The organism is uncultured Sulfitobacter sp. (assembly GCF_947497275.1).
Lineage (GTDB): Bacteria > Pseudomonadota > Alphaproteobacteria > Rhodobacterales > Rhodobacteraceae > Sulfitobacter.
The window spans coordinates 512192-569563 of record NZ_CANMFS010000002.1 but is presented as its reverse complement, the minus strand read 5'-3'; the positions used below and the strand labels follow the sequence as shown (position 1 = coordinate 569563).

Below are 57372 nucleotides of genomic sequence, written 5' to 3'. Positions count from 1 at the left end.
GACCGAGCGGCTGCGGACCGTTGGGCCGATGCCGCCGCAGTAGTCTTGGTCGCGGCGTTGGATGCGCGCGCGGATGCCGCGGCAGTGCAGGCCGCTCTCGCGCGCATACCGCTTCCCGACGTTGCGCCACATCCGCTTGTCCCGCCGCTTGTCTGGTGGAACCGCAGCCCGGAGGGGCCACCGCAAGAACGGCTGGCCCGGTTGGCGCTGATCAGTTCTGGTTAATTTTGCTGCCCTTCATCGTGATGTCGCTGCTGGCATCAATGTTGATCTTGCCCGACCCCTTGAAGGTCAGATCCTTGCCTTCCAGCACAATCGTGCCGTCCTTCTTCAGCTGGAATTTGGCATCGCCGCAGACAAAGGTAATGCTATCGACCGCCTTGACGCTGATATCCTTGCCCACCTCGACATCAAGGTTCTCGCCAATGGTGAAAGACATGTTCTTGCCGATCTTGAAGACGCTGTCCTCTCCCGCAGACAGGCTGTGATTGGTGGCGATCTCGGTGCCCTGATCGGCGCCGATCTTGACGGATTGGCCCGCGCCGATCTCCCAGCTGTCGCTGGCACCTATGTCGTGGCTTTGCGCTGCCCCCACGGACATCTGGCGGGTGGCCCCGACACTGTTGATCTGGGCGGCGCCCACGGTACGGGTCTCGACCGCGCCGACTGTATCAATCCGCGCCACGCTTACGGTTATCGTCTGGTTCGCGCCGACAGACTGGGTGTGGTTCAATCCGATCGTCTCTGTTGAATTGGCGCCGATGGCGATCGTTTCGTCGACGCCGACGGTCAGACTGCGGTTGATGCCGACCGTTTCGGTATCGTTGCTGCCGATATCGACGGTGCGGTCCACGCCTACGGACGTCGTTTTGTTGTTGCCGACCGTTTCGTCGCGGTTGACGCCAACGTCCTGCGTGGCATTGTTGACGACCTCTTCGGCAAAATCATTGCCGATGTGACGGCTCTCGTTGTTCTTGATCAGCTCATTGTGGTCCTTCTCGGCCTGAAAATAGACTTCTTCCGACCCCTTCAGGTCCTCGAACCGCAATTCGTTCCAGCCGTCGCCGCCTTTCGAGCTTTCGGATTTCCAACCCGATTGGGTGGCATTTGCCGGCAGGTCATAGGGCGGCATCTGCTCGGCGTTGTAGACCCGCCCGGTGATGATCGGCCTGTCGGGATCGCCGTCGAGGAAATCGACGATCACCTCCTGCCCGATGCGCGGGATCTGGATAAAGCCGAAACCGGCCCCCGCCCAGGCTGCGCTGACGCGGATCCAGCAGGTCGATGTTTCATTGCCGCCGCCCAGCCGATCCCAGAAAAAGTGGACTTTGACGCGGGCGTATTCATCCGTGTAGATCTCCTCCCCGGCGGGCCCGACGACCCGCGCGGTCTGCGGTCCTTTCATCACCGGTTTGGGCGTGGTGCGGGCGGGGCGGAAAACGCTGTCGGACGGGACCAGCGCGAAGGTCGTCAGCATGCCCTGATCGCGCTCGATCCGTACGCTCGCCGCGTATTGGCCGTCAAGGATGTCGTACTGTGCCGTGAGGACCATGTATTCGCGGTTTTCCTCCTCGCGCGGATGATCGTAGAGAGCAAAAAGATGTCCCGCCCAGAATCCGATTGCGGTCGAGCGTGCCTTGACGCGGTATTGCAGTGATCGGTTCTCCTGCAAGCGCCGCTTTGCAATGTCGTCACCCGTCGCCGCTTCCGTGTAGTGGCCGGGATAGCTGTACCGTTCTGTGGTGTCGTCAGTATGCACATCGCCATCCAGTGATCTGGCGATGAGATCGGCGGACGGCACTTCGAAGTTGTAATCCGTCAGCGTGTGTTCCGCCGTCACGATGCTGTCCGTGCGGCTGAGCCGCGAGATGATCCCCGCACCTTCGATTGCAGCAAGATCGTTTGGCTCGAACCGCAGCGTGCCATCCGGAAAGCCGGGTTTGAGCGCGGACATCTCATCGGTCATGACGAGCGTGTGCTTGCCTTCAGTGAATTCGAAGAAATAGAAGACGCCCTCGTGCTCCATCAGCCGTTGCAGGAAATCGAGATCCGTCTCGCCGTATTGAACGCAGTAGTCGCGCACGTCCAACGCGCTGCCCTGCACGTCGAACCGGTAATCCGCGATGCCGTGTTCATCCAGCACGGACGCGATGATATCCTTGACCGATTGATCCTGAAAAATGCGGTTGTCGGTGGATTTGGACAAAAGCCAGAGCCTGGGCCGCACCACCAGGCGGTACTGATACAGGTTGTCGTCATCGTTGCCCTCGAAGCGGAACTGGTCCACCATGCCATGAAAATACCGCGGCTCCTGCTCATCGGCCAGATCGGATGGCACAACGACCGAGACCGTTTCGCCCAGCAGATCGGCACTTGCGATCGCAGGATCGACGCTTTGCGCGAGAATGTTGTACTCGAAACACCTGCTGACGTGATCAGCACCTGTGAGATGCGCAAACTGCAAAGCGTCCACAGGGCCGAAAGGGCCGTCCATCGTGCCGAGCGGGGTGACTAAATATGCGGTGCGGTCTAATGCCATTTTTGGCTCCTTTGATCAGAGCGCGAGTCGAAAAATCAAAAACAATGAAGCTACCATACAGCGGATTTGCCCGAACCGGGCGGAAAAACTCTTACAGCGTGGCTGGACAGGCGAGCCCAAGCATCGCGGCGCGTACGGAAACCGGGTTTAGTCTGGCTTGAAAGCGCATTTCCAGAAACACGCGACCCGCCGCACTGCGCAGGTCCAGAAGGATGCGCTGCCCGCCGTCGCGCTGGCGCAGGCGCAGGCCGTCGATCAGCCGCATCAGGCCCCAGGGGCCGGTGTGCACGATCCTGGCCGCATCGGAACTCTCGCGAAAGCTGACCTCGATTCCGATCCCGGGCTGTGGGCCGGGCCAGTGCAGCGCGGCGGGCGCTCCGGTGGCGCGCACCGGTTGTGCCGCGCCACCGATGGCAACCATCGTTTGCCCCCGCTCGGCCAGCGCTGCCAGTGTCAGATCGAAATCAAGCTTTCCGCTTGTTCCGAAAAGCCCTTCGGACACCTGCATCGCGCGTTCGAGCACGACCGCGCTTTCGGCGGTGACACCCGCAAAACGCGCTTCGGGCTTCCAGCGCCACGGGCTTTCGGAGGTTTCCAGCAACGGGGCCGCAGTTTGTCTGACAAATGTGCTCAACACGCCCTGCGGACCCAGAAGTGCTGTCAGATCCGCAGGGGACGCATCGGGGCCTTCAGCAAAGGGAAAATGCGAACCCAACGTGTCGCGGCACAGGGGAAAAACCTTCCGCTGCCACGCGCGCGTCAGCGAATTGCTCGCCTCGCCCTGTTCGGGCTGGGCCGATTGCGCCAGCACATCCTCGGCGATCTGCACGACGATACGCGGCGCGCTCTTGAGTGCGGCGATGGAACGGGCGCGGTCCTGAATGCTCATCAGCCTTTGCGTGCCACGGCTGGCGTTGATGTCAATCGCGCCGAGCGCCACGTTCAACTGCGAAAAGAGGCCCGAGATCTCGGCCATCCGGCCCTGTTCGACATATTGGATCATGGCCCCGAATTCGCGCGCGATGGTCAACTGTTGGGCATGGGTGCGGGTGCGGTCGGTGCCGCCGACTTGTACCCAAACCTCGCGCAGAAGCCGGGTCAGCGGGTTTTCCGGTTGCGCCAGTGCCCCCGAGACGATGATCGCCGTCTCGCGCTGCGCAAAGGGTCGCACCCGCAGATCGGCAAGCCAGGTTTTCCAGGCCGACAGGGTTTCCAGATGCAGCCGGTCCATCAACAGATCCGGTGATGCGTTCCGGGCGGGCAGGACGCGTCCAGTGATCAGCGGAGCCATATCCCGCGCGCGTTGCACGGCGCCGCCCACCGCGAAATCGCGCGCTTCATCCCATCCTGTCGCCGTGAGAAGACCGGGGATGCCGTCATCCAGCGCGCGTCCGGACCGCCGCAAGACGATGGTGTCTAGCGCGCGGATCTGTGCGGTCGGCTGCCAGACCGGCAGCGCGCGCATCCGTTCGGAGCGCGCCAGCTCAAGCCAGGCGCGGTCGGGCTCCGGCACCTCGGCGGCGAACCCGCGCGCCTGGTCCATCACCGGCGTGTCGCGCGCTGTGATGTCGGGAAAGGGGCCTTCGAGCAGTTGCGCGTGCGGTCCCAACCCCTCGACTCCCGCTGCGGCGCCATGATCACCCAGCCAGCCTTGCAAATAGCCGACGTTCCAATCGGCGGCCCCCGTCAGAACCGACCAGCCGCGCAGCGTGTCGTAAAGGACAAGCCCGTCCCCATCGGTCGCCAGCACCTCTTCGATCCCGTTCGCGATGGCTCGCGGCACATGGCGTTCGATCGCCTGTTGATACACCGCCTCGGCGTGTGTTTCGCCGTCGCCCATCGGCAATCTCACGATCCGCCGCAGCGGTGCGCGCGCGGCGGCGCGCCTGACCCGCGCCACCGCGGCGCGCATATCGTCCAGCCGCGCCACCAGTGCCGTGCGATCCTGCGGACGGTCCAACCCGATATTGAGCGCCTCGGCATCGAACGCGGTGATCAGCCGCGCGTGGAAACGGTGCTCCAGCCAACCGGCATATCCTGCCAACCCCAGCACGAGCACCAGTAGATAGGCCGCGATACGCAGACCCCAGTTGCCGCTGTCAATGCGGCGGTGCGCATGGCGACGATCCTCAGCGCGCGCGAGGATATCCGCGAGGAACCGTTCCAGATCGGCAAATTCCGCGCCTTGTCTTGCTGCCGTTTCGCGGAAATCGCGAATTCGGGAGACCGGCATGTCGTGCCCCTCGAACAGCTGCCTCTGCGCAAGGACGGACCACGCGCTCAGCGACAGGCCCGCGACCGAGCGCGCCCGAACGTCGAAGAGCATGGCGAGGGCGTAGCGGGCAGGTTTTATGGCGGCAGAGGGAACACCAGCGCGGGCGGCGTCGCGTTCGAACCCCGCAAGCGCCGCCGCCGCCGCATCCACCATTGCCGCCGCGCCACCGCGCGCGCGCTGCTCCATGTCGTCGACCAGATCAAGGACCGGGCGGGCCGCAAGATCGAGAGCGGAGGCAGGGACCGCCGGCATCGGCTACAGCTTGCCTTCAGTCTGCCACCGCCGCAGCGTTTCAACGCCCACTTCGAAATGCATGGAATCCTCGCGGTTGTAGGTGGCCCCCCAATACCAACCCTCATCGTTGAACAATTCGGCCAACAGCAACAAACCGAATTGCGTGCCGCCGTCGCCGAAACCGTCCAGACGTCCCTGTAGTTTTACGTCGATCGCGGTGCCCCACGAATGGTTCGACCACGAAGAACTCGACCCCCGGATCAGCCGCGCGCACAGCGCCCCGGCAGTGCCAAGCGCATCGTGGATGTCAGGCTCGCTTTGTTTCAGCTTCGAGACGATGCGTTCAAGACTGTCGAGCGCGGGTTTCAGCATCGTTACGCGGATCGGACCCACCTGTCGCGTTTCCAGCAGCGCCTTCAGGCGGGGGTTCGTCACGCCGCTGCAATTGATCGTTTTCGTACTGCGCGGCACGCCCAGTACCTCCAGCATGATCCGGTTGCGGGGCTGGCTGATGCCCTTGTTGAACCGCGCCTTGGCCAGTTTCATCACTTCCGTCATCGCTTCGGTGCCGCCGTGGTCTTGGTCTTCCTGCGGCTGGGGTGGCGGCGTCAGGGTCAGGGGCGCACCGGTGGGGTCCGTGGGCACCACCGCTGCGCCAAGGGCTACCTCTTCGGCCAATCGGTTGATTTCCGCCTGTGCATCCCTGAGTTCCGAGCGCAGGGTGTCGATCTGCGATTGCATCCTGGCAGTTTGCGCCTCTGTTCTCTCAAGCCGCAATTCGGTGCTGCCATCGGCGGTCTGCAACAGCGCGCCGACGACCGCCACCGCTATACCCGCCATCACAAGGCCGATCGCGATGATGATGGGACCAATCAGCATTCCTTGGCGCATTGCTATCCCTCGCTGCCGAATACCGAAACCACCGATACATTGTCAGGCGCGCCGGATTCGAGCGCTGCGATCACCAGCGCATCGCACATTGCTGCGGGAGTGGCGGCGGCAGACATGTGCGACGCGATTTCGGGGTCGCCAAGACAGGCCGTCAACCCGTCGCTGCATAAAAGCACCTTGTCGCCGGCGACCAGCGGTACGACGGTCTTGTCGATCTCCACCGCGCGCTCGACCCCCACCGCGCGGGTGATAACGTGGCGTTCGGGGTGTTGGGCGCGCTGGTCATCGCCCAGCAGGCCCTGATCGACCATATCCTGCACGACCGTATGATCGCGCGTCAAAAGGCGCAGTGAGCCGCCGCGTAACAGATAGGCACGGCAATCGCCGACCCAGACGATCGTTGCAGTCGAGTTCTGCACGTGCATCACGACGACAGTCGATCCCATTTGTCCCGCATTTCTGGCGCGGTCGAGAATTTCGGTGTTCGCGGCCTCAAGCTGCCGGCGCAGAGCCTGCACCGCCCTCGCGTCGTCGGCCACCCGGCTCAGCCTGTCGATGACGATATCCGAGGCTACATCGCCGTGCCCGTATCCGCCCATGCCGTCCGCAACCGCCCAAAGCGCACCGGATGGATCTGTCAGGATCGAATCCTCGTTGCGTTCGCGCACCAGACCCGTGTGCGTGAGGCCGGCACCGAAGAAGTTTGGCACAGCTCCGGCGTAGAGCGGCGGTACGCGGGTTACGGGCGCTGTCATTCCTGCCCCCCGTCGGTCACGTCGGGTTCCGCCCGACAGAACCGGAACCGGCTGATATCGGCATAGGAACTCTCTGAAAAAGGCTGCTTTGAAACTGGTTTGATGTTACCCTAGGTTAGCTTTTCGGCAAAACCATTTTTATCACAGGTCCAGTCCATGAAACATATTCTTACCGCCGCCCTCGCTTTTTCAAGCCTGCTTGCCGCGCCGCTCGCGGCACAGGAAGATCTGTCGGTCGAGGAACTGACCCGCCTTTTCGAGCGCCAGAAAGAGGCATTCAACGAGGCCACGACCAACGGTCTGGGCCAATCGCGCGGACTCAAGTTGGTGACTGTCGAGGACGCCACCGCTGCGCAAGGATCAACAACCGTGACGGCGCAGGCGGATCCTACCCCGACCGATCCCAACAAGCCGATCGCGGCGACGCCGGTTGTCTTTGGGAAGCTTGATCCCGAATTGCAGGTCAATCTGCGGATCACCTTCGGATTTGATTCCGCAGCGCTTTCGGATGCGGAGAAACCCAAGCTCGACAAGATGTGTCAGGTGCTCAGGCAAAGCGACATCAACCTCGTGCGCGTCGTCGGGCACACCGATACGTCCGGTTCGGCGCAGTACAACGAGCGTCTGTCGATGCTGCGCGCACAGGAGGTGGCGCGGCATCTGACCGAAAGCTGCGGGATTGCCGCAGAGCGGCTCCAGACCATCGGCATGGGAGAGCGGTTTCCCGCGAACCCCGCTGACAGCCGCGCCGACGAAAACCGCCGTGTCGAGTTTCAGGCGCTAAGCTGAGCGCCCCCGTGTCGCGGTGGCGGGTCGGTCGGCGGTGTGTCCGTTATCCTAGGTGGGGGACCTGTTCGGTGGCATCCCCTCTGGCTACGCCATAGCTCAGCCCGCGACCGATTCTGTGCGCGAGCCTTGACCAGCTTTGCGCCAGCGCCGCCGGAAGCTCCTCGGCGAGCACTGTATCGAACTGTGCCAACCAGATCTCGAAATGGTGCGATCTGACGTTCCCGGCGGCGGAATGGACCTGCATCGGGTTGCCGTCATAACAACGCTCCAGCAACAAGGCATTGCGCCAGAACCGTCCGATCTTGTCCTCGTGTGGCTGCCACTGCGTGACATGCGCTGCAAAGACCGGGCCGAGTACGGGGTCCGCCCTTACGCGGGTGTAGAACTTGTGTACGACCCGCTCGATCTGTTCCGGGGTGACGGGGATGCGCGGGGGCATGGTCACACCATGACAAGCCATACAAAAATCAGACTGACCACCAGGTAGACCAGCGTGTTGACCATCCAGCGGATCAATCCGGCCTCACCTTCGGGGTCGACGCCGAGGCGCTCGCATACTTTCGTACCGGGCCACAGAAATGCTTCTGACAGTGTCATCGTCTCGTTCCTTTATTCAGTATTTCATATACGGAATATCTAATGCTTTTAATTGCGCAAATCAAATGCTAATTATCGAAGATGCAACTGGACAAGTTCACCGACTACGCATTGCGCGTTCTCATCATGCTGGCGGTGCGCGCGCCTGCGCGCGTTGCAACATCGCACATCGCGGCTGTCTACGGGCTCTCCGAGCATCACCTGTCGAAAGTTGCGACCCAGCTCGTTGCTGAAGGATTTGTCCGCTCGGAACGTGGACGAAACGGGGGGCTGACGCTGGCAAAGCCCGCTATGGCGATCAAGATCGGGGATGTGGTGCGCGCGCTTAAGCGTGATGATCCGGTGGTAGAGTGCTTTGGAACGGACAAGTCCTGCCTGATCCTGCCCGCATGCGGATTGCGCGCGCCATTGGCGCAAGCGCAGGAAGCGTTTTTTGCGACTCTCGACCGTTTCACATTGGCGGATGTCGCAAGGTCACGCCGCGCGCTGGATGCGCTGCTGGTCGAGTAGGTGCCAATAAACCCATCAAAGCGATAGGGCAGGCACCCCGAAAATCACGGGATGAGCCGCCAGCAGGGCGACGAATGCGGCCAGCGCAATAGCAATGCGCGCAAGCACCCATCGCGTGTCGGTCGGCATCGGCAAGAGGGGGCTCTTCTTGATCTGCGCTTGCAACGTCTGCCAACGCTCCGGCGTGAGGTATTTCTTTTTTCGCCTGTCGATCAAGCTGCGCCCCAGAACCGCAAAGCCTGCGAAAATTCCGAAAAGGATCACATGGGCCAGATCCCCGTTCGGCAGGATATGAAGCGAGGCCCAAAGGGCCAGGGCCACCAGCACCGGGTGGCGCAGCCAACGGACGATGCCGGGATGTCGCGGATCGAAACGGTCGTGATACGCGCCGCCGAAGGAAAACGGGTTGGGCTGGCCAAGGCTGAAAGCGAGGATCAGGCAGACCACGAGCATCCCGGCGACCACGACAAGGCGGTGCCACGGCGCTTGCGGCCATAACAAGAGATAAGGGGCGTAACCTGCCGCCGCGATAACGGCGCTCAGCATGATCAGAGAGAGTACGGAATAGCCGATGGTGAACCCGCGCTCTCCCAGCGCGCCGACGATCCTGTTGCGGATACGGGGCCTGACAGGAAGAGAGTGGGTCAGGAAAATGCGGCGATGACGGCCGCAAAGCCGGTCCAGCTCATGATGCGGGCTCCTGTTTGGTGCGCAGCAGCATCGGGCCATAGACAACCACAAATCCCGCGAAACAGGCGATCCATAGGGTAGCTGAGACGGTCAGAAACACGTCGCGCATCTGCGGCACAAGATCCGCCGCGGGCCTAGAGATAACGGATCCGATCAGCACCAGATAGATCGCAACGGTGGGCCGACCCGCCACGAGCGGACGGCCCACATGGCCCTTCGTCGCGCGGGTCATGACCGCGACAGTCATCAACCCGATCGCGCCGACGGTCCAGACATGCAGCGCACTTGCCTGCGAAATGAAGCTCGGCACCAGAATTGCCAAACCCATCGCCAGTGCCCCCAGCGGAATGCACGCATAGGCAACGTGCAGGATCCAGACCAGCGGTTCGACCAATGTCCGCTCTGCACGCCAACGGGCAAAGCGCACCAGATGAACGACGCTCAGGATCAGCAGGCCGACACCGGCAAGCGGATGTCCGGGTGCAACGCACCAGCCAATAAGGACCGCAACCGTCAGCCCGATCGCCGCCTTGTCGAACCGCTGCATCGGCGGTGTCGGCAAAGCTGTGGCACCGCGTTTGACCAGCCAGTTGCGGGTGAATGACGGAATGATCCTGCCGCCGATCAACACGATGAGAACCAGCACAGTCGCCAGACCCAGCCGAAGGCCAATCCCGCCGGCGGCGTACCCGCCTTGACCAGCATCGAGGTGAAACAGCGCATTGGAAAGTATCAGCAAAGTCAGCAGGATCAGAACCGGAAGATTGCGCCAGTTTCTGCCGGCGACGATCTCTCGCAGGATCACAACAGCGAGAACGACGAAGAAAATGAGATCCGCACCCGCAACACCCCACCCGGGCAAGTAGGCCGAGACGGCGATCGCCAGCCGTCCGACAAGCCACAGTGCGCACAGACCGCCAAGCCGCCAACCGACGACCGGCAGGCGCCCTGTCCAGTTCGGCACAGCCGTCAGCAAGAACCCTCCGATCACGGCGCCGAGGTAGCCCAAAAGGAACTCATGCGCGTGCCATGTCACGGGATCGAACCGGCTCGGCAGTGTGAACATCCCGGCCAGCATCGCGCTCCAGACCGCCATCGCACCCGCTGCCCAAAGGGCGGCCAGCAGGAACAACGGGCGGAACCCGAAACTCAGGACAGCGGGACCACGCCACTGGCGTCTTTGTGTCGATGTGGTGCGTGCCATCGCTATCTCCCGACCGGTACGCGCGTGGTCGACAGAACAGTGCCATCCGCCGAACAGGTCAGACGAAGGCGGGTGCGGTCGTGAAAGAATGTCAGGCGGAACCGCCCCGCATCGTCTTGCGTGCCTGTCTCGAACCGGCTGGTGATCTCGCCGCTGCGCATCTTTTCGGGGACCAGCGCGGGGGCGATGCCCAGCAGCGGCCCCAGATCGTCGGCATCGACGGTGGCCCGGCCATTTTCCAGTGCGATCTTCATGGGATCTCCTCCTTTTCGGCGCGGTCCATAAGTTGCCGGATGTGGCGGGCAAAGACCAGGGTTGCGGGGACGCCGATCACACACCCCAGCGCGAATGACCAGCCTGTCGACAGGATCGGACCGCCCACCCAGCTTCCGATAAGGGCCGCGAAAAATACATTCACACCGGCCGCCCCCGCGGCAAGCGGATAAAGGACCAGCGCAATCCACCGTGTGGGCCAGCCGCCTTGGGTCACTTGCGCATCACCAGATGGTGGACAAGCCACAGCGCCGCAATGAGGGCGAGGGAGGCGACCGCGAACCATAATTCTGCGGTTGCCGATTGCGCTTGGGGGATCGGACGGTCAAAGCTGCCGGCCCAGGTGGGAGAGGCAAGGATCATCACGATGAGAGGGAAAAGGCGCATGTCAGGTCTCCTGTGTCAGGGTGCGGTAAATATCGGGCAGGGCGCGTGGCAACCTCGCGGGATCGGGCAGCAGGCTGAATCCGCCGCGTCCGAAGATGCGCGCGAACCAGTCCTGCCCATCCTCGTCGATGATCACGCCGTGCAGCGACTGGCCCGCCCGCCGCGCCTCGCGTACCGCGAGACGGCTGTCTTCGATCCCGTGCTGCCCTTCGTAGTGGTCCAGATCGTTCGGCTTGCCATCGGTCAGAACGATCAGCAACTTGCGCACGGCGGGTTGGTCGGCCAGCCTCGCGGAGGTATGCCGGATCGCCGCGCCGAGCCGGGTGTAATGCCCCGGACGCAGCGCGCAGATGTTGGCGGTGATGGCCGGACCCATCTTGTCCTCGAATGCCTTGCAGCGCGTCAGGAACACGCGATCGCGGCGCAGTGACGAGAACCCCCAGATGCCAAGGCTGTCGCCGGCCGCGTCAATGCCGCCCGCCAGAGCGGCCAGTGCTTCGCGCGCCACGTCGATCACGCAGGTATCGCCCACCGCAGCCTCTGTCGAGCGCGAGGTGTCGATGAGAAAGGCGACTGCCAGGTCCCGGCTTTGCTGCCGCGCGGCCTGCCAGATCCGGTCGCTTCCCTGTCCGGTCGCACGCAGATCGGCCTGTGCGGTGATCAGCGCATCCAGGTCAAGCTCTGCCCCGTCAAGCTGGCGCGGTTGCACGACGCGGCGCGGTCGCAGCGTTTCGAACTGGCGTCGCACCTCGCGGATACGGGCGGGATCAGGAGTGAAACTGTCTTCGGGGTCGGGCACGGCGGGCGCGTCCAGAACACGGCAATGCGCGTCCATATATGTCGCACTTCGGTGGTTCCATTCGGGATAGGTGAACGCGCCCGCCACCTTTTCGTGATCCGCGTCGGCGGGCGACAGGTCAAGATGCAGGCGCAGGCGGGTGGCGGCGCGTTTGTCCACCTTGGACAGGGTAATCTCGTCCTGATCGTCCGCCGCTTTTTGAGCGTTTTCGGCATCGTCGTCATCGACGCTGCGGTTGAGGTTCATGGATTCCACCCACGACAGGATCGACTCGAACCGGTGCAGGATAAAGCTGTCCTTGCGATTTGCTTCGTCGCGCTCCTTGCGCGCGCCCAGCTTGCGGGTGGTGGTGGCGGCCACGGGGGGCGGTGCGGCTGCGGTTTCCGTGGCCTCTTGCGCGGCGTTCCCCGCGCCGGGAGCGTCAAAGCGCAACCAGAACGAGACCGGTGCGAAGGTCATGTAGTGGCGGTCGACCTCTACGGGGTCGAGGTTAGATTTCTGGCCGGTTAACTCCGCGCGCACGGCCCGTTCCATCGCCGTTTCCGCCGCCGGCAGACGCAGGGCGGGGCGCGCTGTCAGGGCGGATACGCACATCCGGCGATAGGCATCGCGCAACCCCGGACAGGCGACACCCACAAGATCGCACGCCGCGCTATTGGCGCTGATCTGGGCGCGATCCGCAGCAAAAGGGTTTTGCGCCGCATCCGGCACGCGCGCGTGCGCCGCGAGCGCCACCAGCCAGAAATAGGCGGCCCGGTTCAGTTCGGGATCGTCAAAGGCGGCGATGAACGGCGCAAGACGAAGCCGGGCGCCGTCAAAGCTGGCGACATATTCCTTTTCCCGCTCGGCACCGAGTTTGCGGTGCAGGCTGCGGCGGTGCCGGACCAGCGTGGCGGGTGCTTCGCTCAACGTCACGCCCGCATCACCACCGAGCGCGCGAAAGAGCATTGTCAGGCTCTGGCGCACCTGCGTCAGCGGCACCGCCGCGTCGAGGAAGCAGGTGTCGCCGCCCATCCCGTGCGCCATATCGTGCCACAGGTTGCCGATGGTCTCTTCCGGCTCCATCAGATCCATCAGTTTCATGATACGCCTCCCTCAGCCGTAGACGGTGGCGACCAGATCACGCAGCGCAGACTGGATGTCCGCGTCATCGCTCAATGGTTCGATAATCGCAGCCTCGACCGCCTGTATCACGCCCATGCCGCCGGCCATCAGCGTCGCTGCATAAATCAGCAATCGCGTCGAAACGCCTTCTTCGAGGTCCATGCCGGACAGCGCGCGGATATGACCCGCGAGCCGAACGAGAGGGGCCACCCGCCCGGCATCGAGCCCGCTTTCGTGCACGACGACGGCAAGTTCGAGGTCGGGTTTGGGAAAGTCGAAAGTGATCGACAGGAACCGCTGCCGGGTCGAAGGCTTCATGCGTTTGAGCACGTTCTGATAGCCGGGGTTGTAGCTGGCCACCAGCATGAAATCCGCGGGCGCGGTCAGGGTTTCGCCGGTGCGGTCGATCATCAAGCTGCGCCGATTGTCCGTTAGCGGATGAAGAACCACGGTCACGTCCTTGCGCGCCTCGATCACCTCATCGAGATAGCAGATCCCGCCCTCGCGCACGGCGCGGGTCAGCGGCCCGTCGACCCAGATCGTCTCGCCGCCCTTAAGCAGGTAGCGCCCGATGAGATCGGCGGCGGACAGATCGTCGTGACACGCCACTGTAAAGAGAGGCCTGCCCAGTTTTGCCGCCATATGCTCGACAAAGCGTGTCTTGCCGCACCCGGTCGGCCCCTTCAAGAGAAGCGGCAATCCGTTGCTGTAGGCCATTTCGAACAGGTCGCATTCGCGGCCCGAGGGGGCGTAGTGTGGCACGTCCATAGTGGTGAAGTCTCTCATTGTCATTCTCCTGCAACAGGTTGCGCCGGACCGGGCGCGATGACTTCGCGGTCACGCACGACCAACTGGCTGTAGATGAACAAGATCGCCCCGATCACCACGGCAAGGCCCGCGCCGAAGCGCATCATGTAGAAGATCGACAGGCTGTCCTGCACCTCCATGTAGTAGTCTCCGACGACGCGTTGCATGTGGGTCTGGATGGTGCCCGCAAAGGTCAGCACGAAGGTCATGAAGGCCATGCCGCCGGTCATCAGCCAGAAGCTCGCCATGTTGAGCACCTGATTATAGGGCTGACGTTGGCGCAGCAGCGGCATCGCGTAGCTGAAGATCGCGAGGTTCAGCGCGACATAGGCACCATAGAAAGACAGGTGTCCGTGGGCGGCGGTGATCTGCGTGCCGTGGCTGTAGAAGTTCACTCCGTGCAGTGTGTGCAGAAAGCCCCAGACACCCGCGCCGAAGAAGGCGACCGTGCTGGACCCCAGCGACCACAGCAATGCGGCCTTGTTTGGGTGGTTGCGCTTGCCTTTCCAGACCATGACGAAGGCAAACGACATCATCAGGAAGAACGGGATCACCTCGAACGTCGAGAAGATCGATCCGACCCACTGCCAATAGCCCGGCAAGCCGATCCAGTAGAAGTGGTGGCCGGTGCCCAGGATACCCGAGAAAAGCGCGGTGGCGACGATGACATAGAGCCATTTTTCAACGACTTCGCGGTCCACACCGGTCAGCTTGAGCAGCAAGAAGGCGAGGATCGCAGCCATCACCAGCTCCCATGTCGCCTCGACCCACAGGTGCACGACGAACCACCAGTACATCTTGTCAAGCGACAGGTTGTCGGGGTTGATGAAGGCAAAGACCCAGAGCAGCGACAAGAGCCACAGGCCCATGAGCAGCACGTTGGTGATCGCCGTCTTCTTGCCCGCGAGAACGGTCATCGAGATGTTGAACAGAAAGATCAGCGCCGCCACCAGGATGCCGAACTTGACCCAGAGCGGCTGTTCGAGAAATTCGCGCCCGCCGTGGATGCCGACAAGATAGCTGCCGACCGCACCCAGCGTGCCAACCACCAGGATGATCAGTTGCAGATAGGCGAGTTTCACCGAGAAGACCTCACGCTCCGATTCCTCGGGTACCAGAAAATAGGCAGCACCGAAAAAGCCCAGCAAAAGCCAAACGATCAGCGCGTTGGTGTGGATCATCCGGATGATGTTAAAGGGCAGCAGCTCGGACAGGAAGTTGGGTGACACATAGACCCACCCCGCCAGCAACCCGCCCACGACCTGGATCCCGAACAGCGCCATCGCGCAGACGAAATAGGCGTAGGCCACTTTTTGCGATTGATATTTCATGATGTTTGTTCCTTTTCGCGCAGGCTGAACCGATCTGCGATCACTGTTTTCGAGAGGGCGTGCCCCGCTTCAACCCGCTTCATTGGGCGGCCATCCTTGCGTGTCGGTCTGATCGGCCCAGCGCAGGAACTCGGCCAGCGCGCGAATTTCCTCGTCGGTAAGATTGAACTGCGGCATCTGGCGGCGGCCTTCGATGCCGCTGGGCTGACTTTCCATCCAGCCTTTCAATATGTCGAACGCGTCCTCGGGGCTGTCCTGCACGCCCCAGCGCGTCATCACGTTGCCAACCTCGGGCGCAAAATACGCGCCCTCTCCGTGCAGGGTGTGACAGTTGATGCACGAGTGACGCTCCCACACATGCTTCCCGAGCCTGACATCATCGGTCAGCGGCATTCCAGCGGTCGAGGTGTCGACCACATACCTGTGGCTTTGGGCGGTCAATGCGATGAAGACCACCACAAAGAAGATCGACCCGCCGTAGAACACGTTTCGCGCCCTTGATTTGGTTAGGAATTCAGCCATGCGTCGCAGCCCCCGATAATGTATGGATGCTGAGACCCTAGGTCGGGTGCGGGCGAAGAAGTTTGCGCCAGCGCAATGTTTCGCGGGATTGAGGCGCTACCTTCGGTGGAGGAAAAACGAGGGTGCCATGCAGCGCAAACGTCTGGACGATCCCGACCTGCCTCTGGAAGATCTGATGGAAGCCTGGCCGGCGACCATCGCGGTTTTCATGCGCCACGATATGCTGTGCGTGGGATGTCTGGTGAACCCGTTTCATTCGGTGATCGACGCCTGCGCCGAATACGGGCTGGATGTCGATAGCTTCTACGCAGAGCTGCGCGCTGTGATCAGCGCGCAGCGTTCGCCAACAACACAAGCTGGTGCGGATCGGACACGGTGATCCTCTTGCGCCCGCTCGCCACCAGCCCCTGTTTTTCCCACGCACTCAGCGTACGGCTGACGGTGTGCAGGGTAGTTCCGGTCATCTCCGACAGATCCTGACGGGTGATCGGGAAATCGATCTCGATCCCGGTGGCGACCTTGCGGCCCGTCTGATTGATCAACCGGAGCAGGGCGTTTGCGATGCGCTGTTCGACCTGCTGTGTCGCCATTTCCATGATACGGGTGTTCATTTCGCCGACCCGGGTGCCGACCGTTTTATAGGTCTCGGTCGCAAAGCCGTCGTAGTGTGCCGTGAATTGATCCCACAGCCGTGTCGGCCATGACAGCGCGATGGATTCCGCCGCCGTGATCGCGGTCGCCGGATATGTCGTGCGCCCCAGGGCCCGCGCAATTCCAAAAAGCTGCCCGCTGGGAATATGCAGCGCGATCACCTGCTCGCCGCCCGGCGTTATGCGCACGACACGGATGTATCCATCCAGCAGCATATAGAAACGGTCGGCGTCGTGACCTTCCTCAAATACCGCAACCCCTTCGTCGTAACGCCGCGAGCTGGCCAGATCCAGAATCTCCCGGATCTGCCGGCTGTCGAGTTTCGAGAAGGGAGGCACATTGTTCAGAAGGCTTTCGTCAAGCCGTGGTGCGGTGCGGGAGCGTGTCATAACGGCATTTTGCATAGTTGCGCGGCCAGAGCCATCAAATAGATCCCCATCAACAAAACACGGCCATTCTTGTTGCGCCAGCGCAAGGTGGGCCGCCGGGGTCGCCGTAATGTGCGTGCAACACCAATCGAAAGGAAAGCAAAATGCTTCGCACATCTTCATTAACGCTCGCCCTCGGACTTGCCCTGTCCGGCGCCGGTTATGCCGAGACCTTCGAGGTCAGGATGCTCAACAAGGGGGCGGAGGGCACGATGGTCTTTGAGCCTTCGTTCTTGCAAATCGCTGCCGGTGACAGCGTTCTGTTCGTCCCGACCGACAAGGGTCACAACGCCGAAACCGTGAAAGGCATGATGCCGGAAGGGGCCGAAAGCTTCATCGGCAAGATGAACAAGGAAATCGAGGCTACTTTCGATGTCGAAGGCGTCTATGGCGTTATGTGCAAGCCACACTACGCGATGGGCATGGTGATGACGATCGAAGTGGGTGACGCTGACACCGCCCCCGACGGCTTTCTCGAAGGCCGGGTGCCGAAAAAAGCCAAAGAGCGTTTCGAAGCGCAACTCGGCAATCTGTAACGCCATATTTTTAGATCAAATTTAGCGGCACGACGCGACGACCCGTGCCGCGCAACCCCCAAAGGGGAGACCGAAATGACCAAGTTCATCAATCCGGGCCTCATGAAAACCAGCCGCCGCAATGTTCTGCGCGGATCCGTTCTGGCCGGTGCCGCTGCCCTGACCGGCGCGAAAGGCATGGCCGCGCCGCGCAGCCCCAAGCTGTATGCGGCAAATACGCAATCGGCCAATCTGTACAAGGCGTCCGCCGATCAGTCGCGTGGCAGCGCGGCCAAACCCGCCGATCTGTCCGGCTATACCCGCGTTAAGCAGGAGATGGTCGCCCCCCCCTTTGCGCCGATTCACGAACAGGTCGCAACGGGCGGTCCGAAAATCATCGAAATCACCATGGATACCACCGAACGACTGATGGTGGTGGACGAGGATACGGGCGCCAGCATCTGGGCCCTGACCTACAACGGGTCGGTCCCCGGGCCGCTGATCGTGTGTCACGAGGGCGACATGATCGAGCTGACGCTGCGCAACCCCGCCGACAGCCAGATGGAGCACAACATCGACTTCCACGCCTCCACCGGCGCGCTTGGCGGGGGCGGGCTGACCCATGTGTATCCCGGTGAGGAATGCGTGCTGCGCTGGAAGGCGACAAAGCCGGGGTGCTTTACCTACCACTGCGCCCCCGGTGGTGCGATGATCCCCTATCATGTGTGCCACGGCATGAACGGTGCCGTCATGGTGCTGCCGCGTGACGGGCTCAAGGACCGCGACGGCAACGCCCTGTACTACGACTCAATCGCCTATATCGGCGAGCAGGACTATTACCTGCCGATGGACGAGAACGGCGATTACATCAGCTATGCCACAGCGGGCGAGGATTATGCCGACAGTCTGGACGCGATGCGCACCCTGACCCCGACCCATTCGGTGTTCAACGGCGCGGTGGGTGCCCTGACAGGCGCGCATGCGCTGAAGGCCCGTGTCGGCGAGACCGTGCTGATGATCCACAATCAGGCCAACCGCGATTCGCGCCCGCACCTTATCGGCGGGCATGGCAACTACGTCTGGGAGACCTCGTTCAGCGATACGCCCAACACCGGCATGGAGACATGGTTTGTCCGCGGCGGCAGTGCGGTCGCGGCGATGTACACCTTCGAGCAGCCCGGCGTTTATGCCTACGTGAACCACAATCTGATCGAGGCTGCCCTGCTGGGCGCCACCGCGCATTTCGTTGTCGAGGGCGCGTGGGACAACGCGCTGATGGAGCAGATCGTGGCCCCCCGCGCATTCCAGACCTGACCGAGAAGGGGACCGGCCATGACCGTCGCCAGACCTAAAAGATCCCTGCGCAGAACAGCGGCATTGGTGGTGGTCGTCGGGGTGGGCGTTGTCGGGGCCGCGCTGATGATTCAGCGCGGCCCCGATCCCGCCGATCCGCCGGTGATGGCTGATTACCCCGTTGTGATGCCGCTGGGCACACGGATTTTCGTGCAGAAATACGAGGTCACGGTGGCGGAATGGAACGCCTGTGCGCGGGCGGGCGCGTGCGGCATCACGCTGCGGGCGCCGGCGGGAAAAAACTCAGAAACCACCCCCGCAACCGGCCTCTCCTTCGTCGATGCGGGCCACTACCTTGATTGGATCAACCGCACCACGGGGTACAAATTCCGGCTGCCCAGTCTGGCGGAGTGGGAGCATATGGCGGCGGAAGTTCTGCCACAGGCCCCCGACCCGATCTTCACCGCACCGGAGTTATCGTGGGCCTCCGCCTACCTGACCGCGCCGCAAACTAAGCGGACATTGCGCGCCCAGGGGGCGTTTGCGACCACGTCGCAGGGCATCGCTGATCTGGACGGCAGCGTTTGGGAATGGACATCGGACTGCTATGCGGGGGCCTACGAGGGCACGCTTAGACCGGACCGCTGCCCGGCGTTCTTCGTCGGCGGGGAGCATGTCGCGGCGATTTCGTTTCTCGAACGCGATCCGGCGCGGGGCGGTTGCGCCGTGGGCGCGCCGCCCGCGCATCTCGGGATGCGGCTGGTGTCCGACCAAAAGCCATAGCCGACGCCCGTTGTGACCCCGGGCGATGTGAGGTGGTTTGCATGGTCAGACCGCAGGCGGGGCAGGGCCATTGACCAGTACACGGCAGTAGCGGCATTCCAAAGCCGTCACCCCCTCTGTCCGGAGCAGACGTCCCTTAGGAAACGTGACGGTCTCATCATGGTGTTCGTGAGGTCGTCCAGGCTATGGATTTGACCGGCGATGAACGCGGGCGGCCCGCCCGGTTCTTTTCTCCGAGATCGAGCGATGCAAACCTGAAAAGAGGTTCACCGGATCCGGCCGTTCGCGACCGATGGCGGTTTCCCGTTCTACGCCAGAGACGTACGCGCCGAGCATGCTGAGGGGAACGCAAGGACCGTCCGGTAGACACGGTTCAAGCGCGGGGTCAACGACACGGGCCTTGCGTAGATCTAGACGGACGCCTTTTCGTGCGCGTGCCGCGCATATTCGCTGAGTGCGGTTTCGCACCCCTGGGTCCAGATCAGCGGGAGCCATTTGCAGAACGCCTCGGAAAACGGCTTGGATTCGATCAGATCGCCGTAGATCCTGCGTTGCTCCAGCCACGCTGCGGGTCGTGATTTTGCGGACTGCGCAGCCTGTGTCAGGTCATTCCACATCGGATCGTTTGCCTCGATCACGGTCCCGTTCTCGCGGGTGCCGGCGCACATGCGGGCCCAAAAAGCCTCGACCAGAGCGAGACCTTCGACGGAACGTCCGGCCGCCAGTTGGTCGCGCAGGATCGGCAGGACAAAGCCGGGATGACGGGCGGAGCCGTCGTACGCCACCCGCCGGGTCGTGTCGACGATCCGCGGGTTGGAAAATCGCTCTTCGATCAGATCGACGTACGCGACAGGTGTTTTTCCCGGAACGGGGGCGACGGTTGGTGCGATTTCGGTTCTCTGGACCTTGCCGAAGAAGTCGCGGATGCCGGGATGGGCCATACATTCGGCGATGGTCTCGATGGCCAGTATCTCGCCGATATTGGCGATGACCTGGTGCCCCGCATTCAGGATACGGATTTTCATTGTCTCGTAGGCGTGTACATTATCCGAGAATGTGGCGCCGACCTGATCCCACGCCGGACGACCGGCGCAGAACTTGTCCTCGATGACCCACTGGCGGAACGCCTCGTGGGTAACGACGGCGGCATCCTTGATCCCGAAATCGGCGGCCAGTGCCAGCTCTTTCGGGCCAGTTGCGGGGGCGATGCAATCGACCATCGAATTGGGGAAGGTCACGTTGCTCTCGATCCAGTCGGCAAGATCGGGGTCGGACATTCTGGCCAGCGACACAACGGTCTGGCGCAGGATGTCACCGTTGCCCTGCAGGTTATCGCAGCTCAGGCCGGTGAACGACCCATGGCCTGCATTGCGGCGCGCGCGCAGGGCGGCGACGATGGCGCCGAACGCGGTCCGGGGGGCGTCCGGGCGCGCCGCATCATGGACCAGATCCGGATGCGCGCCGTCGAAGCCTTTTGTGACGGGGTCGATGTAATAGCCGCTTTCGGTCACGGTCATGGCGACGATCCGAATGGCGGGATCCGACATTTGACGGATCAGCGGCGCATTGCCTTCTTCGATGGGTAGATAGCCGATCATCGAACCGACGACCTCGGCCGAGACATTTTTCGGATCGAGTTCAATCAGTGTGGTCAGGCAATCCTGTGCCAGCAGCTTGTCGCGCATCGCGGCGTCGTAGGGACGTACGCCGGCACCAATGATGGCCCAGTCGTGCGCCTGACCGCCCTGCATCAGCCGGTGCAGATACCACGCCTGATGCGCGCGGTGAAAGTTCCCGACGCCGATATGCACGATACCCGCTGTCAGCGCCGCGCGGTCATAGCGGGGGCGTTCCACGTTCAGTTGATCAAGCGTTGCGTTCGAAAGGGAGATCAGCTCATCCATTGTCCACCATCCACGTTATAGGTTTGCGCGACGATGTAGTTCGCCGCATCGCTGGCCAGAAAAACGGCCATGCCGGTCAGATCGTCGGGGGTGCCCATGCGTCCAAAAGGCACGGCAGCGCCGACTTCTCGTTTCTTCTGACCGGGTGCCTTGTGTTCATGTTTCGCAAAGAACGCGTCCACGCCATCCCAGTGTTCGCCGTCGACGACACCTGGGGAAATTGCGTTCACGTTTATACCGTGTTTGATCAGATCAAGCCCGGCAGATTGTGTCAGGCTGATCACTGCCGCCTTGGTCGCGCAATAGACCGCAACCAGAGGTTCGCCGCGCCGTCCGGCCTGGCTGGCCATGTTGATGATCTTGCCACGACCACCCCGCGCTATCATATGGCGGGCCACGGCTTGTGTCGTGAACAGCGTCCCGGCCACGTTGATGTCAAAGACCCGCGCGTAATCGGCGCGCTCAATTTCGACGATGGGGGAGGCGGTAAAGAGTGCGGCATTGTTGATGAGGATGTCGATCTGGCCGAAACGATCGACCGTGTTGCGTACTGCGTCGTCGATGCTGGTTTGATCCGTCACATCCATGCGGATCGCTATCGCATCCTCACCCAACGCATCGGCTGTCGCCTCGGCGCGCGCCGCGTCGATGTCGGCAATGGCAACCCGCGCGCCTTCGCGCAGGTAGGCCGCTGCAAAGGCCCGCCCGATTCCACGGGCGGCACCTGTTATCAGGGCTGTTTTTCCAGCCAGTTGCATCAATCGACCCTCAGGCCCTGCGCGTCGAACTTGTGCAGTTTGTCGAGCTGTGGGGTGAGGTAGATATCGTCGCCATGCTTGGCCTGGATGTCGCCGGTGATGCGCACGGTGAAAAGATCGTCCGGCCCCGTTTCGAGGCCTGTGTCGTGGACGTGGATGAACGTGTCCGATCCCAGATGCTCGGCCACGCCGACGCGGCCTTTCCACATGCCTTCGGTCTTGCTGACGTCAGTGTGCTCGGGGCGTATACCGATGGTCGCGGCCCCGTGCTTTTGCGCCTCGGTGCCTTTGATCAGGTTCATCTTGGGCGAGCCGATGAAGCCGGCCACGAACTCGTTGCGTGGCGTGTGGTACAGCTCAAGCGGGGAGCCGACCTGTTCGATGAAACCGGCGCGCAGCACGACGATCTTGTCGGCCATGGTCATCGCTTCGACCTGGTCGTGGGTGACGTAGATCATGGTCGTCGCAAGGCGCTTGTGCAGCTCGCTGATCTCCAGCCGCATGCCGACACGCAATGCGGCATCGAGGTTCGACAGAGGCTCGTCGAACAGGAATGCCGAAGGTTCACGCACAATGGCCCGACCGATGGCGACCCGCTGACGTTGCCCGCCCGAAAGCTGGCCCGGCTTGCGGTCGATGTAGTCGGTGAGGTTCAGCGCCTTCGCGGCCGCGTCTATCCGACGCTTCTGTTCGTCCTCCGGCACGCCCGCCATCTTCATCGGGAACGCGATGTTCTTGCGCACCGACATGTGCGGATAAAGCGCGTAGGACTGGAACACCATCGCCAGACCGCGCTTGGCGGGTGGCACGTTGGTGGCATCACTTCCGTCGATGTCGATGTGGCCGGAGGTGATGTCCTCAAGCCCCGCGATCAGGCGCAGCAGGGTGGATTTGCCGCAACCCGACGGTCCGACAAAGACCGTGAACTCGCCATCTTCGATTGTCAGGTCGAGCGGTGGAATGACTTGCACATCGCCAAAGCTCTTGGTCACTTGATTGAGTTTAATCTGTCCCATTGGTCAGGTTCCTTTCCAGTAGCCCTATCGCTACGCTACATGAGGGCGATTTATTTCACGGCGCCAAAGGTCAGGCCGCTGACAAGTTGTTTCTGGCTGAACCAGCCGAGAATGAGGATCGGTGCGATGGCCATCGTCGAGGCCGCACTGAGTTTGGCGAAGAACAACCCTTCGGGGCTGGAGTAGCTGGCGATGAAGGCCGTCAGAGGGGCCGCGTTGGCCGCCGTCAGGTTCAGGGTCCAGAACGCCTCGTTCCACGCCAGGATAAAGTTCAGCAGCAGGGTCGAGGCAATGCCCGGGATCGCCATTGGCGTGAGAACATAGAGGATCTCTTCCTTCAGCGAAGCACCGTCCATCCGCGCGGCTTCGAGGATCTCGCCCGGAATTTCGCGGAAGTAGGTGTAGAGCATCCAGACGATGATCGGCAGGTTCATCAACATCAGGATGATGACAAGCGCGATGCGGCTGTCGAGGATCCCGAGTTTGATGCAGATCAGGTAGATCGGATACAACACACCCACGGCCGGCAGCATCTTGGTCGACAACATCCAGAGCAGAATGTCTTTGGTCCGTCTTGATGGCACGAAGGCCATCGACCAGGCGGCGGGAACTGCGATAATGATACCGAGGATCGTGGAACCGCCGGCGATGATAATCGAGTTCCACAGGAACTTGGCATAGTTCGAACGCTCCAGAACGGCAGTGTAGTTTTCCATCGTCCAGTTGAAAGCGAGGAAGACCGGAGGGTCTGCGATCGCCGTTGCTTCGGTCTTGAAGCTGGTGAGGATCGTCCAGAGGATCGGGAAGAAGATCAGCAAACCAATGCCCCAGGCTGCGGCCGTGTTGATGATCTTGCGTTGCGTTTTTACTGAGCGGGCCATTCTATCCTCCTCAAGCGTCGAGATTCTTGCCGACGATGCGCATCAGGAAGATGGCAACGATATTGGCGAGAATGATTGCGTAAACACCACCTGCGGACCCAAGCCCGATGTTCTGACTTTCAAGCACGCGCTGGAAGATCAGGTAGGTAAGTGTGCGGGTTCCGAATGCGCCGCCCGTGGTGACGAAGATTTCGGCGAAGATTGCCAGCAGGAAGATCGTCTGGATCAGCAGCACGATCGTGACGGCACGGCTCAGGTGGGGCAGGGTGATAAAGGCGAAGCGTTTGAGCGGTGGCGCGCCATCCATTTCCGCGGCTTCCAACTGTTCGCTGTCAAGCGACTGGATCGCCGTCAGCAGGATCAGCGTGGCAAAGGGCAACCACTGCCAGGACACGATCAACACGATGGAGGGCAAGGAAGCCTCCGACAGCCACGAGACCGGCTCGGCGCCGAAGAACCGCCACAGATGGGCGAACAGGCCGTTGGTGGGATCCATGAACATGTTTTTCCAGACAAGGGCGGAAACAGTGGGCATGACGAAAAACGGTGCAATCACCAGAATTCGAACGACACCCTGGCCCCACATCGGCTGATTGAGCAGGATGGCCAGCAGGATGCCGAAGACGATGGTGATCGCCAGCACGCCGCCCACGATGATCAAGGTGGCGGAGACCGATGGCCAGAAGGCGCTGGAACTGACGAAACGGACGTAGTTCTCGAAGCCGACCCACCCCAGATCGCCGCCGCGCATCGGCAGGTACTTCTTGAACGAGAATATCAATGTCATGATCAGCGGGATGAGCATCCAGCCGAGAAGCAAGACGACGGCGGGGGCCATCATGATGCGGGCGGCAGATCGGGAATGTTGGGTTGCCATCGGGCATACCTCCTCTGTTGATAACCCTAGGTTATCTTGAACGGAGCTGCGAAAGGAGAAAATTTCGATGTTCGGGGGGCAGGACTGACCGCCCCCCGAAAGTCGGACAGCTTAGCGGTAGCCAGCGGCTTCCATTGCGTCGTTGGTCAGGGCCTGTGCCTTCTCAAGCGCTTCCTCGACGGTCTGCTGACCGGCGTAGACGGCGGAGAATTCCTGGCTGACTTCCGTTGCGATGCCCGCAAACTCGGGGATCGCGACGAACTGGACGCCAACGTAAGGAACCGGATCGACCGTCGGGTTCTTCGGGTCTGCCACGTTGATGGATTCAAGCGTCATGGCTGCGAAAGGAACGGCCTTGTAGTTTTCGTTCTCGTACAGCGATGTGCGTGCACCTGGAGGGACGTTCGCCCAGCCTTCGTTGGCCGCGACGAGCTCGATGTACTCCTTCGAAGTCGCCCACTCGACGAACTCCTTGGCGGCGTCTTCCTTCTGTGTGCCGGCGGGGATCGCCAGTGCCCAGGCCCAGAGCCAGTTCGCGTTCTTGCCCTTCCCGGTGTTTGGCGCGAGGGCAAAGCCGACCTTGTCGGCAACCGTGGAATCGTCAGGATTGGTCACAAAGGAGGCCGCGACAGTCGCGTCGATCCACATGCCGCATTTGCCTTGCTGGAACAGGTTCAGGTTCTCGTTGAAGCCGTTCGTCGCATAGCCGTTGGGGCCGGATTCGTTCATCATCTCGACAAAGAACGTGAGGGCTTCGTTCCAGGCGGGCTGATCGAACTGGGCGTTCCAGTCCTCGTCGAACCAGCGCGCACCGAAGGAGTTGGCCGTCACGGTGATGAGCGCACCACCTTCACCCCAGCCGGCCTTGCCGCGCAGGCAGATGCCGTTGATGTCGTTTTCGCGATCCGTCATCGCCGCCGCCGCTTCGCGGATGAAGTCCCACGTCGGAGCCTGTGGCATTTCCAGACCGGCCTTCTCCATCAGGTCGGTGCGGTACATGATCATCGAGCTTTCGCCGTAGAACGGCGCGGCATAGAGCGTGCCATCATAGCTCAGGCCTTCGCGCATCGCGGGCAGGATGTCATCCGCATCGTACGCGTCGGACAGGCCGTCCAGCGGGACCAGCCAATCGTTGGCCGCCCAGATGGGTGTTTCATACATGCCGATTGTCATGATGTCGAATGAACCGCCCTTTGCCGCGATATCTGTAGTGACACGCTGGCGCAGAACGTTCTCTTCCAGTGTGACCCACTCGACGGTATGGCCGGTTTTTTCCGTGAAATTGTCGGTATAGCCCTGCATGCGGACCATGTCGCCGTTGTTCACCGTCGCGATGACAAGATTCTCGGCGGTTGCACTCCCTGCTGTGACAAGCGCCATGGTCGTCGCAGCATAGACTGTTTTTGTAAGTGACATCCCGTTATCCTCCTCGTTAGATGGTAGGATAAAGTTACAAGAATGTGTGACGCGAAGTCAATTATAATTTATCGCGCGTAAAGAAATTTATGCACCTGAGCGATTCCAACTATTTACGCAGATTCCCGCATAACGAGACGGCCTTCAAATGTCGTTTCTGTCCGGACTGTGGCAGGTGCTTTCGTCTCGAGCATGCCGAAAAGATCGTTTACCGCCCGATTCGCGATTGCCTCGTAATCTTGCGCGATTGTCGTTAGCGGCGGACAGGTGAACCGCGAGAACGGGTGATCGTCATGGCCTGCAATGCGCAGATCGCAATCCACGCCATGCCCGACGCGCAAACCAAGACCGTAAGCCGCCGACAGCATCCCGATCGCAAGGCGGTCGTTGCTGCACAGGATCGTGCGGGTCGTGAACGCATTCGCGGCGAGCAGGCGGCCGCCCTCGGTGTTGCCGATTTCCTCGAACTTCCAGCCTTCGCCCTCTCCCTGAAAGATCATCGGCACGTGTCCGTGCCGCTCCATGCTTTCGATATAGGCTTCGCGCCGCTTGTTGGCGTTCGGGTTCGGCGGGGATTTCATTTCGAAGAAACAGGGCGCTTCCCCGCTGCGGCACAGATATTCGACCATGAGATCGACGCTTTGGAAATTGTCTGTTCCAACAAACGCTTGGCCCACGTTCTTGATGTTGGCGTCGAACAGAACGAGGGGGAAATCGCTGTCGAACGCGCGTATCGCTTCACAATCGGACATCCGCCCGAAGGGTGCCAGCAAAACGCCGGCAGGCTTGAGCGATCTGAGTGAGTTCAGGTTGTCGCGTTCCATCTCCGCCCGGCCGTGAGAGCTGAGCAGAATGGGACTGTATCCCGCTTCGATACAGGCCAGTTCGACCCGTCGCCCGATTTCAGAGAAAAACGGATCCGCGAGGTTTGGCACAACGACCCCGATGTTTTTCGTCGTCCGCCTGTTCTGGTTCATCGCAAAGACGTTGGGTTGGTAGTCGTGCTTCTCCAACGCCGCCTCGATTTTCGCGCGGGTAGAAGAGCGCACGCTTGCCGGATCGTTGAAATACTTTGAGACCGTCGGGCGGGAAATACCGCTTATCGACGCGAATTCTTCCATGTTGCGAATTTTCAGCTGACCCATTTTTACACCTGATTTTCCATAAGGTAACGCGCGATAATTTTTATAAGATAGGAGGTAAGTCTGGAAAACGTCAAGAGAGGATCTCGTCCGGCACCGCAGGGTGCTTTCGATTTGAACGCAATGCGAAGAAATTGTGCAGAAGAAAGGTTGCGATTGCACCACGCACGGAGCACCGCGTCCGACTTCGTCGGTACGCGGAATTGGTCGGCGGCGGTAAAAGAAAAAGGCGGCAGGCGCGCAGATCTGATGCTGCGCGCAACGCCGCCTGGTCATGGGTCCTGTCCGTCAGATCGGACCGTGTGGATCCGCGGCCTAACCGGCAGAAGCGTCGGACGCAATGATGTCCACTACTCTTACCGCAAAGTCGCGTTTCAGCTTGCGAGATTAAGTCGGGCGGGAGCCGCGAGCAATGCCCCCATGCGCCGGCCGGTGTCGATCATCCGGTTGGAGAACCCCCATTCGTTGTCATACCAGCTTACCACCCGGACCATTCCGCCGTCGGTGACTTTTGTTTGCGCTGCGGCAAAGCACGATGAGTGGGTGTCGTGGTTGAAGTCGATTGATACCAGCGGATCGGTTTCGAACGACAGAATGCCCGCAAGGTCGCCCCGTGCGGCTTCGGCGATGGCTGTGTTGACGTCATCGGCTGTGACAGGGCGTTCGGGCATGAAGCAAAGATCAATCATGGAAACGTTGGGCGTGGGCACACGCACTGCGGACCCTTCGAGCTTTCCGGCAAGCTGTGGCAGCACGAGCGAAATCGCTTTCGCGGCACCGGTCGAAGTCGGCACCATCGACACCGAAGCGGCACGGGCGCGATAGAGGTCCTTGTGATTGGTGTCGTGGCTCGGCTGGTCGCCGGTAAAGGCGTGGATCGTCGTCATGTAGCCCGTCTTGATACCGAACGCGCGGTCCAGAACCATCGCAACGGGGGCAAGACAGTTGGTCGTGCACGATGCATTGGAAACGATAATGTCGTCGGTGCCGAGATCCGCGTCATTCACGCCGTAAACGACCGTCCGGTCCGCGTCCTTGCCGGGGGCCGAGATCAGCACACGCTTGGACCCGTTGCTGAGATGGCGCTTGGCCTGATCGCGGGCTGTGAACAAGCCCGTACATTCGTAGGCCACGTCGACATCCCGCCAGGGCAGATCCACGGGGTCGCGCAGTGCCGTCAATTGGATCCGCTGGTTGCCGACAATCAGCGTGCCACCGTCAATCTCGACTGTTTCGTTCAGGCGGCCATGCACGGAATCGTATTTCAGCAGATGCGCGATGGTTTCGGCGGGGGCCAGATCATTGATCGCGACAAGCTCGATATCAGTGTCCTTCTGATCGATGAGAGCGCGCAAGACGCAGCGACCGATACGGCCAAATCCATTGATTGCGATTTTCGTTGTCATCGTTTGTCACTCCATTTCTGGTTGGTTTCCGTAGCAGCGGTTTAGGTAGCGCTAACATCGGTTTCAAAAAAATGTTCAGTCAGGAACTGTCACAGCTCATCTGCCCATGGCGGGTTGGCACCAGCGCGCGACACGGTCACTGCGGCGACACGCGCGCCGTGGACAAGGGCCTGTTCCAAGGCATCGACGGCAAGGGACCTCAGTTTGGTTTTCTGCAGTGCGCCCAGTTCGTAGAGCTTGGCAAGAACGCCCGCATTGAAAGTGTCGCCTGCACCGACCGTATCGGCGATTTCGACCCGCGACGCGACCACCGTTACCTCGGATCCGTCCGCAAGAAACCCGGTCGCGCCTTCGCTGCCACGGGTCAGGATCACGACGCTCGGCCCTGCATCGAGAACGGTCTCGACCTTTTCCTTCAACGAAAGTGGGGCGGGCACTATCCAGTTCAGATCTTCGTCCGATACCTTCACGATGTCGGCCATCGCCATCATCCGGTCCAGACGGTGGCGGTATTTGTCGATGTCCTGAATGAACTGCGGACGAATGTTGGGATCCAACATCACTGCGCGGTCTGCCCCTTCGCGCCTGAGAAGGGTGGCGTAGGTATTGGCACCCGGTTCGCACGCAAGGCTGATACCGCCGAAATATAGCGACGAAACTTCGCTCGATAGGGCGGGCAGATCTTCGATGGCCAGCATCCGGCCCGCCGAATTCTCGTCAAAGAACGAGTAGGTGGCGTGACCGTCCTGAAGATGCACGAACGCCAGCGTTGTAGGACGATCCGAGGGGATCACATGCGAGGTGTCGACGTGGCTTGCCCTTAGGGCGTCGGACAGTTGCTGCCCGAACATATCGGTCGACAGACCCGTCAGCATTCCGGTCTGTACGCCCAGCCGACCCAGCGCGATAGAGGTGTTGAACACCGCGCCGCCCGCATGCGGCACGAACCCGTCGCGACCGGCCGTGGTTGGCGTCGGTATCATGTCGATGAGCGCTTCTCCGCAACACAGGATCATTTGGCTGGGCCTTTCTGATACATATTCTTCTCCACGAGAAAGCGTTCGGACAATGGCAGGCTGGCCGCGCCGAGCACCCGCGCGTCCGGCCCGATCGACCCTTCGAGAATTTCCGGTTTCCGGACGCCCGCGATAGGTATGTCAGCCACATGTGTCCGAACCCGCCGGGCAAGCTCTGCCCGCATCTGCGCGGGCATCCAGCCGTCGATCAGCACATGCGCCACGTCGATGAGACAGACGGTAGACAGGATTGCCTGCGCGATCCCGAACGATGCGTTGTCCAGCCAGGCATTCAGCGGTGCATCGGGGATGTTCCATTTTACAGGTGTGTCCCAGATCATCGCGTTCCTGTCGCCGTTCGCGATCACGTCCCGTTCCAGATTGGCAAGCGAGGCGCCATCGACCAGCTGGTGCAGGCGGCCATCTGCGGTCGGCACGATCATGGATCCCAGGGCGGCGGCATTGCCGGTGCGCCCGGTGTGAAGCGTGTTGTCGAGGACCAGACCGCCCCCAATGAAAAAACCGACGAAGAAATACAGGAAGTCGCGTGGTTTGTCCTGGTCGCCAAAGACAAGCTCGGCCCCGCACGCTGTCGATGCATCGTTGCAGACAAAGACCGGAAAGTCCTGCTCAGCCCCGATTTCGGCGGCGATGTCGCGGTCTTTCCACCCGCGCATCTCCTCGGCACTGTGCCCCAGCGTTTCGGCCCAATCCCAAAGCTGAAAGGGCAACGCGATGCCCAGTCCAGCCACCCGGGATATGTGCTCGGCTGGCAGTTTGGCAAGCATCTGTTCGATCGCGTCCCGCACGAATTGCAGGGTCGCGTCAGGCGTCGGATAGGGGTGATTGGTGCGCACACGATGCTGCACTTCACCCAGAAAATCGGTCAGCACCAGATCGAGACTGCGCCGACCTACCTTCAGCCCGAAGAAAAAAGCACCGTCCCTGGCAAGATCCATCGGGATTGACGGCTGTCCGATCCTTCCGCGCACAGGTTCTCCGCGGACCAGCAGCCCGTCCTTTTCCAGCGCGCGCATGATGACAGAGACAGTTTGCGCGGAAAGGCTTGTGCTACGGGCGATCTCGGCCTTGGCCATGGCACCGGACCTGCGGATCAGGCTCAGGACCAGCCGCTCGTTGTAACCGCGCATGCCGCTTTGGTTCGACCCCCGGTGCGCGGTGTCAGGACCGTGCCGTTCTCCTTCGAATTTCAGAACCTGTTCCATCACTCTTTCGGAATCCATATTGCGACCTGTGGGGAAACTGACCCAGAAAGCGGTGCCATGTCAATAAATAAATAAGAGTGATTTAATTATTGACCGATGCCGGGAGATTTGGCACTAGGGGGGTCAGATTTGAGGGGCCCGGATCGCGATTCGACGCTGGGACACTGCTACCGCGGGGGAATGACCAATGACCGTTTCGACACATAAACTTGCACGCGAGACAATGGCTTTTGTCCTGGCGGGGGGGAGGGGCAGTCGCCTCAAGGAGCTGACTGACATCAGGGCAAAGCCTGCGGTGTATTTCGGTGGCAAGACCCGGATCATCGATTTTGCGCTGTCGAACGCGGTCAACTCCGGTGTCCGCCGCATCGGGGTGGCGACACAGTACAAGGCGCACAGCTTGATCCGTCATCTTCAGCGCGGCTGGAGTTTTTTCCGGGCAGAGCGCAACGAGTCGCTGGACATCCTGCCTGCCTCCCAACGAGTGAACGAGCGAAACTGGTATCTCGGTACGGCCGACGCCGTCACCCAGAACATCGACATAATCGAAGGCTACGCGCCGAAATATATCCTCATTCTGGCGGGCGATCACATCTACAAGCAGGATTATTCGCTGCTGCTCAAGCAACACGTTGAAACCGGTGCGGACGTCACTATCGGCTGTATCGAGGTCCCCCGTGACGAGGCAAGTGCCTTTGGTGTGATGGCCGTCGATGAGCAGGACCGCATCCTGGAGTTCGCGGAAAAGCCTGAAGACCCTGCAGCAATGCCGGGCGACGAAAGCCAGTCCCTGGCGAGTATGGGCATCTACGTTTTCCGGACCGATTTCCTGATCAGTATCCTGCGCGAAGACGCCGCGTCGGAGACGTCCGAGCATGATTTCGGCAAAGACATCATTCCGGCGCTGGTCGCGCAGGGCAATGCGTTTGCGCATCCCTTCAGCCGGTCGTGCGTCACAAATTCGCACGAGCAAAAGGCGTACTGGCGTGACGTGGGAACGCTTGATGCCTTCTGGCAGGCAAACATCGACCTGACCGATTTCGAGCCCGAACTGGATCTCTATGATCAAAGCTGGCCGATCTGGACCTATTCCGAACTGACCGCACCTGCGAAATTCGTACACGATGAAGAGGATCGCCGCGGGATGGCGGTGTCCTCCATGATCGCGGGGGGCTGCATCATTTCCGGGGCGCAGTTGAACAGATGCCTGCTGCACAGCGGCGCACGGGTCAACTCCTATGCGGAGCTGAACGGCGTCGTTGCTCTGCCGAACGTCCAGATCGGTCGCGGGGCGCGGTTGCGGAATGTCATCATTGACCGCTCCGTCGAAATCCCCGAGGGGCTTGTAGTGGGTGAAAACGAAAAGGACGACGCCGACCGCTTTCGGCGCTCGGAAAACGGGATATGTCTGATCACCCAAGGCATGATCGACAAGTTGGCCAAATGACTCTTAAACTGCTCTTCGTCGCCTCGGAATGTGCACCTTTCGTCAAGACGGGCGGTCTGGCCGATGTGGTCGGCGCACTCGGACCCGTGCTGGGCGGGTTGGGCGTTGAATGTCGCGTGGTTTTGCCGCTCTACCGGCAGATCGCGCATCTGGGGCGGGACGCAGCGGTTGTTCTCGATGCGGGATCGCAATTCGGCGGACCGGTGCGCGTTCTGGCAAAGCGAGCGGCCGGCATTGACCTGCTTTTGATCGACGCGCCGCACCTCTATGACCGGCCGGGGCAAATCTATCTGAACGAAGCCGGCGTGGACTGGGCCGACAACCATTTGCGCTTTGGTCTGCTGAGCCGGCTTGGGGCCGATATCGGACGCAAGGGCGTCGCGGGATGGCAACCCGATGTGGTCCACGCGCACGATTGGCAGGCCGGGCTCACACCGGTCTATCTGGGGCAGGCCGACGAGGCCGCACCGCCCTGTGTCCTGACCATTCACAACATCGCGTTTCAGGGAAATTTTCCCGCAACGACCATGGGGGTCCTTGGCCTCGATCCTGCGGGGTTCACGCAAGACGGTTTCGAATACTTCGGCCAGATCAGCTTTCTCAAGGGCGGGCTGATGCAGGCCGACCAGATCACGACCGTCAGCCCGACCTACGCGCGCGAGCTGATGACGCCGGAGTTCGGCATGGGACTCGAAGGAGTTCTGGTCGCGCGCAAGGCCGATCTGTCGGGCATACTCAATGGCATCGACACGACAGCGTGGGATCCCGCCTCGGACCCGGCGCTGGTGCAGACCTATACCAGCCGTACCCTGGCCAGAAAGGTTGCGAACAAACACGCTCTTCAGGAGCATTTCGGACTGGGTGCGGATACGTCTCCGCCGCTCTTTTCCGTCATCAGCCGCCTGTCGGAACAAAAGGGTCTGGATCTGGCACTGCAGGCATTGCCTGCCATTCTCGACAAGGGCGCGCGGTTTGTCCTGCTGGGATCCGGCGCGCCGGAGCTAGAGCACGGGTTTAGGGAGCTTGCCGGACGGTATCCAGGCCGCGTCGGCGTAGAGATCGGGTTCAACGAAGACCTCGCGCATCTGATGCAGGCGGGGGCCGATGCAACGCTGGTCCCGTCGCGGTTCGAACCCTGCGGCCTGACCCAGCTTTGCGCGATGCGCTACGGGACGCTGCCGATTGTGTCGGTGACAGGCGGGCTGGCTGACACGGTGATCGACGCGAACGAGGCCGCTCTCGCTGCAGGCTGTGCGACGGGATTTCAGTTTGCACCCACCACGGCGCTGAGACTGGGCGACGCGCTTGACCGGGCCATGGCACTTTATGCCGACCGGCAGGCGTGGCAAAAAGTCCAGCGTAACGCGATGAAACATCCCGTGGGCTGGGATTCATCGGCCGCGCGTATGGCACGGATTTATCGCACATTGGCGAGGACTTGACCGAAGATGCAGGAAACCGCGCCAATTGTGAGCATTGTTCCAGGCGATCATACCCGCCTCGGAGCGGTCTATGACGGAGACGGTGTAAATTTCGCCGTCTTCTCCGAGAATGCGACACGCATCGATCTGTGCCTGTTCAGCGCAGACGGCCTGCGCGAGACGGCGCGGATTGCCCTGCCGGACCGGACGGGTGCAGTATGGCATGGATGTGTGCCGGGGCTGAAGCCCGGTACGCTCTACGGGTATCGGGCGCATGGTCCCTACGAGCCGCACCGGGGCCATCGGTTCAACCCGATGAAGCTGCTGGCTGACCCTTACGCCCGCGCGTTTCACGGCGAATGGAGAAATGCGAAGGAAACGCTGGGCTATGATCCTGCGGTGTCCGAGCGCGACGCTGCGCCCAGCCAGACCGACAGCGCGCCATTCGTTCCCAAATCCATTGTGCCCGAACCGGAAGCATCATGGAGCGGCACCCCCGCCCCGCGCAGGGACTGGTCCGAAACGGTGATCTACGAGGCCCATGTCAAGGGCCTGACCCAACTGCTGCCCGATGTGCCCGAACACTTGCGCGGCACCTACGAAGCACTTGGCTGCGACGCCGTTATCGCGCACCTGACGGACCTCGGCGTGACAACGCTGGAGCTGCTTCCGGTGCATGCGTTTTTAGACGACGGATTCCTGACCGAGCGGGGTCTGACGAATTACTGGGGGTACAACAGCCTTGGCTTTTTCGCGCTGGAGCCGCGCTATTTCGGGCCAAACGGCGCGGACGGGTTTCGGCAGGCGGTCGACCGGCTGCATGCGGCGGGCATCGAAGTTATCCTCGATGTCGTCTACAACCATACCGCCGAAGGTGACCAGCGTGGACCGACACTTTGTTTTCGGGGTCTGGACAATGCCGCCTACTATAACCTGCAGGCCGGCAACGCGCGCTATTACGTAAACGACACCGGGTGCGGCAATACCGTGGCGGTGAACCATCCTTTCGTGCTGCGCATGGTGCTGGATTCCCTGCGCTATTGGGCCACAGTCATGGGGATAGACGGCTTCCGTTTCGATCTGGCCACCACGCTGGGGCGCGAGGCGCATGGGTTTGATCTGCGCGGCGGCTTCTTCGACGCGATCCGGCAGGATCCGGTGCTCAGCCGGTGCAAGCTGATAGCGGAGCCGTGGGATATCGGTCCGGGCGGCTATCAGCTGGGCGGCTTTCCCGGCGATTGGGCCGAGTGGAACGACCGCTTTCGCGACACCACGCGCAAGTTCTGGCGCGCAGAGCCCCATGCGGCGCAGGAATTGGCCGGCAACCTGCTCGGCACCGCCGCCGTCTTCGATCATTCGGGGCGCAAACCGTTCAGCTCAGTCAACTTCATTGCCGCGCATGACGGCTTCACGCTTGCCGATGTGACGCGCTACCGCGAGAAACACAACGAAGCCAATGGCGAAAGCAATGCCGATGGCCACGGCAACAACCTGTCCGACAACTGCGGTGTCGAAGGCGATACGCGCGATCCAGAGATCCTGTCGCGCCGCGCACAGCGCGCGCGCAACCTGCTGGCCACGGTATTTCTGTCACAGGGCACGCCGATGATATTGGCAGGCGACGAACTGGGCCGTTCGCAAAGGGGCAACAACAACACCTATTGTCAGGACAACGAGACAAGCTGGATCGACTGGGCCGGGGCCGACGCCGATTTCCTGTCTTTTGCGCGGCGGCTGATCGGTCTGCGCCGCGCGCATCCTGTCTTGCGGCAGGGACAGTTCCTGCACGCAAGTCTGCGCGAGGACGGGTTGCCGGATGTTGTGTGGTCAAATCTGGACGGATGCGCCCTGAACTGGCGTGATCCTTCACTCGACCGGTTTTGTCTGCATCTGCGCGGCGTCGCGCAAACGCCGCTGTCCGCCACGGATACGGCCCTGATCGTGGTGAACGGCGGAGAAGCGGACCGGCGTGTCCTGCTCCCCGATCCGGGGACAGACCTGCGCTGGGAGCGCGCGCTGGACACCGCCGCACCGCAAGCGTCCTCCGAATTGGTCTCAAGCCGCTACAGGCAGAGAGTTTCGGGCGAATCCGTCGTTCTGTTCGTCGGCACGGAGGAGACGCCATGACAGACTGGATTTCTCAGCTGTGCACACACGTAGGCGTGCAGGAACAGTACCGTGGATTTGAAGGCCAGGACGTGTTCGTTTCCTACGAGACGCGCATCGCAGTCCTGAACGCGCTGGATCTGGACGTCGCGTCCGAGGCGGATGCGCAGGCAATGCTGCGCCATATGAGGGCCGAAGAAATGCGTCTTCCGCTGCCGCCGGAGGTGATCGTCAGTGCCGGTCAGGCCAGCGCGATACCGCTCGCGCACAAGGCGGCATGGTCGCTGGAAGCCGAAGGCAGCGCCGAGGTTCTGGCGAGCGGGCAGGCGGAGGGACTGCTGTCTCTTCCCGCTTTGCCGCTGGGCATCCACCGTCTGCGGCTGCTTGTCGGCACACGCACCTTCACCACATGGGTCCTGGCCCGGCCCGCCCGGGCCGTGCGCCTCGAAGACCACATGGCACAGCCGCGCATCTGGGGCGTGCTGGCGGCGCTGTACGGTCTGACGAACGGAGATGCCGCACCGATCGGAAGTTACGATCTGCTGGGCGACTATGCCGCGCAGATGGCGGAGCATGGTGCGGATTTTCTGGGCATAAATCCGGTTCATGCGATGGGACCGACGCGGCCTGACGGTCTGATCAGCCCATATTCTCCCAGCCATCGGGCGTTTCTGAACACATGGCATTGCGCCGATCGTTCCGCGCATTCCGGAAATGGCGCGGCGCTTGTGGACTATCCGACAGCCTTGCAGGACAATAAGCACGCGTTAGCGGCGCAGTTTGCCGCGTTCGCCAATCGCCTTGGCGGGACGGCGAAAAATCACGCCTTCGGCGCCTTCGTCGAACGGGCCGGCAGCCCGCTGCACCAGTTTGCACTGTTCGAAGCGCTCGCTGAGATTTATGGCCCTGACTGGCGCGACTGGCCTCCCCGCTACCGCGATCAGGACGCAGACGCGCTTGCAGCGTTCGAGACGGGCAACGCCGACGCGATTGCCCGCAGCAAATGGGCCCAATGGCAGGCCGAACAGCAACTTTCGAAGGCCCAAGCCAAAGCCCGCGATGCCGGGATGCGCGTGGGTCTATATCTCGATCTTGCCGTCGGCCCCCGGCTCGGCGGCGCCGAGACCTGGGCGAAAGATACCTCGCTCGTCACGAGGGCCACCCTTGGCGCACCGCCCGATCCGCTTGGCCCTGAAGGGCAAAGCTGGGGTCTGGCACCGCAATCACCGATCAAAGGCCGCACGGAAGGATATGCCGGCTTTGCCCGCCTGCTGGGCGCAAGTATGCGGCACGCGGGCATGATCCGGATTGATCATGTTCTGGGCCTGATGCGCAGTTTCTGGATCCCGGACGGCTGCTCTGAGGGTGCCTATGTCTCCTATCCTTTCGATGCGCTGCTGGCGGTGGTCGCGATTGAAAGCGTGCGCAACAACGCCATCGTGGTGGGCGAGGATCTCGGCCTCGTGCCCGAAGGATTGCGCGACGAGCTTGCCGCCAATGGGATCTACGGGCTGGACGTTTTGCAATACATGCGCACCCCGGCGGGCGGTTTCGTCGATGCGTCCGACACCCGGCGGCTGGCGATCTGCACCTTCGCCACCCACGACACCCCCACCGTCGCCGGATTTTTCGCAGCCGAGGACGCGCGCGTCCGGCACAGGCTTGGCAGCATCGACGATGCGACGTTCGCGCAGACCCGCGCGGACCGCCAGCGCGCGCGCGAGACACTTGCGACTGCCGATCCCGTGCCGGACATTCACCGCCGCCTCGCCGGCGCGCAGTCAGCCATGGTCGCGATCCAGCTTGACGACATTGCCGAACGGACGTCACAGCAAAACCTGCCGGGCACGGTCGATACCTATCCGAACTGGCAACTCAAAGCACCCTTTACCGTCGAAGACGTCGCCACATCGCGCGCCTTCGCACGGCTCGCGCGCGACATGCGCGCGCAAGGCCGATCAAACCTGAAGCAAATGGAGAAGGAAGATGACCTCTCGGACTGTTCAAACGTCGCCCATTGAAGGGCAGAAGCCGGGCACGTCGGGCTTGCGCAAGAAGACGGCCGTTTTCCGCGAGCCAAGCTATCTGGAAAACTTCGTGCAGTGCATCTTTGACGGCACGGGCGGTGCTGCGGGCAAAACCTATGTCGTCGGCGGCGACGGGCGGTTCTTCAACGCCGAAGCCATCGGCGTGATCATCCGCATGGCCGCCGCGAACGGGGCGGCGCGTCTGATCGTCGGGCAGGGCGGCATCCTGTCGACGCCTGCCGCCTCCAACCTGATCCGTAAATACAAGACCGACGGCGGCATCATCCTGTCCGCCAGCCACAACCCCGGTGGCGAAAATGGTGATTTCGGAATCAAGTTCAACGCCCCGAACGGCGGTCCGGCGCCGGAAAAGATCACCGATGCGATCTTTGCGCGCACACGCGAGATCACCGAATACAGGATTACCGAGGAAGAGGCCGCAGACATCGGCCGGATCGGGACCAGCGTGCTGGGTGCGTGCCGCATCGACGTGATCGACCCGGTGACGGACTACGAGGCGCTGATGCAGGAGCTGTTCGATTTCGACGCCATCGGCAGTCTTTTCGAGCGCGGTTTCCGCATCTGTTTCGATGCCATGCACGCGGTCACGGGGCCCTATGCCACACGCATTCTTGAAGAAACATTGGGGGCGGCGAAAGGGTCTGTGATCAATGCCGTTCCCTTGCCGGATTTCGGCGGCGGCCATCCCGACCCCAATCCGGTCTGGGCCAGTGAACTGGTCGTGATCATGGAAGGTGCGCGGGCGCCGGATTTCGGTGCTGCGTCCGATGGTGACGGAGACCGGAACATGATCATGGGCAAGGGGGCGTTCGTCTCCCCCTCCGACAGCCTTGCGCTGCTGACGGCCTATGCCCATCTCGCACCGGCCTATTCGGGCAAGCTGACAGGCGTGGCGCGTTCCATGCCAACCAGTCGCGCGGTCGACTTGGTGGCCGAGCGGTTGGGTATACCCTGCTTCGAGACACCGACGGGCTGGAAGTTCTTCGGCAATCTGCTGGATGCGGGCAAAGTCACCTTGTGCGGCGAGGAAAGTGCCGGCACCGGATCGGATCACATCCGCGAGAAAGACGGTCTGTGGGCGGCGTTGTTGTGGCTCAACATTCTGGCGCGCGATGGGCGCGACATCGTGCAGCTGCGCGCGGATCATTGGCGCAGCTTTGGCCGCAACTATTATTCGCGCCACGACTACGAGGAAATTCCGACGCAGGACGCCGAAAAGCTGATGACGACGCTGCGCAACCGCTTGCCGGATCTGCCTGGCACGACTGTCGCGGGGATGCAGATCACGACAGCCGATGACTTCGCCTACCGCGATCCGGTAGATGACAGCCTTACGGAAGCGCAGGGCGTGCGCATCGCCTTTGGCGATGGTTCGCGCGTCGTGATGCGCCTGTCCGGCACCGGCACGCAGGGCGCCACGTTGCGGGTCTATCTGGAACGCTTCGTGGGCCGCAGCGGGGATCACGCGCAGGATCTGCAAACGGCGCTGGCCCCGGTGATCGCGGCTGCCGAGACGGTTGCGGACATTACCAAACACACCGGTCGAAGCAGCGCGGACGTCATCACCTGATGTCCCCTGCAGGGCCCAACGAGAACCCATTTCAGACGGGAAACACCATGAGAGATCTCAAAGATACAGGCGCGCTGGCAAGCGCGATCGATTTCCACCTTGCCCACAGCGTCGGCAAGACACCCGACAGCGCATCCCTCACCGATTGGCGGCTGGCGCTGTCGCGTGCGGTGCGCGACAGGCTGATCACGCCGTGGTTCAACGCGACGCACCAGACCTACGCCAAGGATCGCAAGCGGGTCTATTACCTGTCGATGGAATTCCTTCTGGGCCGAATCCTCGAAGACGCCGTGAACAACCTCGGCCTTGAGGATGAGGCGAAAGAGGCGCTCGCGGGGTATGGGGTGAACTTTGCCGCGGTGGTCGGCGATGAGCCGGATGCAGCCCTCGGCAATGGCGGTTTGGGACGGCTTGCCGCGTGCTTTCTGGACAGCCTGTCGTGCCTCGGTATTCCCGCTTACGGCTACGGTATTCGCTATGCGCACGGCCTGTTTCGCCAGTCTTTCGAGGATGGCCGCCAGATCGAGATGGCCGAGGATTGGTTGCGGCACCAACACAACTGGGAATTCGAGCGCTCCGAATGCAACTACGACATCGGGTTCGGCGGCGACGTGTCCGAGATTGGCAGTCGCGCCGTCTGGACACCCGACGACGTTGTTATGGCACAGGCCTACGACACGCCGGTTCCGGGCTGGCGCGCCAGCTGGACCAACACACTGCGCCTGTGGTCGGCCAAGCCCAAGAAGATATTTGATCTTGATCCGTTCAACCGTGGCGAATTCATGCAGGCTGCTGCGCCTGAAGTGTTGGCGGAAACGATCTCGCGCGTGCTGTATCCCGACGACAGCACCGAGATCGGCAAGGAGCTGCGGCTCAAGCAGGAGTTCTTTTTTACCTCCGCTTCCCTGCAGGATCTGATGCGTCGTTTCCTGGCGCATAACGGTGATCTGCGCGCGTTGCCTTCCAAGGTCGCGATTCAGATGAACGATACCCATCCCGCCATCGCGGGGCCCGAGCTGATCCGGCAATTGGTGGACACGCACGGGATAGACTTCGACGCGGCTTTTGACATCGCGCAGGGCTGTTTGCATTACACCAACCACACGCTCTTGCCCGAAGCATTGGAGACGTGGAACGTGCCGCTGATGGGGGCGATCCTGCCGCGTCACATGCAGCTGATCGACCGGATCGACGACCGGCTCGCCCGCGACGTCAAGGCGTCGAAGGCGGACGTCAGCCCGCGTATCGTGTCAGATGGCGATGTGAACATGGGCACGCTTGCTTTCACCTGCGCGCGCAAGGTCAACGGCGTGTCGGCACTGCACACCGATCTGATGAAGCAAACCGTCTTCAGCGATCTGCATGCCGTCTATCCCGACCGTATCCTCAACCAGACCAATGGCGTGACCCCGCGCCGCTGGGTACATGGCTGCAACCCCGGCTTGCGCAATCTGCTCAACGACACCATCGGCACCGGTTGGGTGAGCGATCTCGAGCAGTTGGAACAGCTGACACCGCTTGCGGACGACGCGGCATTCCGCCGGCGGTTCATGACGGTAAAGCAGGCCAACAAACAGCGTCTGGTCGATTGGGTCGCGGACAACATGGGGGTGGCGATTTCGCCCGACGCCATGTTCGACATTCAGATCAAGCGCATTCACGAATACAAGCGCCAGCTGATGAACGCGCTGGAAACGGCGGCTCTCGCCAACACCATCCGCCGCGATCCCGAGGCCGGTTGGACACCACGCGTCAAGATCTTCGGCGGCAAGGCCGCACCGGCCTACATCGACGCCAAGAACATCATCCGGCTGATCAACGACATCGCGAAATCGGTGAACGAGGATCCGATCATCGGTGACAAGCTCAAGGTGATCTATCCGCCCAACTACAACGTCTCGATGGCGGAAATCCTGATCCCGGCAGCAGATCTGTCGGAACAGATCTCGACAGCCGGCAAGGAAGCCTCCGGCACCGGCAATATGAAGTTCGCACTTAACGGGGCCGTGACCATCGGCACGCTGGACGGTGCAAACGTCGAGATCCGCGATCATGTAGGAGACGAGAACATCTATATCTTCGGCATGACGACCGAAGAGGTACAGGCCGCACGTGACGGTTATGTCACGCAGGAATACATCGACCAAAGCCCGATCCTGAGCGAGGTCATCGACCAGATCCGGGACGGGTTCTACTCGCCCGGCGAACCGACGCGCCACTGGCCGGTTCTCGAAAAGCTCATGCGCGACGACTACTTCATGGTCGCGGCAGATTTCGCCGCCTACTGGGACGCGCAGCGCAAAGTCGATGCAGGCTTTGCCGACCGTGACGCCTGGGCGCGCATGGCGGTACTGAACACCGCGCATTCCGGCTGGTTTTCATCGGACCGCACCATTCAGGGCTATGCCGATGACATTTGGGGCGTCTCATCGCTGTTGGAGGATGACAGGTGACAAGCACAGTCTATAAACCGCTGTTCGATACCGCCACGGCGGAGGCACTGCTCAGCGGTGTGATGTCCGATCCGTTTTCGGTCCTCGGCCCGCACAAGAACGGTCGTCGGTGGAGCGTGACGGCGCTGGTCCCCGGTGCGCAATGCGTCGACGTGCTGGACGGCAAGACGGGCAAGGTCGAAGCAACACTCGAACGTCTGGACGGGCGCGGGCTTTTTTCGGGCTTCGTGCGCAAGGGCGTGGCAACGGGCAGCTACCGTCTGCGCGCCCGCAGCGGGGACACAGAATGGGAGCAGGGCGATGCCTACCGCTTTGGCCCGGTTCTGGGCGAGATGGATGAATATCTGATCGCCGAAGGCGCGCACCTTCAGCTTTGGCACCGGATGGGCGCGCATTCGATGATGCACGAGGGGTCCGAGGGCGTCCATTTCGCGGTCTGGGCACCGGCGGCGTCCCGTGTTTCTGTCGTGGGCGCATTCAACCAATGGGACGGACGCAGGCATGTGATGCGCGCCCGTGGCTCGACCGGAATTTGGGAGATCTTCATTCCCGATCTGGGCGAGGGCACCGTCTATAAATACGAGATCCGAGATGCGGCGGGGGCCATTCTGCCGCTGAAGGCGGATCCTGTCGGCTTCGGTGCGGAGCATCCGCCTGAGACGGCCTCGGTGGTGCGTGACCTCAATGGGTTTGAATGGAGCGATGGCGACTGGATGACCTCCCGCGCCGACCGCAACCGCCATGACCAACCGGTGTCGATCTACGAAGTGCATCTGGGGTCTTGGCGGCGCAAGGTCGAGGACGGCAATCGCCCGCTGAGCTATCTGGAATTCGCGTCCGAGCTGGTCGATTATGTCCGCGACATGGGCTTTACCCATATCGAGCTGATGCCGATCTCGGAATTTCCGTTCGACGGTTCCTGGGGATACCAGCCCATCGGGCTTTTCGCGCCGACCATCCGGTTTGGCACGCCCGACGAATTCAGGACATTCGTGAATGCCGCGCACCGGGCCGGACTTGGCGTTCTACTCGATTGGGTGCCGGGGCACTTTCCGACGGACGCGCACGGGTTGGCCAAATTCGACGGCACCGCGCTTTATGAGCACGCCGACCCGCGCGAAGGATTTCACCAGGACTGGAACACACTGATCTACAATTACGGACGCCGCGAGGTGCAGAATTTCCTGTGCGCCAACGCGCTCTACTGGATCAAGGAATTCCACCTTGATGGTTTACGCGTCGATGCCGTGGCTTCCATGCTTTACCGCGACTATTCGCGCAAGGACGGCGAATGGATACCGAACGAACACGGCGGACGTGAGAACCTCGAGGCGATCGCGTTTTTGCAGCGCACCAATGCGCTTGTCTATGGTGCGGATGCCGGTGTGCTGATGGCCGCCGAGGAAAGCACCTCCTTTCCGGGCGTCAGCAAACCCGTGGATCAGGGCGGCCTTGGCTTCGGCTTCAAATGGAACATGGGTTGGATGAATGACACGCTGGATTACATGGGCCGCGACCCGGTCCACCGCGCCCATCACCACCACCAGATGACCTTTGGACTGACTTACGCCTTTTCGGAGAACTTCATCCTACCGATCAGCCACGACGAAGTGGTGCATGGCAAAGGATCTATGCTGTCGAAGATGCCGGGCGAGGGGTTCGATAAATTCGCCGGGCTGCGCAGCTACTATGGTTTCATGTGGGGGCACCCCGGCAAGAAGCTTCTGTTCATGGGGCAGGAGTTTGCGCAGGGCGCTGAATGGAGCCACGAGCGGTCACTCGACTGGCACCTGCTGGATCACGACTGGCACCGCGGTATGCAAGACTGGGTCAGGGCGCTCAATACGTTCTACAGCGAAACCCCCGCGCTTTTCGCCACCGATAGCAGCCCGTCCGGGTTCTACTGGCTAGAGGTAGACCAGTCGGATATGTCCGTCTACGCTTGGGTGCGTCAGGGTGAGAACGGCAAAGATCCGGTGATCGTCGTGTGCAACATGACCCCCGCACCGCGCGAAGGATACCGGATCGGTGTTCCGAACACAGGTCGGTGGGAGGTGGCGCTGAACAGCAATGCGCAGGCCTTCGGTGGATCGGGACACGGGCCTGTCTCGTGTGAGGCGCAGGATATGGCGTGGAGCGGGCAATCGAGGTCGATATCATTCGATCTGCCGGGCAATACCGCGCTGTTTTTTCGCTTGAAAACCGCAGACGACGCTGCCGCGCAATAGTCTTGCGCAGAACCGGCGGCCTGCAGGCATCACTCGCGCGTCCGCGCAGCGCACGGTGCTTGCGGCAGGCCGGTCGGGGAAATTGACATAGATCAACGCCGCGATAACCGGTGCGATCCATGATCCTTTTCATAACCCAGCAGTGATTTCAGAAGCATCTGCGCCCCTAGACAAGTCCCTTGTCGCAGGGGGGCGCAATTACGTTGGGCCTGTCTGCACTGCTATGTCACCTTGCCCGATTGATGGACTTTCTCTTGATCCCGATGGTGCGGCCCGTCGCCGCCCAGCCCGGAGGTTTGCAGAGCCGCATGGGTTGCGGATGTCTGCTGCACGGCGCCGACGCTTTTGTAGCGACACCCGATCTCCCCCTGTCATGTACTGGTATTCGACCCTTCGCATGCGATCCGTCGACACGTGCGGTCCGACATTTTGGTCGTTTGATAAGCCGATGTGAGACCGCAAAGAGGGGCCGGATCACTGAAGGTCGCGAGCGTCCCGCGCACGCGGAAAATGCTCCGTCGGTCCGGTATCGTACAGATAGTCGCGGGTCAGCGGTACGGCATCGACGCGTCGGGACAACTGGATCTGGAAAACGGCCTGTGGCGCATGGCGGAATGTCTGCTCGGACGCAGCAAGATAGAAACGCCACATCCTCGTGAAACGTGCGTCATAAAGCGCGCGGACTTCTGCCTCGTGGGCGCGGAACCGATCAAACCAGTGGCGCAAGGTGTATGCATAGTGCAGTCGCAGACATTCCATGTCCGTGGGCCACAGATGGTTGCGCTCGACCGCGGTCATCATCTCGGAGAGAGCGGGAATATAGCCGCCGGGGAAAATGTATTTCTTCAGCCAGGGGTTGGTAGCCTTGGGCGGGCCGGCCCAGCCGATCGTGTGTATCAATGCGATACCGTCCGGTGACAGCAGGTTTCGGATCCCGGCAAAGAAATCGTTGTAATGACGCAGACCGACGTGTTCGAACATCCCGACAGACACGATCCGGTCGAATGTGCCTTCGACCTGACGGTAATCGCACAGCCGAAACTCGACCCGGTCGGACAGGCCTTCGCGGCGGGCCCTTTCGGTGGCGAACGTGTGCTGCTCCTCGGACAGTGTGATGCCGACCACCCGCGCACCGTGATCCCGCGCGAGCGTCAGCGCCATGCCGCCCCAGCCACACCCGATATCGAGGACCGTCATGCCGGGCTCGATCATCAACTTGCGTGCGATATGCGCCTTTTTGTCCCTCTGCGCCTGGTCGAGCGTCACGTCCGGGCTGCGGAAATATGCGCATGAATACTGCCGGTCGGCATCCAGAAACGTATCGAACAACGCTGCCGAAAGATCGTAGTGATGCGCGGCGTTCCGGCGTGCCCTGGGCAGCGGATTCTTCTGCGCAAGCCCGCGCAAGGCCGCGCGCGCCCTTTCCGTGAGTTTCTGCCACCAGACCGGATGCGCATCCGCGTGCCGGACATTGCGCACGATGATCGCGAGCAGACCTTGCACGTCATCATCTTCGATGACGAGCGTTTCGTCCATGTAGCTTTCGCCCAGAACAAGTTCGGGGTTCACCACCAGCTTTCTGAGTAATGCGGGATCAAGAAGCCGCACCGTGACCGGGGTGTCGGACGTCTCTCCGTAGGTGTGGATATCTCCTGTCGGCATGATGACGCGCAGCGATCCGAATTGGACCAGACTGCGCAGCAACCTATCGAGCGCGTGTTGCCAAAACCCGGTCATCGCTCAACCGCCCCTTTGATCGCCACCGTAAATGGACGTAGCCTCGCAGCGGACTCCATGCGCGATGCAACGGCGCAGATGGTCTGCTTTTGCAGCCCGGTAACAAGGTGTCTTGTTGCACTTTGTTCGCACATGCACAAAACGTAGCGCAGCGCGCGCCGGCGTGCGAGATCTGCATCAGTCTTCCGCTTGATAACCCTTCCGCCGTATTGGTGCTTCGGTCCAGTCGGGTCAGATGAAATTGACCGCAGGACCACCCGTTTGGCAGCCGATACTGATGTGCGGATGGCTGCAATGTTGCAACGGCGATCCGTCCCATTCCAATCTGGCATCTTTACTGTCAACGCCCCGAAATCGCACATGTCGGCGTCGAAAGCCCACACCTCGGGCGCGTTACCCGCACGCATTTGCGAAATCCCCGAAAAGGACCACCCCGATGCCCTGCACGAACCGGACATGATCGCAGTCTCTCCTGTCGGACAAGTCATGTGATCTTCTCCTCTGTCAACCGGGCGCGCAGCTCAGTCTTGAGCACCTTGCCATAGTTGTTCTTGGGCAGATCCGGCACGAAGACATAGTTTTTCGGCCGTTTGAACCTTGCAATCCGCTCGAGGCAGTGCGCGTCAAGGTCCTGCGGGTCGGCGCCGCCGACCACGAAGGCGATGACTTCCTCTCCCCATTCTGGGTGGGGCCGGCCCACCACCGCGACCTCGGACACGTCGGAGTGGGACAGCAAGACCTCTTCCACCTCGCGCGGATAGATGTTCGAACCGCCCGATATGATCATGTCTTTCGAGCGGTCCCGCATCGTGACATAGCCGTCTTCATCCATCGCGCCCATATCACCGGTCCAGAGCCAACCGTTTCGGATCGTCTGCTCCGTCGCTTCGGGATTTTGCCAATACCCTTTCATTACGGTCGCGCCCCTTACGGCGATCTCTCCGGTTTCGCCTGCGGGACATTCGGCACCGGTTTCATCGAATATGCGCACCAGAACGGTACTTTGCGCGGTTCCGACCGAATTGAGCCGCGCGCGCCAACGCGGGTGGTCGCGGTCGGTGACGTCTTGGCGGGGCAGCACGGTGATGCCCATCGGACATTCACCCTGGCCATACACCTGCACAAAGCGCGCACCCATTGTGTCGACCGCATCCAGGATATCGGCCTCGTACATCGGGCCGCCCGCATAGGTGATCGTGCGCAGGCCCTCGCCGGTCTGGCCCGTGGCGCGCGCATGATCCACCAGTCGGCGCACCATCGTCGGAGCCGCAAACATGGATATGCTGCCAACCGATTTTCCATGCGCCAGTATTTCGCCGGGATCGAAACCGCCGCTTTGCGGCACCACATGACGCGCGCCGCGCATGACATGCATGAAATTGTAGATACCCGCCCCGTGCGACATCGGTGCGGCATAGAGGATGGCATCGTCGGGCAGCACGTCGTCGACGTCGGCGAGATAGGAATAGGCCATGGCCGCGATGTTGCCGCAGGTCATCATGACACCCTTGGGTTTCCCCGTTGTGCCCGAAGTGTAGAACAACCACGCCATGTCGTCGGGGTCCAGCACCACAGGACGCGACATTGGATCGAATGACAAAAGATTGTCCCACGCCGCTCCGTCCACCGAAATCCATTGTCCCGACAGGTCGGGCCCCAGCTTGTCGTCGCTCAGCGTGAGGTCAGCGCCGGCATTTTCGATAATCCAGTCGGCCTCTTTGGGGTGCAGCTTTGCATTAATCGGCACTGCCACCGCGCCACAGAACCAGACGCCGTACAGCGCGATCAGATATTCGATCCGGTTGCCCATGAAGATGGCCACCCGGTCCCCCTGTTCGACGCCCTGCGCCACCAGCCCTGTACCAAGCCGCGCCGCCGCGTCGCGAAAACCGACGTAGTCCATGACGGGCTGGTCCGCTGAAAGAAGGGCAGGGCGCGCACTGTCACGCAGCGCGGTGCGGTGCAGCCACTCGGCGGGGTTCATGGCCGGGCCTCCAGAATGGAGCAGTAGTTGGCAACGCCAGATCCACCCATGTTGAACACTGCTGCCAGCTCAGCCCCCGCCTTTTGTAGCGGGCCTGCCTGTCCGGTAACCTGTTGCGCTGCCATGACATGCATGGAAACCCCCGTCGCCCCGACCGGGTGTCCCTTTGCCTTCAGCCCGCCGGACAGGTTCACCGGCAGGCGACCGTCCGCCAGCACCGTGCCATCGCCCATTGCACGGGCACCCTCACCGATGGGGGCCAGGCCCATGGCCTCGTAGATCATCAACTCCGCAATCGTGAAACAGTCGTGCACCTCGGCGAGATCCAGATCATCGACGGTGATGCCGGCTTCGTCATAGGCCAGCGCAAAGGCGCGGGCGGCACCCTCAAGGCGCGTCATGTCGCGGCGCGACAAAGGCATCACGTCGTTGACCTGCCGCGCGGCACGAAAACCTGCGGCATATTCGAACCCACCGCGATCCTCGCAGACCATGACCAGGGCCGCGGCCCCGTCCGATATCAGCGAACAGTCGGTCAGCCGCAGCGGCGGCGCGATCATCGGGTTCTTCTCGCTCGGGGTGTTGCAAAATCCGAAGCTGACCTCGCGGCGCATCTGGGCAAGCGGGTTGGACATCGCATTGGCGTGGTTCTTGACCGCGATCCTCGCAAGCGTTTCGGAATGATCGCCATAGGCCTGAAAATACCCGCTCGCGATCCGCCCGAAAATCTGCGGAAAACTCACTCCCGCCTCTTCAGCCTGATAAGATGCCCCCGCGAGCGCCTTTGTGACACCTTTCGTATCGAGCGCGGTCATCTTTTCCGCGCCGATCACCAGAACGGTGCGCGCCGACCCGGCCCGAATGGCGTCGCGCGCGGCATAAACGGCCGCGGACCCCGAAGCACAGGCGTTTTCAACCCGTGTCGCGGGCGTAAAGCGCAGGCTGTCATCCATGCCAAGGACCAACGAGGACGCAAAGGCATCGGGGACCATCCCGCTGTTGAAATGTCCAAGCCAGATACCGTCGATCTCGGCGGGATCGACGCCAGCCATCTCGATCGCCTGTGCGGCGGCACTTTTGATCAGATCCTCGACATCTTGCTCCAAAGCGCCGAAGGGGGTGTGGTTCCAGCCAACAATTTTCGCATCCATGCTTGTCTCCTTTGGTTCATTGGGAGACTATCGCGCGAGCCGCGACGGCGTGATCCGTGAAATTACCTATACGCGCATGAAAAATGAATTTGAAACTCTCGCATTCGATCATGCGCCCCTGGGGCTGATCTATGCCGAAAACCGCACGATCCGTCGGTGTAATGACCGGTTGGCCGAGATGTTCGGCTATCGTGTGAACGATCTGGAAGGGTGTTCTTTTTCAGTGCTGTATCCGACCACGGAGGAATTTCGGCGCATCGGAAACCTCGGGCTGGCCAAGATGCAGGACACGGGCCGCTACGAGGACGAACGGATTATGCGCCGCCGCGATGAAACGCATCTCTGGTGCCGTGTGCGCGGACAGTCGCTCGATCGCGAAAATCCCTTTGCCCGGTCTGTCTGGAGCTTCTCGGACATTTCAGCGCACCGCCCGACCGCAGAAATGACGGTGCGCGAACGGCAGGTGGCCAAGATGATGGCAGAAGGGCTTACCAGCAAGGAGATCGCGCGCGGGCTTGGTATATCACCGCGAACGGTGGATGTGCATCGTGCGCGGTTGCTGGAGAAATTCAGCGCCCGCAATTCGCTGGAACTGATCGCACGGCTCACCGGATTGCCGATATAGGATCGGCATCCGATTTCGGCTGGGGTGGAGCAGCATGAACCGCTGGTGCGGTGCGGTGGTCCGTCCCGGACAGACGAGCCTAGCGGACTTTCGCGCCACACGTCACGATGAGATCAACTCTCCCATCCTGAACACCCGAACGCCGCGAAGTAGCCGCCGCCGCGTATAATACGCGTCAAAACCACACCATGATCGGGCGTGCCCCCCCCGGGTGACCTTGGCAACGTCTCAGTTACCGGTTCGTTCTGTTGATCGCGGCAGGATTCAATCGCATTTTCGTATATGCCCGCGCCACGTCGCAAATGCACGACAGCGTCGATCACGTTTTTTCCGTCATGCCGTAAGCGGTGGTTCAGCGCGTTCTCGGTTGTGTCGAATGGAGTGATTTGAGGCTTGACCTTCCACCCGCTGGAACACCTAACAGTGCCTCGAAACAGCAAATTGAGGCGAACAGAGTGTTGAAAACCATTGCGATTACGGGGGCGATCATCATCGCGCTGGGCGTCGGGGCGACCTTTCTGCCGCTCGGGGACGATCCTGTTACCGGCAATTCGGGTGAACCATCGGACGTTTCCGACATCGCGCACGTCACGCTTCCCGACACCCTGACGCAAAACGCGCAGATCGGGCAGCGGGCGTATGAGGCGAATTGTGCCGCGTGCCACGGTATCAATGCGGCAGGGCAGGAGGGGGTCGCACCGCCGCTTGTTCACACCATCTATGAGCCAAGCCACCACGCGGACGAGAGTTTTCAGCGGGCCGTCGCCCTCGGCGTACGGGCGCATCACTGGCCGTTTGGCAATATGCCGGAGGTCGAGGGGCTGACACGCGGTGATGTGACACTGATCACGGCCTACATTCGGGAATTGCAACGCGCGAACGGGATCGACTGATGTCTCATGGGCAAACGCCTATGCGCGATAGTCTTCGTGTCGGGATGCGCGTCGTGCGGCCAGCATGAACCCAACCCACGGTGCCGCAGCAGCACATAAACCGTGCGACAGCATGTTTATCGCCAGGCCATTTCACCACTCTGTCCCGCCCGCGCTCCAATGCTTTGGAGTGGAAAGACACTGCTTCGGCGGCGGCGTTCACGGCAGACCTGACATCAAATTCGTTCTACCAACGTGAGTTTCACATGAAGAGACGGCAATTTCTGGCTTCCACCTGTGCGCTTGCGATGCTACCGCGCACGGTCTTCGCGACGCAAGAGCCAATCAGCCTCAGAGCTGAAGCGGTGATGCAGCAAGTTCTGCCCGCCGGAGACGGACGCACATCCATGCTTGGCTTCAACGGTTCGATGCCGGGTCCGGAGCTTCGGCTGCGCCGGGGGCACAAGGCGGAGATCGAGGTGGAAAATGCACTGGAGGAAGGCACTGCCGTCCACTGGCACGGGATCCGGCTGGACAACATGATGGACGGGGTTCCGGTGCTGACGCAGGAACTGGTCCAGCCGGGCGCGCGCATGACCTATAGCTTCGTGCCCCCGGATTCCGGCACCTACTGGTATCACTCGCATTACATTTCTCACGAGCAAGTGGCCCGTGGCATGATGGGACCGCTGATTGTCGAGGACGATGTGCCGCCGGACGTAGACCACGACATCACGGTCCTCCTTGCAGACTGGCGGATCCGCGAGGACGGCACACTCGTCGACGAATTTGCCGATATGCACAGTGTTGCTCATGGCGGCTATATGGGAAATTTCGCGCGGGGGTTTTTGTCCCGGTCGCAGGTGCGCAAGGGCGACCGCATCCGGCTGCGGCTGATCAATGCGGCCACCAATCGGATTATTCCGTTAAGGATCGGCGGTGCGGCCGGATCTGTCGTAGCGCTCGACGGGATGGCGCTGCCCGTGCCGCGCGCGGTGTCCGACATCACGCTGGCACCCGCACAGCGGGCCGACGTGATCGTCGATGTGCAAGAGGCTGTCGCCTTTGACATGCTCACCCGCGACGGAACATACCGTCTGGCCGATCTGGCTATCGCGGGCGTGAACACTGCGCGACAACCGGGCCCGATCTCGGCACATGCCCCGCCGGTTCTGCCGAAACCGGGCACGCCGACGCAGCATTTTACCTTGTCGATGATGGGCGGTGCCATGGGCGGGCGGCACGGTGGTGACAACATCTGGGCCTTCAACGATGTCTCGGATCTGCAACCACATCCTTTCGGGAAGTTCCAGCGGGGCGAGACGGTTCGGATAACGCTTGTCAACGACACGTCTTTTCCCCACGGCATCCATCTGCACGGGCATCATTTTTACGAAGTCGACGCGGACGGTGGTCTTGGCGATCTGCGTGACACGACGTTGGTGAATGCGCGCGCCAGCCGCGACATCATCTGCGTCTTTGACAATCCGGGAAAATGGCTGCTGCACTGCCATATGCTCAGCCACGCGGTGGGGGGCATGCGTACGTGGGTTGCGGTCGCATGAGACACCTGACGATGGTTCTGCTGCTTTGTGGCACCGCTGCAAACGCCGATCACGAACTGGAGAACCGCGACCTCACGGCGGGCCGCGCGCTTTATGTGACACAGTGCGCGTCCTGTCATGGTGTGCAACTGGAAGGTCAGCCGGATTGGCGCGCGGCAGGCGCTGATGGTGTCCTTCCTGCGCCGCCACATGATGCTTCGGGGCACACATGGCATCACGCCAACGCGGCGCTGTTCGACTATACCAAACAGGGCGGTCGAGCCGCCTTGGCTGCGATGGGCGTCGTTGACTTCAACAGTGGCATGCCCGGTTTCGAAGGGGTGTTGTCGGACGACGACATCTGGAGCATCCTTGCCTACATCCGCTCCACATGGCCTGAGACGAAGCGTGACCTGCAGGCAAGTCGGAACCCAAAGCATAAGTAGTTCTAGAGACGGTCCGCGCCGCTGCCCGGTCACGAAAAAGTTGAAAACCTTCCTGCGCTGGATGCATTGACAGGTAATGGCAAGTCGCCCACACGAGTGACATGAGGACGCTGATCTCCATATTAACACTCGTGAAAACGCTGGCCTGCGCGGCGTTCGTTTTTGCTTTGGTGCTGCTTCCGCCCTCCGCATCCCATGCGGCCGCCGGCATGCATAACGGCCATCATGCCGTTCCTGATGGGCCAATGCACAGTGTCGCAAAGCAGGACCGGGATGGACCGCGTCCGGTTCTGTCCGGTGAGCGGTGTGGGTCCATTGCCGACCCGGCAGGTCAGGACCATACCCCCGGTGAATGCTGTAGCGGGATCTGCGGTTCCGTCGCCCTCAACGAGGTCGTGCCGATGGTTGTCGAGCACACCGAGGGGGACAGTTTCGGTCTTCTTCGAGAGCAGGCAAGCTCGGTTGAACCCTCTGGCTTTCTGCGTCCTCCCCAACACCTGATCTGATCACCGGCTCCCAGCTTTTGGCGGAGCCTTCGTTTCGCGTGCATCCGCACGCGGTTCCGAATTTTGTCAGTCAGGCACTACCCATGAAAATTGAATTCCTTCTGGGGGCTGTTGCCCTCACGCTCGGCGCATGCGCGCAAGAGCTCAGGCCACTGCCCTATACCGAAACGCCTTTGCCGCCCGTGGCGGCGCAACGCGCCGTTGCCGATCCGGCTGTTGTCTCACCTGCAGGGTACGCGGACCCGCTTGCCGGATATACCTATCGCGGCCCGACCGGCCCACGCGATTGGCGCACCGTCAACGAAGAACAGTCGGAGGCAAATTGATGCGCATTTCAAAACTGCCGCTGCTGATAAGCGTTCCGCTGTTTCTTGGCGCATGCGCCGTGGCGGTTCCCGGTGCCTATACCGACCCGAAAGCGGGTTTTGCCAACGTGGCGGGCCAGATTACGCCGGCGATTGGTAAACGAACCGTCTTTGCCGAAACCCAGGCCGAAAACGACGCCTTGAGAAAACAGGTTCATGCGATGGTGCATCGCAAGACGATTTCCGCAGACACAGCCGTTCAGGTGGCCTTGCTCAATAACAAAGGGCTGCAGGCATCTTATGCAAATGTAGGCTTGTCCGCAGCCGAGGCATGGCAGCAGTCCACGCCCGAAAACCCGGTCATCTCGATCGGGATCCTGGGGATCGGTGCGCCCGAGTTGGGCGCCTACCGCGCTATCGAAGGGCTGATCCGTGCCAATATCCTCGATGCGACGACGCGCAGGCAGCGCCGCGCGATCGCTGATGCGGGCTTTCGCCAGGCCCAGCTGAGCGCCGTGAACGAAACACTCGTACTGGCCAACCAGACCCGTCGGGCATGGATCGCAGCCGTGGCCGCATTCGAGACAGTCGGGTACCTCAAACGCGCCAAGGTTACGTCGGACGCCGGGTCTGAACTTGCACAAAAGCTGGGGGAGACGGGCGCGCTGAACACGGCAGGTCAGGCGCGCGAGCAGGCATTCAATGCGGAATTGGCGGGACAACTGGCAAAGGCGCGTCTGGCTGCGGCGCAAGCGAAGGAGGGGCTGACCCGGTTGATGGGCCTGTGGGGCAGCTCGGTTGACTATTATGTGCCGGATGCGCTGTCTGCTTTGCCGAAATCAGTCGGCGCTATTGCGAATGTAGAAGCAAAGGCGCTGCGCAACCGGGTTGATTTGCGGGTGGCGAAGCTGGGTCTCGAAGCTCAGGCGGCAGCATTCGGTCTGACGGATCAAACCCGCATCGTCAGCGATCTCGAGATCGTGGGCGGCGCCGAATTCGAACGTGAGGCGCAGGACGATGGCGATACCGAAAATGTCCTGACGCCGCAGGTAGAGGTGGAGTTCGCCATTCCCATCTACGACACCGGCAAGGCGCGGCTGCGCAAGGCCGAACTGATGTATCTGCAGGCAGCGAATGTGCTTGCGCAAACGGCCGTGAACGTCCGCTCCGAGGCACGCGGCGCAGAAGCGTCCTATCGCGCGTCCTACAAGATCGCCCGGCACTACCGGGACGTTCTGGTGCCTCTGCGCCGGACGGTCGAGGAGGAAGCTTTGCTTTCCTACAACGGCATGATCACCAACACATTCGAGCTTCTGACAGATACGCGTGAGAGATTGGCGGCCTCGCTGGAAGCGGCGAACGCAAAAAGCGACTTCTACAGGGCACAGGCCGATCTGACGGCTGCCATCTATGGCGGCGGTACAGGCGGCGGCGCTGGCGGTGGTGCGGAAGCCACCTCAGTAGCCACTGGCGGCGGCGCACCTCATTGAAAAGGAATGATGAAATGTTGAACAGACGTCAATTACTCGGAGCAGGTGCCGCCGGTGCGACGCTTGTCTCGTCCCAAGCATGGGGCAGCACCCTGAACAGGGGCCTGCCCGAAGCCGCCCAGATGGACAGTGCGGCAACCGCGATCACCCCGCGGCCGTCGTCGGGCGTGGACTACACGCCAGTCGTGACCCTGAACGGTTGGACCCTGCCGTACCGGATGAACAACGGGGTGAAGGAATTCCACCTCGTCGCCGAGCCTGTGGAGCGTGAACTCGCCGACGGCATGATCGCCCATCTGTGGGGATATAACGGCCAATCCACGGGTCCCACGATCGAGGCCGTCGAGGGTGACCGCGTGCGGATCTATGTCACCAACAAACTGCCGGAAAACACCTCGGTGCATTGGCACGGCCTTATCCTGCCTTCCGGCATGGACGGTGTGGTGGGGCTCAGCCATCCCGGCATCAAGCCGGGCAAGACCTTTGTCTATGAATTCGACCTGACGAAATCCGGCACCTTCATGTACCATCCGCATGCGGACGAAATGGTCCAGATGGCCATGGGGATGATGGGCATGTTCGTGGTCCACCCCAAGGACCCCACCTTCATGCCGGTAGACCGTGATTTTCTGATCATGCTCAACGCTTTCGACATCGACCCCGGCACCTATGTGCCGCGCATCATGACGATGACGGACTTCAACCTCTGGACGTGGAACAGCCGGATATTTCCGGACATCGACCCGCTGGTCGTCAATCGAGGCGACAGGGTGCGCGTGCGTGTGGGCAACCTAACCATGACGAACCATCCGATCCACATGCACGGGTATGATTTCAAAGTCACCTGCACCGATGGCGGCTGGGTGCCGGAAAGCGCGCAGCGGCCCGAAGTGAGCATCGACATTCCCGTGGGTGCGATGCGGGCCTATGAATTCACGGCCGATCACTTGGGCGACTGGGCCATCCATTGCCATAAATCGCACCATACGATGAATGCGATGGGCCACGATGTGCCGACCTTCATCGGTGTGGACAAAAAACAGGTCACGCGGAAAATCCGCACTTTCCAGCCCGACTATATGCCGATGGGCACCGCCGGCATGGGTGACATGGGCAAGATGGTGATGGAGTTGCCGAACAATACCATTCCGATGATGAACGGCTGGGGCCCGCACGGCCCCATCGAGATGGGCGGCATGTTCTCGGTTGTGAAGGTACGCGAAGGGATCGGTGCGGACGATTACGAAGATCCCGGCTGGTATGAAAATCCGCCCGGTGAACAGGCCTACGAATGGACGGGCGAATTGCCGGAATTCACGTCCAACACCAGCCCGAAAACCATACTCACTCCTAAACAGAGCCAAAAAGGCTGAAGCGGCCTTTCACGATACGCAAACTCGAAATCAAAGGAAACACGATGAAAAACCTGATGCTGACAACTGCGATAGTCTTTACCTTTACACTGCCCGGATATGCGGCTGGCACGCACGGTGGCGGCCACGGCGCAAACAACCATGATCAGGCGGAGATGCACGGGGGCGCCGGGCACGGTGATCACCATGCGGAAATGATGGTCGGAATGCCCGGAGACGCCGCGAAGGTGGACCGCACGATCAAAGTCACGATGATCGAAAACGGCGACGGCGAGATGTTGTTCGAAGGGGATAAGATGATCTTCGAGCAAGGCGAAACCATTCGCTTTGTGATCGAGAACAAGGGCGCGTTGGAGCATGAGTTCGTTCTGGACACGGTAGAGGGCAACGCGGAGCACAAGACTGAAATGGCGAAGATGGACATGGAGCACGATGATCCCAACAGTATCCGCCTTGACGCCGGCGCCACGGGAGAGGTGATCTGGACCTTTGCCAACGACGGTGCATTCGAAGCTGCCTGCCTCATTCCCGGACACTACGAATCCGGCATGCACCGCGCGGTTGCGGTGGGTGAACGGGCAATGATGGAGGACATGAAAATGGCATCCGCAGAAGGCAAGGCGGCACCGGCAGAAGTGGCCTATACCAAGGGCAAAGTCACAAAGTTAGATGCGAAAGGGGGCAAGGTCACGATTGATCACGGTCCTTTGCTGAACCTCGACATGCCCGCCATGAAAATGGTGTTTCGCGCGGATGAGGCGATGATGTCCAAACTTTCCGAAGGACAGGAGATCGAATTCGTCGCCGAGCCGGTCAAGGGCAAGCTGACCGTCACACAGCTCAGGTGATACCTACGGGAGGCGGTGCATCGACATCGCCTCCTTTCTTCCGCCAAGGCAACCCCGGATTTGTCGCCGGGGGCTGGCTTTGCTGTCGGGTGCCGTACTACCGGCAAGACGGCGGGCCACCGACTTGGTCCGGACAATAACGCGACATCCGCCCGCCCGCTATCGCGTGGTAAGCAATCAGGTTGAACAGGCCAGACGG

The 57372-nt window shown here is 61.4% G+C and carries 53 protein-coding genes (1 of these 53 running past the window's edge); 24 read left to right on the top strand and 29 right to left on the bottom strand.

What is annotated here, in order from left to right:
* Positions 1 to 225 carry the 3' portion of a type VI secretion system-associated protein TagF gene (gene tagF, locus Q1A06_RS06670; protein WP_299560419.1) on the top strand. The gene continues 267 nt to the left of window position 1, outside the view, so the window shows 225 of its 492 coding nt (coding positions 268-492); the start codon falls outside the window, past its left edge; the stop codon is at positions 223 to 225.
* Here the strand turns inward: tagF and tssI are convergent.
* The 4 genes from tssI to Q1A06_RS06650 form a co-directional block, all read right to left on the bottom strand.
* Positions 212 to 2539, bottom strand: coding sequence for a type VI secretion system tip protein VgrG (tssI, locus tag Q1A06_RS06665; RefSeq protein ID WP_299560416.1), 2328 nt, complete (start codon positions 2537 to 2539; stop codon positions 212 to 214). The genes tagF and tssI overlap by 14 nt on opposite strands.
* A 91-nt stretch (positions 2540 to 2630) precedes the next feature.
* A complete protein-coding gene (locus Q1A06_RS06660) occupies positions 2631 to 5066 on the bottom strand; it encodes an ImcF-related family protein (RefSeq protein ID WP_299560413.1) in 2436 nt (811 codons plus the stop codon).
* Positions 5067 to 5069: 3 nt separating this feature from the next.
* Positions 5070 to 5927 (bottom strand): M15 family metallopeptidase, encoded by an 858-nt coding sequence (locus Q1A06_RS06655; RefSeq protein ID WP_299560410.1) that lies wholly within the window; start codon positions 5925 to 5927, stop codon positions 5070 to 5072.
* A gap of 14 nt (positions 5928 to 5941) precedes the next feature.
* Positions 5942 to 6694: a protein phosphatase 2C domain-containing protein gene (locus Q1A06_RS06650; protein ID WP_299560407.1), complete on the bottom strand. Its 753-nt coding sequence runs from the start codon at positions 6692 to 6694 to the stop codon at positions 5942 to 5944.
* Between the two features lie 156 nt (positions 6695 to 6850).
* Here Q1A06_RS06650 and Q1A06_RS06645 point away from each other — a divergent pair, with 156 nt between their 5' ends.
* Complete coding sequence (locus Q1A06_RS06645; protein ID WP_299560404.1) at positions 6851 to 7483, top strand: OmpA family protein; 633 nt, start codon at positions 6851 to 6853, stop codon at positions 7481 to 7483.
* Between the two features lie 43 nt (positions 7484 to 7526).
* Here the strand turns inward: Q1A06_RS06645 and Q1A06_RS06640 are convergent, their stop codons facing one another.
* Complete coding sequence (locus Q1A06_RS06640) at positions 7527 to 7922, bottom strand: group III truncated hemoglobin (protein ID WP_299560401.1); 396 nt, start codon at positions 7920 to 7922, stop codon at positions 7527 to 7529.
* Between the two features lie 2 nt (positions 7923 to 7924).
* The gene (locus tag Q1A06_RS06635; RefSeq protein WP_299560398.1) at positions 7925 to 8080 is read right to left on the bottom strand and encodes a hypothetical protein; all 156 of its coding nucleotides are present in this window, start codon (positions 8078 to 8080) and stop codon (positions 7925 to 7927) included.
* Between the two features lie 81 nt (positions 8081 to 8161).
* Here Q1A06_RS06635 and Q1A06_RS06630 point away from each other — a divergent pair, with 81 nt between their 5' ends.
* Entirely contained in the window at positions 8162 to 8590 is a 429-nt protein-coding gene (locus Q1A06_RS06630; protein ID WP_299560395.1) for an Rrf2 family transcriptional regulator, read from the top strand.
* A gap of 15 nt (positions 8591 to 8605) precedes the next feature.
* Here the strand turns inward: Q1A06_RS06630 and Q1A06_RS06625 are convergent, their stop codons facing one another.
* From Q1A06_RS06625 to Q1A06_RS06585, 9 genes are all read right to left on the bottom strand, one after another.
* Positions 8606 to 9319 carry an NnrU family protein gene (locus Q1A06_RS06625; protein WP_299560392.1) on the bottom strand — a complete coding sequence of 238 codons (714 nt, stop codon included), beginning with the start codon at positions 9317 to 9319 and terminating at the stop codon, positions 8606 to 8608.
* The gene (locus Q1A06_RS06620; RefSeq protein ID WP_299560389.1) at positions 9276 to 10484 is read right to left on the bottom strand and encodes an NnrS family protein; all 1209 of its coding nucleotides are present in this window, start codon (positions 10482 to 10484) and stop codon (positions 9276 to 9278) included. The genes Q1A06_RS06625 and Q1A06_RS06620 overlap by 44 nt, the downstream gene beginning before the upstream one ends.
* 2 nt (positions 10485 to 10486) lie before the next feature.
* Positions 10487 to 10738 (bottom strand): DUF6522 family protein, encoded by a 252-nt coding sequence (locus Q1A06_RS06615; protein WP_299560386.1) that lies wholly within the window; start codon positions 10736 to 10738, stop codon positions 10487 to 10489.
* Positions 10735 to 10974: an NnrT protein gene (locus Q1A06_RS06610; protein ID WP_299560383.1), complete on the bottom strand. Its 240-nt coding sequence runs from the start codon at positions 10972 to 10974 to the stop codon at positions 10735 to 10737. Before Q1A06_RS06610 ends, Q1A06_RS06615 begins: the two co-directional genes overlap by 4 nt.
* Positions 10971 to 11144, bottom strand: a complete 174-nt coding sequence (locus tag Q1A06_RS06605) for a protein NnrT (protein ID WP_299560380.1) — start codon at positions 11142 to 11144, stop codon at positions 10971 to 10973. Before Q1A06_RS06605 ends, Q1A06_RS06610 begins: the two co-directional genes overlap by 4 nt.
* A gap of 1 nt (position 11145) precedes the next feature.
* On the bottom strand, positions 11146 to 13026 hold the full coding sequence (locus tag Q1A06_RS06600; protein WP_299560377.1) for a VWA domain-containing protein: 1881 nt from the start codon (positions 13024 to 13026) through the stop codon (positions 11146 to 11148).
* Positions 13027 to 13038: 12 nt separating this feature from the next.
* Positions 13039 to 13833, bottom strand: coding sequence for a CbbQ/NirQ/NorQ/GpvN family protein (locus tag Q1A06_RS06595; RefSeq protein ID WP_299560375.1), 795 nt, complete (start codon positions 13831 to 13833; stop codon positions 13039 to 13041).
* Positions 13834 to 13835: 2 nt separating this feature from the next.
* The gene (locus tag Q1A06_RS06590) at positions 13836 to 15185 is read right to left on the bottom strand and encodes a cbb3-type cytochrome c oxidase subunit I (protein ID WP_299560372.1); all 1350 of its coding nucleotides are present in this window, start codon (positions 15183 to 15185) and stop codon (positions 13836 to 13838) included.
* Between the two features lie 69 nt (positions 15186 to 15254).
* A complete protein-coding gene (locus Q1A06_RS06585; protein ID WP_299560369.1) occupies positions 15255 to 15707 on the bottom strand; it encodes a cytochrome c in 453 nt (150 codons plus the stop codon).
* A 127-nt stretch (positions 15708 to 15834) separates the two neighbouring features.
* Between Q1A06_RS06585 and Q1A06_RS06580 the strand changes: the two genes are divergently transcribed.
* Positions 15835 to 16086, top strand: coding sequence for a DUF1858 domain-containing protein (locus tag Q1A06_RS06580; protein WP_299560366.1), 252 nt, complete (start codon positions 15835 to 15837; stop codon positions 16084 to 16086).
* Here the strand turns inward: Q1A06_RS06580 and Q1A06_RS06575 are convergent.
* Positions 16034 to 16747, bottom strand: coding sequence for a Crp/Fnr family transcriptional regulator (locus Q1A06_RS06575; RefSeq protein ID WP_299560363.1), 714 nt, complete (start codon positions 16745 to 16747; stop codon positions 16034 to 16036). The two genes, Q1A06_RS06580 and Q1A06_RS06575, sit on opposite strands and share 53 nt — an antisense overlap.
* Positions 16748 to 16890: 143 nt before the next feature.
* On the opposite strand from Q1A06_RS06575, the gene Q1A06_RS06570 reads away from it, so the two are divergent.
* From Q1A06_RS06570 to Q1A06_RS06560, 3 genes are all read left to right on the top strand, one after another.
* A complete protein-coding gene (locus Q1A06_RS06570; protein WP_299560360.1) occupies positions 16891 to 17322 on the top strand; it encodes a pseudoazurin in 432 nt (143 codons plus the stop codon).
* A gap of 75 nt (positions 17323 to 17397) precedes the next feature.
* Positions 17398 to 18615 (top strand): copper-containing nitrite reductase, encoded by a 1218-nt coding sequence (gene nirK, locus Q1A06_RS06565; RefSeq protein WP_299560358.1) that lies wholly within the window; start codon positions 17398 to 17400, stop codon positions 18613 to 18615.
* 18 nt (positions 18616 to 18633) lie between these two features.
* Positions 18634 to 19377 carry an SUMF1/EgtB/PvdO family nonheme iron enzyme gene (locus Q1A06_RS06560; protein WP_299560354.1) on the top strand — a complete coding sequence of 248 codons (744 nt, stop codon included), beginning with the start codon at positions 18634 to 18636 and terminating at the stop codon, positions 19375 to 19377.
* A gap of 410 nt (positions 19378 to 19787) precedes the next feature.
* Here the strand turns inward: Q1A06_RS06560 and Q1A06_RS06555 are convergent, their stop codons facing one another.
* From Q1A06_RS06555 to Q1A06_RS06510, 10 genes are all read right to left on the bottom strand, one after another.
* Positions 19788 to 21281: a mannitol dehydrogenase family protein gene (locus Q1A06_RS06555; RefSeq protein ID WP_299560351.1), complete on the bottom strand. Its 1494-nt coding sequence runs from the start codon at positions 21279 to 21281 to the stop codon at positions 19788 to 19790.
* A complete protein-coding gene (locus Q1A06_RS06550; protein ID WP_299560348.1) occupies positions 21269 to 22042 on the bottom strand; it encodes an L-iditol 2-dehydrogenase in 774 nt (257 codons plus the stop codon). Before Q1A06_RS06550 ends, Q1A06_RS06555 begins: the two co-directional genes overlap by 13 nt.
* The gene (locus tag Q1A06_RS06545; RefSeq protein ID WP_299560345.1) at positions 22039 to 23055 is read right to left on the bottom strand and encodes an ABC transporter ATP-binding protein; all 1017 of its coding nucleotides are present in this window, start codon (positions 23053 to 23055) and stop codon (positions 22039 to 22041) included. Before Q1A06_RS06545 ends, Q1A06_RS06550 begins: the two co-directional genes overlap by 4 nt.
* A 50-nt stretch (positions 23056 to 23105) precedes the next feature.
* Positions 23106 to 23936, bottom strand: a complete 831-nt coding sequence (locus Q1A06_RS06540; protein ID WP_299560342.1) for a carbohydrate ABC transporter permease — start codon at positions 23934 to 23936, stop codon at positions 23106 to 23108.
* A 10-nt stretch (positions 23937 to 23946) separates the two neighbouring features.
* On the bottom strand, positions 23947 to 24813 hold the full coding sequence (locus Q1A06_RS06535; RefSeq protein ID WP_299560339.1) for a sugar ABC transporter permease: 867 nt from the start codon (positions 24811 to 24813) through the stop codon (positions 23947 to 23949).
* A gap of 111 nt (positions 24814 to 24924) precedes the next feature.
* Positions 24925 to 26229: a sugar ABC transporter substrate-binding protein gene (locus Q1A06_RS06530; RefSeq protein ID WP_299560336.1), complete on the bottom strand. Its 1305-nt coding sequence runs from the start codon at positions 26227 to 26229 to the stop codon at positions 24925 to 24927.
* Positions 26230 to 26342: 113 nt separating this feature from the next.
* Positions 26343 to 27374, bottom strand: coding sequence for a LacI family DNA-binding transcriptional regulator (locus Q1A06_RS06525; RefSeq protein ID WP_299560333.1), 1032 nt, complete (start codon positions 27372 to 27374; stop codon positions 26343 to 26345).
* A 371-nt stretch (positions 27375 to 27745) separates the two neighbouring features.
* The gene (gap, locus tag Q1A06_RS06520) at positions 27746 to 28777 is read right to left on the bottom strand and encodes a type I glyceraldehyde-3-phosphate dehydrogenase (RefSeq protein ID WP_299560330.1); all 1032 of its coding nucleotides are present in this window, start codon (positions 28775 to 28777) and stop codon (positions 27746 to 27748) included.
* Positions 28778 to 28866: 89 nt separating this feature from the next.
* A complete protein-coding gene (locus Q1A06_RS06515; protein ID WP_299560327.1) occupies positions 28867 to 29793 on the bottom strand; it encodes a carbohydrate kinase in 927 nt (308 codons plus the stop codon).
* Entirely contained in the window at positions 29790 to 30944 is a 1155-nt protein-coding gene (locus Q1A06_RS06510) for an ROK family transcriptional regulator (RefSeq protein WP_299560588.1), read from the bottom strand. The genes Q1A06_RS06515 and Q1A06_RS06510 overlap by 4 nt, the downstream gene beginning before the upstream one ends.
* Before the next feature lie 262 nt (positions 30945 to 31206).
* Between Q1A06_RS06510 and glgC the strand changes: the two genes are divergently transcribed.
* The 7 genes from glgC to glgB all read left to right on the top strand — a co-directional run bounded on the left by glgC (position 31207) and on the right by glgB (position 44292).
* Positions 31207 to 32466: a glucose-1-phosphate adenylyltransferase gene (gene glgC, locus Q1A06_RS06505; RefSeq protein WP_299560324.1), complete on the top strand. Its 1260-nt coding sequence runs from the start codon at positions 31207 to 31209 to the stop codon at positions 32464 to 32466.
* The gene (gene glgA / locus Q1A06_RS06500) at positions 32463 to 33908 is read left to right on the top strand and encodes a glycogen synthase GlgA (protein ID WP_299560321.1); all 1446 of its coding nucleotides are present in this window, start codon (positions 32463 to 32465) and stop codon (positions 33906 to 33908) included. The genes glgC and glgA overlap by 4 nt, the downstream gene beginning before the upstream one ends.
* A gap of 27 nt (positions 33909 to 33935) precedes the next feature.
* On the top strand, positions 33936 to 36014 hold the full coding sequence (gene glgX / locus Q1A06_RS06495) for a glycogen debranching protein GlgX (protein WP_299560318.1): 2079 nt from the start codon (positions 33936 to 33938) through the stop codon (positions 36012 to 36014).
* Positions 36011 to 38014, top strand: a complete 2004-nt coding sequence (gene malQ, locus Q1A06_RS06490) for a 4-alpha-glucanotransferase (protein WP_299560315.1) — start codon at positions 36011 to 36013, stop codon at positions 38012 to 38014. The genes glgX and malQ overlap by 4 nt, the downstream gene beginning before the upstream one ends.
* Positions 37980 to 39611, top strand: a complete 1632-nt coding sequence (locus Q1A06_RS06485) for an alpha-D-glucose phosphate-specific phosphoglucomutase (RefSeq protein ID WP_299560312.1) — start codon at positions 37980 to 37982, stop codon at positions 39609 to 39611. The genes malQ and Q1A06_RS06485 overlap by 35 nt, the downstream gene beginning before the upstream one ends.
* Positions 39612 to 39658: 47 nt before the next feature.
* Positions 39659 to 42064 (top strand): glycogen/starch/alpha-glucan phosphorylase, encoded by a 2406-nt coding sequence (locus Q1A06_RS06480; protein WP_299560309.1) that lies wholly within the window; start codon positions 39659 to 39661, stop codon positions 42062 to 42064.
* A 62-nt stretch (positions 42065 to 42126) separates the two neighbouring features.
* Positions 42127 to 44292, top strand: coding sequence for a 1,4-alpha-glucan branching protein GlgB (gene glgB / locus Q1A06_RS06475; protein WP_299560585.1), 2166 nt, complete (start codon positions 42127 to 42129; stop codon positions 44290 to 44292).
* 474 nt (positions 44293 to 44766) lie between these two features.
* Here the strand turns inward: glgB and Q1A06_RS06470 are convergent, their stop codons facing one another.
* Positions 44767 to 46029, bottom strand: a complete 1263-nt coding sequence (locus tag Q1A06_RS06470; protein ID WP_299560306.1) for a cyclopropane-fatty-acyl-phospholipid synthase family protein — start codon at positions 46027 to 46029, stop codon at positions 44767 to 44769.
* Between the two features lie 360 nt (positions 46030 to 46389).
* On the opposite strand from Q1A06_RS06470, the gene Q1A06_RS06465 reads away from it, so the two are divergent.
* Positions 46390 to 46521, top strand: coding sequence for a hypothetical protein (locus Q1A06_RS06465; protein ID WP_299560303.1), 132 nt, complete (start codon positions 46390 to 46392; stop codon positions 46519 to 46521).
* Here the strand turns inward: Q1A06_RS06465 and Q1A06_RS06460 are convergent.
* On the bottom strand, positions 46514 to 48013 hold the full coding sequence (locus Q1A06_RS06460; protein ID WP_299560300.1) for an AMP-binding protein: 1500 nt from the start codon (positions 48011 to 48013) through the stop codon (positions 46514 to 46516). The genes Q1A06_RS06465 and Q1A06_RS06460 overlap by 8 nt on opposite strands.
* Positions 48010 to 49164 carry an acetyl-CoA acetyltransferase gene (locus Q1A06_RS06455; protein WP_299560297.1) on the bottom strand — a complete coding sequence of 385 codons (1155 nt, stop codon included), beginning with the start codon at positions 49162 to 49164 and terminating at the stop codon, positions 48010 to 48012. Before Q1A06_RS06455 ends, Q1A06_RS06460 begins: the two co-directional genes overlap by 4 nt.
* Between Q1A06_RS06455 and Q1A06_RS06450 the strand changes: the two genes are divergently transcribed.
* From Q1A06_RS06450 to Q1A06_RS06410, 9 genes are all read left to right on the top strand, one after another.
* Entirely contained in the window at positions 49163 to 49789 is a 627-nt protein-coding gene (locus Q1A06_RS06450) for a LuxR C-terminal-related transcriptional regulator (RefSeq protein ID WP_299560294.1), read from the top strand. The genes Q1A06_RS06455 and Q1A06_RS06450 overlap by 2 nt on opposite strands.
* Before the next feature lie 455 nt (positions 49790 to 50244).
* Positions 50245 to 50682, top strand: coding sequence for a cytochrome c (locus Q1A06_RS06445; protein WP_299560291.1), 438 nt, complete (start codon positions 50245 to 50247; stop codon positions 50680 to 50682).
* 245 nt (positions 50683 to 50927) lie between these two features.
* Positions 50928 to 52226, top strand: a complete 1299-nt coding sequence (locus tag Q1A06_RS06440) for a multicopper oxidase family protein (RefSeq protein ID WP_299560289.1) — start codon at positions 50928 to 50930, stop codon at positions 52224 to 52226.
* On the top strand, positions 52223 to 52651 hold the full coding sequence (locus Q1A06_RS06435) for a cytochrome c (RefSeq protein ID WP_299560286.1): 429 nt from the start codon (positions 52223 to 52225) through the stop codon (positions 52649 to 52651). The genes Q1A06_RS06440 and Q1A06_RS06435 overlap by 4 nt, the downstream gene beginning before the upstream one ends.
* A 101-nt stretch (positions 52652 to 52752) precedes the next feature.
* Positions 52753 to 53157, top strand: a complete 405-nt coding sequence (locus Q1A06_RS06430) for a hypothetical protein (protein ID WP_299560283.1) — start codon at positions 52753 to 52755, stop codon at positions 53155 to 53157.
* A gap of 83 nt (positions 53158 to 53240) precedes the next feature.
* Positions 53241 to 53483: a hypothetical protein gene (locus Q1A06_RS06425; RefSeq protein WP_299560280.1), complete on the top strand. Its 243-nt coding sequence runs from the start codon at positions 53241 to 53243 to the stop codon at positions 53481 to 53483.
* On the top strand, positions 53483 to 54952 hold the full coding sequence (locus tag Q1A06_RS06420; protein ID WP_299560278.1) for a TolC family protein: 1470 nt from the start codon (positions 53483 to 53485) through the stop codon (positions 54950 to 54952). Before Q1A06_RS06425 ends, Q1A06_RS06420 begins: the two co-directional genes overlap by 1 nt.
* Positions 54953 to 54966: 14 nt before the next feature.
* Positions 54967 to 56325, top strand: coding sequence for a copper oxidase (locus Q1A06_RS06415; RefSeq protein ID WP_299560275.1), 1359 nt, complete (start codon positions 54967 to 54969; stop codon positions 56323 to 56325).
* A gap of 44 nt (positions 56326 to 56369) precedes the next feature.
* The gene (locus Q1A06_RS06410; protein ID WP_299560272.1) at positions 56370 to 57173 is read left to right on the top strand and encodes a copper-binding protein; all 804 of its coding nucleotides are present in this window, start codon (positions 56370 to 56372) and stop codon (positions 57171 to 57173) included.
* Positions 57174 to 57372: the final 199 nt, after the last annotated feature.

Coding starts and splice junctions, on each gene's coding strand:
- tssI (WP_299560416.1), bottom strand. CDS start 2,539: ATGGCATTAGACCGCACCGCATATTTAGTCACCCCGCTCGGCACGATG.
- Q1A06_RS06660 (WP_299560413.1), bottom strand. CDS start 5,066: ATGCCGGCGGTCCCTGCCTCCGCTCTCGATCTTGCGGCCCGCCCGGTC.
- Q1A06_RS06655 (WP_299560410.1), bottom strand. CDS start 5,927: ATGCTGATTGGTCCCATCATCATCGCGATCGGCCTTGTGATGGCGGGT.
- Q1A06_RS06650 (WP_299560407.1), bottom strand. CDS start 6,694: ATGACAGCGCCCGTAACCCGCGTACCGCCGCTCTACGCCGGAGCTGTG.
- Q1A06_RS06645 (WP_299560404.1), top strand. CDS start 6,851: ATGAAACATATTCTTACCGCCGCCCTCGCTTTTTCAAGCCTGCTTGCC.
- Q1A06_RS06640 (WP_299560401.1), bottom strand. CDS start 7,922: ATGCCCCCGCGCATCCCCGTCACCCCGGAACAGATCGAGCGGGTCGTA.
- Q1A06_RS06635 (WP_299560398.1), bottom strand. CDS start 8,080: ATGACACTGTCAGAAGCATTTCTGTGGCCCGGTACGAAAGTATGCGAG.
- Q1A06_RS06630 (WP_299560395.1), top strand. CDS start 8,162: ATGCAACTGGACAAGTTCACCGACTACGCATTGCGCGTTCTCATCATG.
- Q1A06_RS06625 (WP_299560392.1), bottom strand. CDS start 9,319: ATGGCCCGATGCTGCTGCGCACCAAACAGGAGCCCGCATCATGAGCTG.
- Q1A06_RS06620 (WP_299560389.1), bottom strand. CDS start 10,484: ATGGCACGCACCACATCGACACAAAGACGCCAGTGGCGTGGTCCCGCT.
- Q1A06_RS06615 (WP_299560386.1), bottom strand. CDS start 10,738: ATGAAGATCGCACTGGAAAATGGCCGGGCCACCGTCGATGCCGACGAT.
- Q1A06_RS06605 (WP_299560380.1), bottom strand. CDS start 11,144: ATGCGCCTTTTCCCTCTCATCGTGATGATCCTTGCCTCTCCCACCTGG.
- Q1A06_RS06600 (WP_299560377.1), bottom strand. CDS start 13,026: ATGAAACTGATGGATCTGATGGAGCCGGAAGAGACCATCGGCAACCTG.
- Q1A06_RS06595 (WP_299560375.1), bottom strand. CDS start 13,833: ATGAGAGACTTCACCACTATGGACGTGCCACACTACGCCCCCTCGGGC.
- Q1A06_RS06590 (WP_299560372.1), bottom strand. CDS start 15,185: ATGAAATATCAATCGCAAAAAGTGGCCTACGCCTATTTCGTCTGCGCG.
- Q1A06_RS06585 (WP_299560369.1), bottom strand. CDS start 15,707: ATGGCTGAATTCCTAACCAAATCAAGGGCGCGAAACGTGTTCTACGGC.
- Q1A06_RS06580 (WP_299560366.1), top strand. CDS start 15,835: ATGCAGCGCAAACGTCTGGACGATCCCGACCTGCCTCTGGAAGATCTG.
- Q1A06_RS06575 (WP_299560363.1), bottom strand. CDS start 16,747: ATGACACGCTCCCGCACCGCACCACGGCTTGACGAAAGCCTTCTGAAC.
- Q1A06_RS06570 (WP_299560360.1), top strand. CDS start 16,891: ATGCTTCGCACATCTTCATTAACGCTCGCCCTCGGACTTGCCCTGTCC.
- nirK (WP_299560358.1), top strand. CDS start 17,398: ATGACCAAGTTCATCAATCCGGGCCTCATGAAAACCAGCCGCCGCAAT.
- Q1A06_RS06560 (WP_299560354.1), top strand. CDS start 18,634: ATGACCGTCGCCAGACCTAAAAGATCCCTGCGCAGAACAGCGGCATTG.
- Q1A06_RS06555 (WP_299560351.1), bottom strand. CDS start 21,281: ATGGATGAGCTGATCTCCCTTTCGAACGCAACGCTTGATCAACTGAAC.
- Q1A06_RS06545 (WP_299560345.1), bottom strand. CDS start 23,055: ATGGGACAGATTAAACTCAATCAAGTGACCAAGAGCTTTGGCGATGTG.
- Q1A06_RS06540 (WP_299560342.1), bottom strand. CDS start 23,936: ATGGCCCGCTCAGTAAAAACGCAACGCAAGATCATCAACACGGCCGCA.
- Q1A06_RS06535 (WP_299560339.1), bottom strand. CDS start 24,813: ATGGCAACCCAACATTCCCGATCTGCCGCCCGCATCATGATGGCCCCC.
- Q1A06_RS06530 (WP_299560336.1), bottom strand. CDS start 26,229: ATGTCACTTACAAAAACAGTCTATGCTGCGACGACCATGGCGCTTGTC.
- Q1A06_RS06525 (WP_299560333.1), bottom strand. CDS start 27,374: ATGGGTCAGCTGAAAATTCGCAACATGGAAGAATTCGCGTCGATAAGC.
- gap (WP_299560330.1), bottom strand. CDS start 28,777: ATGACAACGAAAATCGCAATCAATGGATTTGGCCGTATCGGTCGCTGC.
- Q1A06_RS06515 (WP_299560327.1), bottom strand. CDS start 29,793: ATGATCCTGTGTTGCGGAGAAGCGCTCATCGACATGATACCGACGCCA.
- Q1A06_RS06510 (WP_299560588.1), bottom strand. CDS start 30,944: ATGCGCGGTTACAACGAGCGGCTGGTCCTGAGCCTGATCCGCAGGTCC.
- glgC (WP_299560324.1), top strand. CDS start 31,207: ATGACCGTTTCGACACATAAACTTGCACGCGAGACAATGGCTTTTGTC.
- glgA (WP_299560321.1), top strand. CDS start 32,463: ATGACTCTTAAACTGCTCTTCGTCGCCTCGGAATGTGCACCTTTCGTC.
- malQ (WP_299560315.1), top strand. CDS start 36,011: ATGACAGACTGGATTTCTCAGCTGTGCACACACGTAGGCGTGCAGGAA.
- Q1A06_RS06485 (WP_299560312.1), top strand. CDS start 37,980: ATGACCTCTCGGACTGTTCAAACGTCGCCCATTGAAGGGCAGAAGCCG.
- Q1A06_RS06480 (WP_299560309.1), top strand. CDS start 39,659: ATGAGAGATCTCAAAGATACAGGCGCGCTGGCAAGCGCGATCGATTTC.
- glgB (WP_299560585.1), top strand. CDS start 42,127: ATGTCCGATCCGTTTTCGGTCCTCGGCCCGCACAAGAACGGTCGTCGG.
- Q1A06_RS06470 (WP_299560306.1), bottom strand. CDS start 46,029: ATGACCGGGTTTTGGCAACACGCGCTCGATAGGTTGCTGCGCAGTCTG.
- Q1A06_RS06465 (WP_299560303.1), top strand. CDS start 46,390: ATGTCGGCGTCGAAAGCCCACACCTCGGGCGCGTTACCCGCACGCATT.
- Q1A06_RS06460 (WP_299560300.1), bottom strand. CDS start 48,013: ATGAACCCCGCCGAGTGGCTGCACCGCACCGCGCTGCGTGACAGTGCG.
- Q1A06_RS06450 (WP_299560294.1), top strand. CDS start 49,163: ATGCTTGTCTCCTTTGGTTCATTGGGAGACTATCGCGCGAGCCGCGAC.
- Q1A06_RS06455 (WP_299560297.1), bottom strand. CDS start 49,164: ATGGATGCGAAAATTGTTGGCTGGAACCACACCCCCTTCGGCGCTTTG.
- Q1A06_RS06440 (WP_299560289.1), top strand. CDS start 50,928: ATGAAGAGACGGCAATTTCTGGCTTCCACCTGTGCGCTTGCGATGCTA.
- Q1A06_RS06435 (WP_299560286.1), top strand. CDS start 52,223: ATGAGACACCTGACGATGGTTCTGCTGCTTTGTGGCACCGCTGCAAAC.
- Q1A06_RS06430 (WP_299560283.1), top strand. CDS start 52,753: ATGAGGACGCTGATCTCCATATTAACACTCGTGAAAACGCTGGCCTGC.
- Q1A06_RS06425 (WP_299560280.1), top strand. CDS start 53,241: ATGAAAATTGAATTCCTTCTGGGGGCTGTTGCCCTCACGCTCGGCGCA.
- Q1A06_RS06420 (WP_299560278.1), top strand. CDS start 53,483: ATGCGCATTTCAAAACTGCCGCTGCTGATAAGCGTTCCGCTGTTTCTT.
- Q1A06_RS06415 (WP_299560275.1), top strand. CDS start 54,967: ATGTTGAACAGACGTCAATTACTCGGAGCAGGTGCCGCCGGTGCGACG.
- Q1A06_RS06410 (WP_299560272.1), top strand. CDS start 56,370: ATGAAAAACCTGATGCTGACAACTGCGATAGTCTTTACCTTTACACTG.